This window comes from Pseudomonas citri (genome assembly GCF_025336485.1).
GTDB classification, from domain to species: Bacteria; Pseudomonadota; Gammaproteobacteria; order Pseudomonadales; family Pseudomonadaceae; genus Aquipseudomonas; species Aquipseudomonas citri.
In genome coordinates this window covers 56,625-114,295 of sequence record NZ_JAODAB010000019.1, presented here as the reverse complement: position 1 = coordinate 114,295, position 57,671 = coordinate 56,625, and the positions used below count along the sequence as shown (strand labels likewise).

Below are 57,671 nucleotides of genomic sequence, written 5' to 3'. Positions count from 1 at the left end.
CGACGCGGCACAGGCATTCGAACGTTATGACTTGATTTCCGCGCCAGTGGTCGACAAGAACGGCAAACTGATCGGCCGTCTGACCATCGATGAAATGGTCGACCTGATTCGTGAGGAGAGCGAAAGCGAAGTCCTCAGCATGGCGGGTCTGCGCGAGGAGGAAGACATTTTTGCCTCGGTCTGGAAATCCCTGCGCAACCGCTGGGCCTGGCTGGCAATCAATCTGATCACCGCTTTTGTCGCCTCGCGAGTCATCGGCCTGTTCGAAGGCTCCATCGAGAAACTGGTGGCGCTCGCGGCCCTGATGCCTATTGTGGCCGGTATCGGTGGTAACTCCGGCAACCAGACCATCACCATGATCGTCCGGGCCATGGCGCTGGATCAGGTCAGTACCGGCAACACCTCGCGCTTGATGCGCAAGGAACTGGCGGTGGCGCTGATCAATGGCGTGATCTGGGGGGGCGTGATCGGCGTGGTGGCATACCTGCTCTATGGCAGTTGGTCACTGGGAGTGGTCATGACCGCCGCGATGACACTCAATCTGCTGCTGGCCGCCTTGATGGGTGTATTGATCCCCATGACCCTGGCTCGGATGGGGCGCGACCCGGCCATGGGTGCCAGTGTGATGATCACGGCCATGACCGACAGCGGCGGGTTCTTTATCTTCCTGGGACTGGCGACTGTTTTCCTGCTTTGAAACACGCGCTCCAACAAAGCCCACCCATCTGGTGGGCTTTTTTATGAGTGATGCCTCAAGGTCAAATTCAAGGCAAAAAAAAGCCAGCGCAGGGCTGGCTCGAATATCTGTGATGGAATCAGGACGCGTCTGCGGCCATTTCAGCATCATGGGCAATCAGCGAAACGAGGGCGTTCTGCTGGCGATGAGAGAGTTGTCGGAAGCGTTGAAGCAACTCGCGCTCATGCAGGGACAGCTCGGGGCTGTCCAGACGCATGCTGAGCTCTTCACCTAGCGCGCCTTCCTGGATGAGACTTTGCTCAAGGCGCGCAATGATTTCGGAGTTCATGCTGCGATGATGATTGCGAGCCACCTCGGCAATGCGTTCACGCATTCCGTCTGGCAGACGTACGACGAACTTGTCAGCCGTACGGCTGGAATAGATTGCCTGTTTCAATGGGCGCATATATTTAACCGGTTAGTTCAGGGGAGCGGTTCTCGGGATTGGCCGCAGGATGTCGATAGGACAAGCTCCGCAGCCAAATGTTCAACCTGAATTGTTAAGAGGCCCGCATCATGCCTCAAAATTGCCAGATCATTGGCGCCAATTCTGTGACAAATTCTGATCCGGGTAAAGGCGTTATGCCAGTACCCTTCATCAAAAAATGCGGACTGGTTTGAAAAAACACCAGGTCTGCAGGGTGTGACCATCACATCGTGTCGATGTGCCATACCGTTTGGCGGTTAAGCAAATGGGGCCAAATCACCTACTGTCCTTGTCTTGTATAGGATAGTGGCAAAATGCCGATTTACTAGGATGAACGGGTCAAGAAAGATGAGCGGTGGCCAGGATTTCGTGTTGCGAGCTGCAAACCTTCTGGGGCTGCACCATTTGCCTACACTTAAAAAGCCATTGCGACATGACAAACGCAGGGTTGGCCGTTAACATGCACGCCGTCCTTTCGTGCCACGTTCTGGTGGTCGACTTGTGTCTCAGTAGCTCAATTGGATAGAGCATCCCCCTCCTAAGGGGAAGGTTGGCAGTTCGAACCTGCCCTGGGACACCATATAATTCAAGGCCTTTAGCATTTTCTGATCCCGTCCATAGGTTCTTGTGGGTGCAGAGTGGGTGCAGTGGAGGCTCATGCAGCAGTAGACTCCGTTCAGACCTTTGTCTGTCGGGGTTTTTTTATGCGGTTTGCTTTGCGTTTGGCGGGAGAATCGATAGATCAAATGAGTTTTCGGCTTGAAATGCTGGCGCTCTTCCTCCCTCCCTGTTGAGCATTCCTTAATCGGTGAGCGATAAGCGAAATGAAAAAAATGGTCGTGCGGGCATGGCTGAAGCAGGCTTCAAAATAAAAGGCCCCGCTCTGTATTCTTGGGCGGGGGCCTTTTACGTCTCATTGATTGACTAGATAGCAGTGGGGATCATCTATGTAGGAGATCTCCCACCTCTCACAGCGCATCTTGCTCGCTTTCGGGTTCACCTTCCCCGGTGCCGTCCTCTTGAGTGCGCACCCAATGGCCGGCAAAGGTTCCCGAAACGCCGCAATACTCACTTGGAGCGGACGACGTAATTATTGCTACTGACTCTCCGATTACAACGTCAAAAGTCTCGCCAGTGGCTTTTTTATTGTTATCTACAACTCGCATTGAGGTGGAAAGCTTTCCATTTGATTGGATTCTAGCTACGGTATTTTCCATAGCCCAAACATCGCATTCATGATGAGTACTAGTGTCTACAGTTTGGATATGAACAGCAAGAGGTTGAACTGGGCTGCCATGTGTTAGTTCGTTCGCAATAAGCATTTTTCCAGCATATCCGCCTTCTTGGAAGGAAAAGTAAGTAAATTGCTGAGAGAATGCAAAAGTGGAAACACTTGAGATTGCAACAGCAGCGAGACATTTTAACATTTGCATACACGATCCTTTTCTAAAAAAGTTCACAAGGTCGCATTGGTGACGACTCTAGTATTGTGGTGTTAGAAGAAGCTTTGGTTGTGATTGTTAGAGTACTTTGAATATCAACTTATAGCTTAAATCAAAAAATCTTGGATCGACGGCTATGACCCTGTCATTCAGCTCGCCCATCTGTTGCCCTTTAGCCATAAAATAAGTACCCTCCATTTTTACTCTTTTGCCATTCAGGGCTTTCAGTACATCCAGCTCCTTCCCATCAACGCCAGAAATTTGTACTAGTCCAATTCCGTATTGTTCACCTTTAAGACCTTCCGACTCAAAATACAGCCAGTCTTTCCAAGGGCCGACGCCTGGCTTGATGTGTCCTATGAACCGTCCGTTCTCTCGCTCGTATTTTTCAAGACCCTGTATCGCATACCCAGGGGTTGCGTCAATTACATAATCAATCTTGGTGATTGGGGTGTCTATCGCAACATCCTTTGCATACGCTATTGTTCTTTCTGAAACTGCACCGGCCTTAATGAAAGCATTGGCAATGCCGGTATTCTTGAGGGAAGTGGCGTATTGTGTAAGATTTATTTTTTGCATGAACAGAATGTTCGGGTTGCCAGCAGTGCCTCCAGATACACCGCCGGTTTTGAAAAATTCATAAAGCGTCTTGTCCAGGCTATAACCTGCCTGTGCGAATGCTTTGTTCATGTACTTTGCATACACATATGATTGTTCTGGTGTTGGGAATGCTGACTTCGCGACTCTGGACATGTCGTATTTGAAATCATCCTCATAGCTTTCCTTGAATTCGTTTACAATTTCCTGAGCCGCCGAAAGAGTTAGCGGGGCAGGTAACAAAGCAGCATGAGACAATGAACATAGCAGTGTGAAACAGAGCGTCGTAAAAAACCTGAGCATATCCAACTTCCTTATCAGCATTAAAGTTTAATGTTTGTGTAACGGTGACGCTGCATGTAAAAGCAATCAATGACGGATCTGATTGCTCGACAGCCTGACACCTACGGTTATGGGGATGAGCACCACTATCGCAGACTGATACCAAGTGGGCTGGCTATGGCTGAGCAGACTGGTGTCCAGGGTTTCGCCAAAAAGCTGATCATAAAGCACCCGATGTCACGATTAGTGTGTTCACGATTAGATCACATCGCCACATCATCTGGGAATGCCTTCTTCCCTACGTCATCGCTTTGGTCATCGTGTTCGTGAACTCCGTCTTGCCACAGGCATGACCCAGGAGGAGTTCGCTGACAGGTGTGGTTTCGCTCGGACATATATGTCTAGAATCGAAACTGGCGGGGCCAATCCTAGTCTCGATGCAATCAATACTCTCGCAGTTGCTCTCAATACCGAGCTATCAGATCTTTTTGCGAGTCTTTGATTTCTGCTACCTAACGCCACTGCCTGGCTGCCACATCTCCCGCATTTTTATAAGTTCCAATAGTGCTGGCTAGTTAAGATTGGGGGACGGCTTAATAAAAAACTGTAAATCATGACTATACCCAACAAGGGAGTGGTCCATGATAAAGACATGCCTGAAGTGCAATCAAGATATATATCAGCTTTCCAATCAGTGGCGAAGTCAGAAATATTGTTCTGATAGATGTCGAAAGTCCGCTTTCAAAAAGAAAAAATCTGTACAGCGGCGGGTTGAGCAAAGAAGGGCAAATATGCTTCAGAACTACGAGCACTTGTATCTTGTATATCAGTGTCGAAGAGCTGGGACTGTACAAGTGCTTTATGGTCATGATTATGACTCATTTGCCAAAACTATGGCTTTAGTAAAAAACAGGCCTAAACTTGACGTAGATCTGTGTCATATCTTTCCTGTTAAAGAAAAAAGTCGAACAGGCTTGTTTCATCATGAGAATCTTTTTTATGGGGGTAAGTATCAAAATCAGAAGCTGGGCAATAGATCATTTGGAGTAGGTCGATTCATCCATAACTCTCTGCTTTTGACGGAATGGGCAGTGGGGTCTAATGACTCAGCTAATGAAGTGCTGATAAAAATCGAGAGGTATCTCGGTTCTATCATGGTCCAATACTTACAAGGCTTGCCCGTAAGGAAATCACCCAAAGTTGTTTTAGCGCAAAAGATTGCTCATTTGGATGCGAAGAGAAATTTTGAGGATTTGATTCGGGCTACATACTCCGATCTTCAATCGATGATGCATATTTTAACTAATCAAGTGCAGTTTAGATTGCCTGTAAAGGCGCGGCAGTCAAAATATATGAATTATCTTGATGAGCTGTCTAGGTTTATCTCTTACAAGGATAGTAATTGCACGTATCTTAAGGTCGTGCGAAAGCTGATGTTTATAGGTTACGTGTGTTTAGCAAAGGTTAAAGCGAGCAATACCTTTAATGCACAACTGGTGCCGAAGTATTATGACTTTATTTTGCCATGCTCAAGTGCGTGCCTGAGAGCTGATGAACTTTGGTCTGAATTCAAGGATTTTATGTATGATACGGCTTTTTTTGCTCTGCAAGGTAAGCGAGTATCGTTGCTTTATCTTGTGCTGACCTTTTACAAGTACGTTGATTTCAAGTCAATCTTTGCTGATAAAGCCCTAAGTCGCAGCTAACTTGGTATATGCATGAGATATAAGCTAGCGCAATCATATTGACAAATGGCTTGATTTGGCAGAGAATTGGGTATGAGCAAAAAACTATCTATTCAAAGAATTGCAGCCGCCCTAAGTACTCAAAAATTAGGCGCACCGGCTGTTGCTCAGCATCTTCAAATTTCCGAACCTCTTGTCCAGTCTTGGCTTGATGGAGAAGGTTTCCCCCCGCCTGATAAACTGCTCAGGTTAGGTGCCTTGCTCAAAATGCCTTACTCGGACCTAGTTATTCGGGATCTGAGTGATGCTCCGGTGGTGGCTTTTAGAAAGGCCCGAGGTACTAAGACAACCGAATCACATTACGAAGAGGCTCGTGCTAAAGGGCTCCTATTAAAGAATTTGGTACCCTATGTTGAGTTTGGCAGTAATGCTGTGCGCGGCACTATCTTGGATCCGACTGTAAACTATGGTTTTTTGGTTGATCTCGCTAGGAAAATACGTGCAGAGATTGGGGTGAGCGAAGTTGATCGCATTAGCTTCGATCAGTTGATTGCGTTCTTCGACTCTCTTCATGCTGTACTTATCCCTGTGATGTGGGGAAGCAAAAAGACTCACGAAAATGCCGTTCACATCTATCTGCCCGAATCGCGAGTGACCTGGATCTACTTGAATCTGGATGTAAATCTCCTGGATTTTAAGTTCTGGATGGCTCATGAGCTCGGACACTGTTTGACACCTAGTTTAAGAGGTGATGAGGCTGAAGATTTTGCCGACGCATTTGCGGGCGCATTACTTTTTCCGCACCAATTAGCAGAGGCTGCATTCTCCTCGATTTCCAACATAAGCTCAGAAAGCTCTCAGCTACAGGCGATCAAAGAGTTGTCTGGAAAAAATGGAATCGCGCCTTTTACAATTTATCGCCAGATAAATGCATATGCGCAGCATATAGGCAAGAAACAGCTAAATTTGGAACCTGCTATTCATAAGGTTTCAGCGGTGGTAAATAACGGTATTAAGCCAGTCTCCGATTTGCTTCTTGGTGGCGTATCTATGCCTGATGCTGGACAGCTAATTAGCATCTTAGAGACAAATTTTGGCACCCAGTTTTTCTCGGTTTTCAGAAAATATATTAATGCTTCTCAGGCTGGTCCAGGAATAGTCCAAGCAATACTTGGAGTCTCCGGACTAGATGCAAGAAATATACACTCAGAGCTTGCAGATGCCACAGTCTAAAATGCTGGTAGACACCAACAGTTATCTGCGGCTAGCCCAAAATATCCGCCCATTTCTTGCGGTGGAGTTTGGGCCCGATCCGACTTGTCTTTATGTTTTGGCTGAGACGGGAATGGAGATTGAGGCTAGTCATCGGTTGACGCACAAGTTTTTTTGGGCGCTTGAAGAGGAGCATGTCCTTGAGAGGAAATTCACTCCTTCGATATCCCGGAAGCAAAAAAAAGAAATGCTCGATGCGCTTTCATATATATGGGAGTTCGTACTTAGCGACCATCCCGGTCCTTCCAAGGTGGACGCCACTTATCTCGCATACGGATATATATTGAAATTACCTGTAGTGACAGATGATAGAGATATGCGATCCCTTGCTAAAATATTTGACATTAAAACTGTTAAGACACTTGAATTAATGAAGCATATGCTTGATGTGGAGCATATTACTTTAGTTAAGGTGCGTGGGATTGTTGATCATTGGAAGTATATCAATGATCTTCCTGCTGACCTGGTTAATGATGTTACTGAGTTATTTCCTCCTGCAATCACGCCGACGTCGAACCATGATGTGTTAGGCGAGCGTCCATAAATTTTAAAGTTTGTCGTAACATTGCTTAGCACAATATGTGGCTGTTCATCGCAATTTTAGGTAGTATACGAGCCTTTAAGGGGTAGGCATCAAAGCATAGCTTCGATGCTGAACTGCCTAGATGAATTGATAAGTGTAGAGAATGTTATGACGCTCAATGCGAATTTAGTATGCCCCATCCGTGGCCAGCTCGGCGCTACGTACTTTGCAAAAGACGGCCTGACAGTATCTGAAGAGGCCAGACGCATTGAGTGTATAAAGTATCTATTGCTTAAAAAATATCCAAAAAGCCATTTTGAATGTGAAACTGTCGTAATCAAGCGCCTAGGAAATGACGGCCGAAATTCATTAAGAGCGGATATTGTAGTTTACGATTTGCCCGTACTTGAGGCACGGTCGCTTTCAGATCCTGAGCGTAATAAACACATTCTTCTCGTTGCGGAAATAAAGCGTGAGAGTAAGTCGAAGAAATCTGCGGTATCATTTCAATTAGAGCCTGCACTTAGGCAAATTGATAAGTCCTTGGCGTATGGTGTTTATTGGGATGATACAAACCGCCATCTGTATGTAAAAAAGATTGAGGATGGCTCAACTTTGATCACAAAAGATGAGCTTGGTAATATACCGGTTTATGGGCATGTCTATAAATACGCTCGTCTTAAATATAAAAATCTTATCAAGCCTGAGGATATCTCAGCAACTTTGATGGATATCGCTAATATTCTGAGATCTAATCATATAAATGATGATGCGACTCGATATCGTGAAACAGTAAAGCTTCTACTCGCGAAGTACGTAGATGAAAAAGATGCTAAAGAAACAGGCGATGATCTAGTTCTTCAAGTTGCTCATGGCGCGGATTTTGATTTTATGACTCGAGTCAGGGATATTTATTCGCGAACTGCGCGCATATATTCCAAGGCCAAGTCTATATTTGGTAATGGCTCTGTTAATATCCTAGACGAAAAGCCTATGCGTGAAATCATTGAAAAGGTTCAAGGACTGGATCTTCTGAACTCATCAAGTGATTCCATGCAGCAAGTATTCATGACGTTTGTTCCAGCTGTGTTCAAAAAGGATCTTGATCAGTTTTTCACGCCATTGACGTTAATAAATTGTATGGTTGAAATCCTTCGTCCAGGTCCTAACGATAAGATTGCTGATCCGGCTATGGGTACAGCTGATTTTCTGACTGCGACGATGCAATATCGATTTAAGCATAATGACGGTCAGGTGATTAACAGAGTCTTTGGATCAGATAAAGACCCGCAAGCATATGAGCTTGCGGTTATTAATATGATTCTGAACAAAGATGGGCAAACTAATTTGTATGACAAAGATACCATTGAGGAGCATTATCTTTGGTCAGAGTCAATGGATATTGCTTTTTGTAACCCGCCGTTTGGATCGCGAACAGTTGAAACTCGATCTAATGTGCTTGAAAAATATGATCTGGGGCATCTGTGGGTAATCAAGGATGGGCAGTGGATTAAGACCAAAGAAGTTCTCCCGTCTCAACAGCTCGGAATTCTTTTTATTGAGCGTTGCTGGAAGTTATTAGCAGAAAAAGGAAGAATGGGTATTATTCTTCCTGAGGGTTATCTTTGTACTGCTAGCTACGGTTATGTACGGCAATGGATTTTGGAGAAGTTCAAAATTCTTGGGCTAGTTGAGCTTCCACGACGTATTTTTCTAAAGTCGGAGGCAGACCTTCGATCAAATATTCTCTTTGCTTACAAAAAAGAAGAGGGTGCGACTGATTCTGTGGATTATGGGAACTATCCTATACATACCGAGTTGGTAAGGAAAGTTGGTTATAAACTTGGGAAAGGCTTTTTTACTATCCCTTTGCGCGACAATGATACTGGTCTTGAAGTTCGAGACAAAGATAATGATGTTGTTATCGATACGGATTTTACGCGCGTCAGAAATAACTTTCTAAAATTTATAAAATATCTAAATGACCCATTGGCTCCAGATTGGGATGGCGCGCGCGTCGGCGATATTTTGTCTCATCCGATGCTAGATATGAAGCCTAGAAGGCTCTCAAGAAAAGCTCTTTCTAATACTCGCGCTATTACAGAAGGCGAGTATGTTCGGCTATCTGAAATAGCCGAAGTTTTAGACAGAGTTGAGGAGTTTGATGTTCCAGTCGGTGAGAATATGCACTTGATTGAGGGGCAGGATATTCGCGCTGTCGAAGGTATGGTAGTGCTCAAAGACAGTGAGAAAAAGTGGCAAGTTGAAGTAAGGAAAACAAATAAGGGTTACAAAGTAAATAAAAATGATATTGTTGTAGGCTTAGTTCGTCCTGAGAGACGAAATATAGGTTTTTATACGTACGAACAGAATAATGTTTATGCGAGTGCCGATGGCGTTGCCATTGTGAGAGAGAAACCCGACCAATCTGAGCTTTATCCGATAGAGTGGATATTTCAAGCGTTAAGGACTGAGCGCTGCCGTCTTCAGTTTTGGACGGAGTCGGGTGGTACTAGCTATGGCAAGCTTACTATTGATCAGATAAAAAATGTCTTGGTGCCGGTGCCTTCTCTGGAAGAGAGAATGGCAGTACGGAGCTCGGTTGAAGTGTGGGCAAAGTCTATTAATGCCTCAGTACTAGCTTTTAACCAAATATGGCCAGCAGAAGATAAAAAAGCGATTTTGAACTCCCCGCTTATCGGGCTGGAGAGCGAAGACTTGAGTAGTGATGATGAGGATTAAGCTTTGACGAGTTTTTGTTACTAAGCCTTAGCCGTAAGCCCGGGGGATCGCCCCCCGGGCCTTGTTTTCCCCTTATGACATAGCTTGTCCATTGTCGTTGTACTCTTCGCGGAATACGGCTCATAGCCGCCAATTCACAGAATGCACGCATCATTTACCTGAGCGCAGACAATCATTGTCGAGCGCAAATCCTCATTTAGCCGTAGAGCCTGTCTCGAAGCTTGCCTTTTACTCAATCATTTGAGTCTACCTTTAAGAGAATTGCTGGAACTGTAAGGGGCGCTATCAAATAGATATTGGCAGAAAGCCAAATGATAGATTATCATTGATCTATCTGCTTACATGTCTTAATGAGAGTGTTTCTGTATGGTCCTTGCACACCTATATCTGCGAGCGTCTACAAAAGATCAGGATGCGAACCGGGCCCGTGTTTCTTTGATGGCTTTTGCAGCCAGCCGAAATTATGTAGTGGCCGGGGTCTATGCCGACAATTTTTCTGGTACCAAATTGCAACGGCCTGAACTCCACAGGCTGTTGACCAGTGCGGAGCCAGGGGAAGTTTTGTGTGTTGAATCAGTAGATCGCCTTTCCCGGCTCAGCCAAGCGGATTGGGAAACCCTTAAGGGGACGATTAATTCAAAAGGTTTGAGGTTGGTAGTGGCCGACTTGCCTACTAGCTGGGAGCATCTGGATGGAGGCCTCAACGGTCGCAGCGACATTGCAGGCTCTGTAATGCATGTAATCAATAACATGCTCATCGATTTAATGGCGACGATGGCTCGCCTTGATCAAGAAAAACGTGTCGAACGGATTAGGCAGGGTATTGCGAACAAGAGAGCGGCAGATCCTTCTTGGAAAGCGGTAGGGAAACGGAAGAGCATTGAGAAATGGCAGCGGGTTGAAAAGCTTCTCAAAGGTCAATCGGCTTCAAACATGACAGTCAAAGAGATAGCCGAAGCTGCGAATGTCGGGGAGGCCACGGTTTATAGAATCAAAAAAGAGCTCGGCTGCTCAACGTCTCAGAGCTAGACCATCAACAGCGACCTTAAACGTTAAGGTCGCTATTCACGTCCGTCGCATTCCCACCTTCAATCAAACAGTCCCTGAGCAACCTTAGTGGGTTACTACCTCAATTCTGTGAGCGCCGAGGCGCCGAAGGGCTTCCAAATCTGCTAATAGGATGGTTCCTGGTAGCACCAAGATGCCGAGTACGTTTCCAGTGAAATCAACTATGCGGAGGCTCATCGGCCGTTTTCCTGAGCCTGTCGTTTGATGAAAGCCTCTAGGGTTTTTACCCTCACCAACCTCCGTCTCCCCAGCTTGAACGTGTGGATCTCCCCGTTAGCAATCATTTCGTAAAACATGGATCGAGCAACGCCAATCAAGCGTGCGGCATCGTCCACCCCGACTGATATCGGGTCCAAGGAGCTATTTTTGTTCATCAAGCGGCCTTTGTGGCTTCAGGACGCAACGGGATGTCGCGTCTGTGGTGCCACATTAAATGTGGTGCCACATTTGTGTCAACACGTTTTCGTTGTGTGTCCGTGTGTGATGTGGCAACCTTGCTGAAATCCACAGACGTCTGGAATTCGACGATGGCAGTTAGGAAGAAAGCAGAGACAATTCACCTGCGCGTTAGCGCGACCTCAAAGGCTTGTCTTGAAGGGTTGGCGAATGCGATGAAGAAAACCTCAACTCGTGTACTTGAGGATTTGATTCTCGAAGCTGCGGCGAAATTCAAGGTTCAAGAAGTCGATGTAGATGTCGACGAGCGTGTTTTGAATGGTGGGGATTGGAGGTTGCTAGAAGCTTTGCAGTTGGCTCATTCACCTGATGAGCCGATCCTCAAGAAACTGCGGACTTTCTTTTTAGCAGGCGATGCATTGAGCCCGAAGGACCACAAGATTGTCGATGCCATTCTGTGGTCGCCGGATGTATTTTCTGGAAATACTGAGATCTTTCCAAAGTCGGAAGGTGTTATCAAATACACCAGCAAGTATAGAATTCCAGAAGTTGATCTGGATACGATCAATCGGTTGATGCCGTCGCTCGAGGACTATGCCGAATTTCGAATTAAAAATAAGTCTGTATCGGTATCTTTTGGCGAATATCTGAAGATGATAGAGGCGAAACCATAAGCCTAGTAAATTCAGATAAGCTCGACAGCTGCGGCTTTAGTTCCGGGTGCCAGATGCGCGTAACACAATGTCGTCTTTATATCCCCATGGCCTAGCAAATCGCGGACCGTGTTGAGCGGCACTCCGGCCATCACAAGCTTTGATGCGAAGTCGTGTCGCATGTCATGCCACCGAAAGCCTATCACCTGGGCACGCTTGAGTAGTTTGAGCCATGCGCTTTTGACGTCCTCAAAGCGGTCGCCTTCTCGGTTTGCAAATACATAGTGGTTGGACGTAGATTGCTTTTTCCACTCTTTAAGGGTCGTAACGACTTCTGTATTCATTTGAATGTGTCGGGTTTCGCTGGTCTTTGCAGTATCACCGGTGACAGTTATGGTCTTTGTATCGAAATTTACCGATGACCATTTGAGGTTAAATAATTCCCCGCGTCTCATCCCCGTTTTCAGTGAGACGATAACCATCGGCTTTAAGTGATCTGTGAAATGCAGGTCTAGTAAGCTCGGTTTCTGCTCTTGATCTCTGTCTGCACGCCATTTGTTTGCACTTTCACGCTCACGCCGCATTTCGTCTTGGCGTGCATCAAGTGCCGAGCGCAAGCGTTTATCCTCGTCGTCGGACAAGTACCGCACCACTCCAATAGAATCGACCTTTAGCTGCTTTAGCTTCGCCACAGGGTGGGTTGTGATGTACTCCCATTCTACCGCCCGGCTAAACACGCCGCTGATTGAGCCCATTTTGCGGTTGACGGTCGAGGGCTTGTTGCCGGTCTGCATCCAGGTAGTGCGAATCTGGTCGAGATCGCGACCGGTGATTGCGTCGATCCGCTGAGCCATGATCGTGTCGAAATTGTTGTCCAGGGTGTGCAACGTTTTTTCATGGCCCTTGTGGTGAGTTTTGAACCACGGCATATAGGTGTCGTCGATGAACTCGCGTAGCGAGGGGAGGGCAGTACCTTTCCGGCCGTGAGTGACTGCCAGAGGCTCGCCGTGTTTGCGCGCTTCATATAAGTACTGAGTCGCTTCTTGGCGGGCTTGGTCGAGTGTAAGGATACCGACTCGTCCCAACGCTTTTTTGCGCGCGCGTCCCCATCTGACAATATACGACTTGGCCCCGGCCGCCGTTACACGTACGTATAGGCCTATCACGATGGTATCGTGGACCTCGTACTCCTTGCCGGTGACTTCCAAGGATGACAGTAGTTTCCCGGTTAGCTTTTCTTTCACCTGATCTCCGTGGGTGCATTGTGGGTGCAAAAAACACTATACGGAGCTGTTTTATCGGACGCAACCGGACTGTAAGTCCCGTAATCACTGGTTCTACCCTTTGTCTATTAGCCTAAAATTGGCCCTCCTAAGGGGAAGGTTGGCAGTTCGAACCTGCCCTGGGACACCATACATTTGGGCAGAGTCATTTACCTGGCTCATCGCCCCCCTTGAAGCCCCCTTCAATCGATAGAGACATCCAGGGCCGGCGTGCCGGTCGGGTGTTGTTGTCGGTGGTTGGCTGCGCGCTGGAGCACTCGGGCCAAGGCCTGGAAGTTCGCCGGCTTGGTTAGAACGTCATCGGCTCCGGCGGCCCTGAAGTGTTTTATTTCGTTCGAGAAAGCACTCGCCGTGAAAGCCACGATATAGCAAGTCTCGCCCAGGGGCAGTTCGCGGATTTTGCGCACGGCTTCCAGCCCATCCATGACGGGCATGTTGATGTCCATGAAAATGATCTCTGGCACCGAAGTCATGCATTGGTTGACCGCTTCCAGGCCGTTTGACGCAAGGGTGGGCAGATAACCCAATTCTTGCAGCATCGCCATGGCCACTTTCTGGCTTACGGGGTGGTTCTCCACGAGCAGAACATCGAGGGGATAATCCTTGGCAAAGGATGGGTCCAGGCTCGCGGCCGCACGGTCCTCGTCGACGGGTATCTGCGCGGCGGAAAACGGCGTCAGGGGAAGTGAGAAGGAAAACGTCGAGCCGACGCCGGGCTGGCTGGTAAAGGATAAGGTGCCTTGTTGGGCTTCGATCAGGTTTTTACAGATCGAAAGACCCAGTCCGCTCCCGCTAACGCCTGGGCTGACGGGGCCTGATTGTGCAAAAGGCTTGAACAGGCTGTCCTGACGTTCCGGGGGGATCCCTATGCCGGTATCGCTTATGGAGAAGTCGAGTCGGGCTTGGGGGCCTTGGCCGCTGATCTTGACCTGGAGGGACACGGTTCCGGCCTCGGTGAACTTGATCGCGTTGCCCAGCAAATTGATCAATACCTGGCGCAGGCAATCGGCGTCGGTCTTGACCCAGCGTGGGATGTGCGCATCAACATCGGCTTGGAGGGTGATCGGTTTGTCCTGAATGTTTTGCCGGATTATTTCAATGCAGGATGAAACCAGCTCCCTGATTTCGAATACACGGGGCCTCAGATGAAGTTTGCCGGCCTCGATCTTTGCCAGGTCGAGAATATTGTCGATCAGCGACAGCAAGGTGCGCCCGCTGGTATGAATCGTTGTCAGTAGCCGGCTTTGTTCGAGTGTCAGTGAGGACCTGGCCAGCAACTCGGTCGCGCCGATCACGCTGTGCATGGGGGTGCGGATTTCATGACTCATGGTTGCCAGGAATCTGGTTTTAGAGCGGTTGGCATCCTCGGCGGCATCTTTTTCCTGATTCAATAGACGCTCGTTGATCAATTGTTGAAGTTGCGCGCGCACGCGTACCAGATCGATGACGAACAACAGGCTGAAGGCAATAAAGATCAACAGGGCGAGGATGATATGGTGCAGCGACTCCTGCTTGAGTTGATGGTTGTACTGCGCCAGCGTCATTTCTGCACCGGCGATATAAGTCGTGCCATCTTGCGATTTCATCGGCACGAAGACGGCGCGAAAATCACCCCAATGATCCGAATAGTCGATCCAGGTGGGTTCGTTACGTTCGAAGCTGTCGAGCAACGCTTGGCTGGCGTCCGGATAGGGGTCGAAGAAACGGACGAAATTATCTTCCTGGATTTCTTCGGCCGATGCACTGGAACTGACCAGATAGGCTTTTCCAGCGCGTTTGATCACGCTGTAGACGAAGGCGGTGCCCATTGATTCGTTGAACCGGGAGAGTCGCTGGATCGCGTCCCAGTCTTGCTCGGGCGATTTGGATTGTTTATCGACCAGGTTGTCATGGTACCGGTCGCCGAGGATGGCCGAGGCGCCCAGTGCGGCATGCAGCAGCTTGCTATTGATAGTGTCCGTCAGGATTTTTTGCGTCTCGCCATGGAGATAGTAGATATAGCCACTGACCCCTACGATGTAGACCAGGAACAAAGCCCATGTTTTGCGTCTGAATTGGAACATCCCACAGCCTCCATTCTGTAGGTCCAAGGATAAATAGAAGGCTGGCTGAACACCATGGCTATCTCACAGTGGGCAAATAACGGCTGCAGGACGTTACTGGACCGAAGTGACAACTTTCCGGTGTTCATGCCGCTGTTTGGGGCGGTAGACCAGCAATATGTGAACCACCGCCCATTTCTACGAATCGGTATCGAGTGTGTTTCCGGATTCGAAACTTTATCCCCTTATTGCTATCTGACCGTCTCGGTACGTCGTAGGACTTTTCCTTCGTTGCGACGGGACACGTACCTCCTTTTTCCGTGTCAGTGCACTGCTGTTCCTGGTGGGCTGGCTCACTGTGTTTGATTCAGGCCACAAGGATGTGACATGCGCCCAGCGGTACCTTGCCGAACGTATAGGCCCAGCACCACTGGTCGTTTCCAGGGCCAGGCCCGTTCGTCTCCCTTCAGCGCCAGACCGCTCGCACTGTGTCTGCTCGTCGCGGGAGTGATCGGCAACGGCGTGGCGCAGGCGGCGGCTCCTGAAGAGGAACTGCTGCGTCAGCGGGAGCGCGAACGGGTACTGCGCGATCAATTGGAATCGCGACCTGATGTGCGCCTCCAGGCAGCGCCGGTGAGCGAGGAGGGTGAGCGTTTGACCGCCAAGGAAAGCCCCTGCTTTGCGATCAACGAAATCCGCTTGATTGGCCTGGCGTCGGAAAGGTTCCAATGGGCCCTGCGCGCCGCCAATCCCCAGCATGATCCGGCCATCGGTCGCTGCCTGGGTGGTGCGGGGATCAACCTGACGATGAAGCGCATGCAGAATGCGATCATCGATGCCGGCTACGTCACCACCCGCGTCCTCGCTGAGGCACAGGATCTGAACAGTGGGGTGCTGGTGCTGACCCTGGTACCGGGGCGCATCCGCGAGATTCGTTTCGACGAGGGCACCAGTCCCCGTGCCAATGCCTGGAATGCAATGCCTGCCAAGCCTGGCGACCTGCTTAATCTGCGGGACATTGAACAGGCGCTGGAGAACTTCAAGCGTGTGCCCACCGCTGAGGCTGACATCCAGATCGCACCCGCCCGGGCTGCCGATGCCCAGCCGGGTGAAAGTGATGTGGTGATTGCCTGGCGCCAGCGGTTTCCGGCCCGCGTGAGTGTGTCGCTGGACAATTCGGGCAGCAAGACCACCGGTAAATACCAGGGCAATGTGTCGTTGTCGCTGGATAACCTGCTGTCGCTCAATGATCTGTTCTATGCCAGCGTCAACCATGACTTGGGTGGCGGTGAGTCCGGGCACCGCGGCTCCGATGGCAACACCGTGCATTACTCGCTGCCATTTGGCTACTGGCAACTGGGTTTCACCTCCAGCGAGTACAACTATGAGCAATCCGTCGCTGGCGCCAACCAGACTTACCAGTACCGTGGCGAGAGTCGTAATAATGAGTTGCGCCTGTCGCGCCTGCTCTACCGCGACGCGGTGCGCAAGACCACTGCCTGGGGCAGCCTGTGGACGCGCTCGTCGGAGAACTTCATCGATGATACCGAGATCGGCAACCAGAAACGGCGCATGGCCGGCTGGCAGTTCGGGTTGAATCACCGCGAGTTCATCGGCGCGTCAACGCTTGACCTGGGTGCCGCCTATCGCCGTGGCACTGGTGCCCATGACTCGCTCAAGGCCCCCGAAGAAGATTTCGACGCGGGAACTTCTCGTGCTCAGATCATTACCGCAGACGCTCAATTGCAGGTGCCGTTCCAGGTCGCCAATCAGCGCTTGCGCTACATCGGCGGCTGGCGGGCGCAATGGAACCGTACCGCCCTGGTGCCCCAGGATCGCTTTTCGATCGGCGGGCGCTACAGCGTGCGGGGTTTCGATGGTGAAAACATTCTGTCGGCCGACCGGGGCTGGACGTTGCGCAACGAAGTCGGCCTGTCCCTGGGGCAAACCGGCCAGGAGCTCTACACCGGTATCGACTATGGCGAAGTCAGTGGCCCGTCCAGCGAGTTCCTGATCGGTCAGCGCCTGGCCGGTGCCGTGGTGGGTATACGAGGTGGTTACAAGGGCCTGTCCTATGACTGGTCGCTGGGCACGCCGTTGAAGAAACCCGACGGTTTCGAAACGGCGAACGTGACCAGCGCCTTCACCGTCACCTGGTCATTCTAAAGGTGCTTGCATGCAGTTCGAGACGCTAGACATTACCGCCCCCGGCCTGATCGACGAACCCTGGAACGAAGCGGCCGTACTCGGCTCGGTCACCTGGCTGTGGATGCATTCCAAGGCCCATCGCGATGCGCCGTTGCACACCCTGCCGACGTTATTGCTGCCGGCCCTCAAGCACCGGCAGTTCGTGCTCGGTGCCGAACAGGGCAAACCGGTGTTCTACCTCTCCTGGCTCAACCTCGACGAGGCCGCGGAACAGCGCTATGTGCAGCAGTCGCCGCTGACCTTGAGCGAGGCCGATTGGAACAGCGGGGAGCGCCTCTGGCTCAACGACTGGGTCGCGCCTTTCGGCCACACCGGCGCATTGACCCGCTTGCTGCACCGTCACCTGTTCACCAACCGCTGCGCCCGTGCCCTGTACCACCGGGGCGAGGAGCGCGGTCTGCGGATCAAGACATTCCAAGGGATCGGTGTCATCCCTGAACAGGCCAAGGCCTGGTTTGCCGCGCATCCGCTGGCGATTACACCGTAACTCCAACCTCTGGTATCGCGGGCTGGCTCCGCAAATGGAATTGCAATGAACAAGCACCTGTACCGAATCGTTTTCAACAAGGCTCGCGGACTGCTGATGGTCGTGGCGGAGAATGTCACCAGCCAGGTCAAGGCACCGGGAAGCCGCTCTGGTCCAATGGCAAGCGTACCGACGTGCGCGGTGACGCTGGGGGCCTTGCGCTTTGCGCTGATGATGGCGATAGGGTTGGTGTCCTTGAGCGTTGCGCCTGCCTGGGCCGGCACCATCGTGGCCGATCCTGGCGCCCCGGCCGGCCAGCGGCCGATGGTGATCGAAAGCGCCAATGGCACTCCCCAGGTGAATATCCGTGCCCCCAGCGCCGGCGGGGTTTCGCGCAACACCTACAACCAGTTCGACGTCGACGGCCGTGGCGTGATCCTCAACAACGGTGCCACCGACAGCCAGACCAGACTCGGTGGTTGGGTCCAAGGCAACCCCCTGTTGAACAACGGCAGCGCGCGGGTGATTCTCAACGAAGTCAACGCCAGCAATCCCAGCCAATTGCGTGGTTATGTCGAAGTCGCCGGCCAGCGCGCCGAAGTGGTGATCGCCAACCCCTCCGGTATCACCTGTAACGGTTGCGGTTTCATCAACGCCGACCGGGCCACCCTCAGCACCGGTCGGGCGCAGTTGGAGAATGGTCGCATCACCGGTTACACCGTGCAGGGTGGGGCCATCAATATCGAAGGCAACGGCCTGGATGCCCGCGAGGCCGACTACACGGACTTGATCGCCCGTACCGTGCAGGTCAATGCCGGGGTCTGGGCCAACGACTTGAAGGTCACGGCCGGACGCAATCAGGTCAACGCCGATAACACCCAGGCTACGCCGCTACCCGCCGCCGAAGGCGAAAAGCCGACCGTCGCTATCGATGTTGCCAAGCTGGGTGGCATGTATGCCGGGAAAATCATGCTGGTGGGTACTGAGTCCGGCGTCGGTGTGCGCAATGCCGGGCAGATCGGCGCGATGGCCGGTGAGGTGGTGATCAGCGCTGACGGCAAACTGCAAAACCAGGGCGCCATCAGCAGTACGACTGCGACCCGAATCACCAGCACCGGTGCTGAAAACAGCGGCACGCTTTACGCCAAGGGTGACCTGACGCTGGTGAGCGAGGGCGGCGACATCGACAACAGCGGCACCGTTGCCAGCCAACGCCATACGACGCTGACCGCCAAGACCATCGCCAGCACGTCTGCCTCCACCTTGGCGGCGGGCGTGGGCGCGGACGGCAAGCTGGGCAATAGCGGCGACCTCACGTTGCGGGCAACCACGGTCAAGGCGCAAGGCCAGAACCTTGCCGCTGGCGATCTGAGCGTCGAGGCGGATGACTTGGATTTGAGCACCAGCCAGACCCGGGCAGGCAACATCACCCTGACCGCCAGTACCGGCGACGCCAACCTCAGTGGCAGTCAGGTCGATGCAAGCCAGATGTTAAAGGCAACGAGCGCCAAGACCCTGCGCACCGACACGGCGAAAATCAACGCCGGCAACCTGCAACTGAGCGCTGGTGACTTCTCCAATGTGAAGGGAGAACTGGTGCAGACCGGCACCGCGGACATGTCGATCGTAGCCCGTGCGACCCTCGATAACCGCAGCGGGCGCATTGCCTCCAACGCCCACAACCTGAAGCTCGGCGCCAATCGTTTCGACAATGGCACCGTCGAACACGCCGGCAAAGGTACCCTGGAGATCCAGGCCGCGCGGTTGGACGGCAGCAAAGGCAGGCTGGCGAGCAATGGCGCGGTGACCATCACCGCCGCCGATGTGGTGGTTGATGAGGGGCTGATCCAGGGCCAACAGGTCACCCTCGATACCAGCACCGTGTCCAATCAGCGCGGCAGAGTCCTGGCCACCGATGGCGGGACATTGACGGTCACCGCGCGTAAGCGGCTCGACAACACTGGCGGCACCCTGGCCGCCAGTGGCAAGACCCAGGTAAGCGGCGGACAGTTGGATAACACCCAAGGCACGCTGAGTGCCGGCGGCGAGTTGTACGCAACGTTCGATCTGCTGAACAATTTCGGCGGTACGCTCGCAGCCACCCAGCGCATGCAAATCTTCGCCGGACAGTTGAACAACACCTCAGGCGTCCTGGGCTCGGTGCAGTCAGGCCTGCTGGTCACTGTGTCGGACGATGCGCTGAACAACAGCGGTGGGCGCCTGGAGGCCTTCGGCAACGTCACGCTGTCGAACCAGGGCTTGAATAACCAGGGCGGTGTGATCAATGGCCAAACCTTGGTTCTGAACAGTCATGGCAACCTGGTGGACAACAGCCAGGGCACATTGAATGCCGGTGCGACCCTTGACCTGCGCAGCGGAGAACTGCGCAATGCTGCCGGCCTGATCCAGGCCAAGGGCACGCTGTTCATCGACACCGGCAGCCAGGCGTTACATAACCGGCAGTCGGGCACCACCCAAGGCATCAGCGGCCAAGGTGACGTCGAGATACGCAGTGCCTACCTCGACAACGATGCAGGGTTCGTCGGGGCCAAAGGCGCCCTGGTGCTCAAGGCGACCGACCTGGGTAATGGCAACGGCGGCCAGATCATTGCTGAGAAATCCGTGCGCGTCGACGGCGTCCGTCTGGACAACAGCGGCGGACAGTTGCAGGGGGGCGACGACGTGCAACTGGTGCTGGATGAGTCGGTGCACAACCAGGGCGGTACTTTGCTTGCCGGTAGCCTGCTGTCGCTCAATGCCGCTTATTACAATGGCGCCGGTCGGGCCCTGAGCCTGGGCGATCTGACGTTCAGCCTGCAAAGGGGCCTGGACCTCAGTGGATGGATTCAAGCCGGCAACAAGGTCGACCTGAGCACCGAAGGGGGCTTCAACAGTACCGGGCACCTGTTGGCTGGCAATCTCCTGCAAGTAAGCGCACAAACCCTGGACAACGCCACCAACGGCGAGATCAGCGCCGACCAGGTTCGCCTCAACGTCAATGGCAGCCTGACCAATCGTGGCCTGATCGACGGTCGGCAAGTGCGTGTGCAAGCCCTCTCGCTCAACAACCTGGGCACGGGACGTCTGTACGGTGACCGGTTGGCGATCGCCACTTCGACACTGGTCAACCGCGATGAAAACGGCAGCGCCGCGACCATCGCCGCCCGCGAATCGCTGGACATTGGCACCGGCACCCTGGACAACCGCGAACAGGCCTTGATCCTCAGCGCGGGCGACCTCGCCATCGGCGGTGCGTTGAGTGCCAGCGACAAGGCTCAGGGTCGGGCCCAGCTACTGACCAATGCCAGTGCGACCATCGAAGCCCTCGGTAACCTGTCGCTCGATGTGCAAAGCGTGCGCAACACCAACGAGCATTTCAGCACCCGGCAGGTGGAGGTCAGTCGCAGCACATTGCAGGAGTTCCAGCTCACCGGTTCACCGAACCGCTATCCGGGCGACCAGGTTTCCCAAGCGCTCCAGGAAGTCCTGTACCTGACCACTCCCGATGGCAGGCAAGACAACTGGAATCGCTATGACTTCACTCGCGTGGTGCAGGAAACCCAGGTCGCCACGTCGGCGCCGGGGCAGATCTTGTCCGGCGGGACGATGCATATCAGCGCTGGCGATGTCCTCAACGACAAGAGCCGGATCATTGCCGGTGGATTGTTGCAGGCCGACGTCACGAGCCTGACCAATACCGAACTGACCGGCCAGCGCACCACCACCGACAGCGGCACCGCCACCCATTTCTACCGCATCCAGCGTAAGGGGCGCGATCGTCAAGGCACTGCCACCACGGATTACACGCCGGCACCGTTGATCCAGGACATCACCCTGCAACCCACTGTGTTTGCACAGAACGCTGCCGGCAATGGAACCGGCACCCAAATCAGTGCCCGTGACCAGCAAAACATCAATGACCAGATCGCCGCCACGGGTACGGTCGGCTCCGCCGCTGGCCGTACCCATCAAGTGGCGCCTATCGTTCAGGTCACGGCTCAAACCACGTTGAACGGTAAAGGCGTTGCCGAGCAGATTCGTAGCGGCGGACCGTCCCTTGAATTGCCCGACAACAGCCTGTTCACCACCCATCCGCAGAGCACCAGCCGCTACCTGATCGAAACCGATCCTCGCTTCGCCAGCTACCGCACCTGGTTGTCGTCGGACTACATGCTGCAACGCCTGCAAGTCGACCCGGCACTGACGCAACAACGTCTGGGTGACGGGTTCTACGAGCAGAAGCTGATTCGCGAGCAGGTGGCGCAACTCACCGGTCGACGGTTTATCGACGGCTACGCCAATGACGAACTGCAATACCGCGCCCTGATTGACAACGCCGTCACGGTCGCCAACCAATGGCAACTGGTGCCCGGCGTGGCCCTGACTTCGGAACAGATGGCCCAGTTGACCAGCGACATTGTCTGGCTGGTGCAAAAACAGGTCACCCTCGCCAATGGCGAGACCCGCAACGTACTGGTACCGCAGGTGTATGTGCGGGTCCAGGAAGGCGACCTCAATGGCTCCGGCGCCCTGATTGCCGGGCAGCAACTGAACCTCAATATTGTCGGTGACCTGGTCAACAGTGGCAGCCTGGCCGGGCGTAGCGTCATGGCGATCACTGCGCAGAACCTCGATAACCTCGGCGGGCGTATCCAGGCCGACAGGGCGTCGATCACCGCGCGGGATAATCTCAACAACCTCGGTGGCCTGATCGGTGCCGTGGACAGCCTGTCGGTCAGGGCCGGCCAGGACATCAACGTCATCTCCAGCAGTCGAGACAGCAGCAGCGTCCAAGGCTCCCGGACTAACCTGTCGCGGGTGGCCGGGCTGTTCGTCAGTGGTGCCCAGGGCACATTGGGCGTGAGCGCGGGTAACGACCTCAACCTCAGCGGGGCCCAGGTGGTCAATGCTGGAACAGGCGGCAGTACGGTGCTGGAGGCGGGCAAGAACATCAACCTGGCCACCGTTGGCGAGGCGCACCAGCAAGCGCTGACCTGGAACAGCAGTAACTGGCGCAAGGACGCCAGCCAGACCGAAGTGGGTTCGCTGGTCCAGGGCCAGGGCGATGTGCGCCTGAGCGCGGGCCAGGACCTCAACGCACGGGCCGCGCAGGTGACCAGCGAGCAAGGTGCGGTGTTCGTCGACGCCAAGCGCGACATCAACCTGACCGCTGGCGAGAACTACCAGTTCGCCGATGAAGCGCACAAGGTCAAGGGCAGCAATGGCTGGTTCTCCAAAAAGACCACCACCACCCGTGATACGGTCAGCCAGACCCTGGCCCAAGGCACCACCTTGAGTGGTGAACAGACCTACGTGCAGGCCGGTCGCGACATCAACCTGAGCGGCAGCAACGTGGTCTCTACCACCCAAACCCTTCTGGTGGCGGACAACAACGTCAACATCGAGGCCGCCACCGACAGCAGCAGCGAGCGCCACGACAAGTCCGTGAAGAAAAGCGGCCTGTTCAGCAGTGGGGGTATCGGTTTCACCCTGGGTAGCCAGAAACAGAGCGTCAATGACCTCACCACCGAGCAGACGGCCGCCGCCAGCACCGTCGGTTCGACGGCCGGCGATGTGCTGATCGAAGCAGGCAAAGGCTATCGGCAAGTGGGCAGCCACGTTTCGGCGCCACAAGGCAACATCGACGTCACGGCGCAGACCATCGATGTCGTCGAAGCGCGTAATACCCGCGAGCGCGAGCGTGAAACCCTGTTCAAGCAGACCGGATTCACCCTCACCGTGACCAACCCGGTCATCAGCGCGATCCAGACGTCCCAACACATGAAACAGGCGTCGGAGAAAACCGACGATGGGCGCATGAAGGCCCTGGCCGCCGCCACCGCCGTCATGGCGGCCAACAACGCGGCTACCGCCGTGGCGATGGACCCGGGCGCGGCGGGCGGGATCAACATCAGCCTGTCGCTGGGCACCAAGAAGAACGAAAGCACCACCACCTACACCAGCGACAGCGCGGCCGGCTCGACCATGACCGCCGGCAACGACGTCCGCCTGCGCGCCACAGGCGCTGGTGCCGCCAGCGACATCACCGTACAAGGCAGCGATATCAAGGCCGGACGCAACGCCAGCCTGTTGGCGGACGGTGATATCAACCTGCTCACGGCCCGCAATACCGAGAAGCAGGACACCGACAGCAAAGGCAGCAGCGCGAGCATCGGTATTGGCTTCTCCCTCGGTGCCCGTAACGGCTTCACCCTCGATCTGGGGGCGTCCGGTAGCCGTGGCCGGACCGACGGCGATGGGCTCACTCATACCAACACCCACGTCCAGGCGGGCAATCAATTGCTGCTGTCCTCGGGTGGTGACACCAACCTTAAAGGCGCGGTGGCCAGCGGCAAGCAGGTATTGGCCGATATCGGTGGCGACCTGAACATCGAAAGCCTGCAAGACACCAACACCTACGTGGTCGACGAGAAGAGCCTGGGCGTAGGCATCAGCCTGTGCATTCCACCGTTCTGCTACGGCATGAGTTCGGTCAACGGCGTCAGCGGCAACTACGGCGCCACCGACATTGACTCCAACTACGCCAGCGTGACCGAACAATCTGGCATCAAGGCCGGTGACGATGGCTTCGACATTCGCGTGGGTGGCAACACCGACCTGGTCGGCGCGGTCATCGCCAGCAGCGACAAGGCCGTGCAGGACGGCAAGAATCGCCTGGTCACGGCCAGCCTCACCAGCCGCGACATCAAGAACAAGGCCGAGTACGACGCCAGCACCGTCAGCGTTGGCGGTGGTTATCGCGAAGTTGGCAAGGACCAGCAGGGCAACGCCACGAGCGGCGGCAAGCAAACGCCGGGCACCGAACTGCCGAAGAACGACAACGACTTAAGCGCCACCATGCCGATTGCCATCAGTGCCAGTGACGATGCCAGCAGCGTCACCCGCAGCGGCATCAGTGGCGGCACCCTGGTCATCAGCAACGACGCCGAGCAACAGAAGCGCACCGGCCAGACCGGCGCACAAACCATCGCCAACCTCAACCGCGATGTCTCCAGCGACCGCGACACCAGCAACGCGCTCAAGCCGATTTTCGATGAGGACGAAATCCGTGCCGGCTTCGAGATCGTCGGGGCGTTCGCCAACGAGGCCAGCACCTTGCTTGCCAACAAGGCCAAGGAAGTCGACCTCAAGCGCAAACAGGCCGAGGCGGCTCAGGCCGCAGCCCTGGACCCCAACGCGCAGTTGACCGACGCCGAACGCATGGCATTACTCGGCAGCGCCCAGCAACTGAACACAGAAGCCCGCAATATCGCCGACAACTGGGGCGCGGGTGGCACCTACCGGCAGATCACCACAGCGTTGGTGGCGGCGGCCAGTGGCAATATCAGCGGCGGCAACGGCGCATTCGTGCAAAGCCTGGTGGTCAATTACGTGCAGCAACAGGGCGCCGGCTACATCGGCGACCTGGTGGCCGATGGCAAGCTCACCGAAGGCTCGCCGCTGCACGCGGCCCTGCACGGCATCGTCGCCTGTGCGGGTGCAGCGGCCAGCAGCCAGAGTTGTGGCAGTGGTGCCGCGGGCGCGGCGGCGTCGAGCCTGCTCACCGGCCTGTTCTCCGAAGCCAGCCCCGATGAAAGCGAGGTCCAGCGCGAAGCCAAGCGCAACCTGATCGTCAGCCTCGTCACAGGCCTGGCCGCCACCAGCGCCTCGCTCGACCCGGCCACCGCCACCAGCGCGGCCGGCGCCGCCGTGGACAACAACTGGCTGGCGACCCAGCAACTGGTCCAGGCGGAGAAGGAATACAGCGAGGCCGAGGGCCTGCTGGCCAAAGCTCAAGTGGTTGCCAAATGGGGCTATATCCACAAGAAGCAAGACACCCTGACCCGCTTTGGTGTAGGCAAGGGCCTGCTGCAGGCGGGCTGGAGCGACGTCGAAGGGGTGGCGCAATTCCTCATGCACCCTGTCGACGGGGTCAATGGCCTGAGAGCCTTGATCAACGACCCCGAGGCCCGCAGGCAGTTCGGCGACAAGATGGTCAACGAACTCAACGCCAAACTCGACCGCGTCAAGGACGCCCTTGAAAACGGCGGTGATGAGCGCGCGGTGCAGCTGGGCCAGGACCTTGGCGAGCTTGTCTGGCAGGTCGGCAGTATCGCCACTGGTGTCGGCGGCGCGGCCAAGGGTGGGGTGGCGCTGGCGAAAGCCGGGATCAAGGTGGGGACGGAAGGGCTTGAGGCGATGGCCGGCCTGGCCAAGTTCGATAAGCTGGTGGCCCGTGGCGGGCAGTTCAACCCCAATGGCACGCCGCTGATGGATTTCCGGGCCCTGACCAGCGCGCAAAAAAGCATCATCGGCGATGTCATGGGCGGCGAGCGGATCAAGTCACTGGTGCCGGGCGCCGAGAAGATTGGCCGGGCTCCGGATATTGGGCAGACTGGTATCGACGATTTGTACAAGGTCAACAAACCGGGTGTCGATTACTTGGTTGTGGAGTACAAGTTTGGCTCGTCTACGTTGAAGCCGACCAAGGATGGTTTGCAGATGAGTGATAGCTGGTTGCAGGGGACTGCCACAAATTATGATCGCATTCTGGAGTCGGTCAGTGGCAACCGGAGAGTGGCTGACAGCATCAACGATGCATTACGGACCGGCCGGGTTGAAAAGTGGCTGGTTCATACGGATCCCTTCGGAAACGTTACCGTAGGTGTTTTGGATAAAGGTGGGAAGTTTATGGCCGATCCGGTTGCAGCATCCAAACTGTTGGGAGGGATCAGATGATTCGTGCACCACTGGGAGACTCCCGCTACTGGTCTGAATGGGTTAAGTACGGTGATGAGAACATCGCCGCGACGCTCGAGATTGCTGCTACGCCCGCGGGCAATCCTGATTACGCGCCGCAGTACTCTTTCAACATTGCCCAAAAACATTGGCACCAGATTCTGTGCCGCTATTCTGCCGGCTACCCTGTAGCCGACTTGTCGAGTTACTTCCCCGGCCTACTCGATGCCTGGGAGGAGGCCGAGCGCCTCGGCGAGTCAGTCTGGACCCCGGAGCAGCAATTCACCCGCCACAGCTGGCGTGTCAACTACGATCACTACATCGTCTGCTTCTGGTTGATCGGCCTGGGGTTGGCGCTGGATATTCCAGATAATCAATGGCAAAGGCTGCTGGCCCTTATCGGCAATGAAGGTGAGGACGTGCTGCTCGACCGGATCATCGCGAGTCGCAGTCCCGAGCGCAAAGTGGGCGCCGTTCTCCTTTACCCCAAACCCTATGGACGACTGCTGGCTGCAGTGGATGCGCCGGTGGATACGCAGGCTTCAAAGCTGGAGGCTTTTGTCAGTCATTGGTATCAGGAAGTACGCACGGGGGCGAAGTCCGGTTCCGATCCACAGGCGGTCAATTACAAGCATCCCTACTGGTACACCTACGGCGACGAGAATTTCGAAGGCGGCGCGTATTTCGGTCGTTGGTGCGTGGAAGCGGTGGCGGCCGTCAAGGCTTTTGGATTGGATGATTCGCAGTGCCTGGGGCTTGAGCATTATCCGGGTGATCTGTTGAGGCCCGACGGCCCGAGTACGCACCCGGTGCGACAGGAAACACAAGCGCCGGAAACAGGCGCCGTGGAAAGCAAGGCGGGGTTCTGGGCAAGGGTCTTCGGGCGCAAGTAGCGTGTGTTCCGCAAACCCTATACATGACGGCACTTTTCGTAAAAGCCTGAAAAAAATCGGCCCCCCGCCTGCGTGGAGGTGGGGGGCCGATGTGCTGAGCTCCGTCTGAACAGCACGTCCGATCAGTTTACGAGGCGTCGATCCAGATGGTTTTCAGCTCCGTGTACTGATCATGGGCCCAGATGGACTTGTCGCGTCCACCAAAGCCGGACTCTTTGTAGCCGCCGAACGGCGTCGAGGCGTCGCCTTCGCCGAAGCAGTTGACCGTCACCACGCCCGCGCGGATTTCCCGGGACAGACGCAAGGCATTGCGCAGGTTGCCGGTGTAGGCCGAGGCGGCCAGGCCGTAGACGGTGTCGTTGGCCAGTTCGATGGCCTCATCGAGGGTAGTGAACGTGGTGACGCTCAACACCGGGCCGAAGATTTCTTCGATGAACAGGCGGCTGTCGCGTTGCACACCGTCGATGATGGTCGGTTGTACGAACACGCCGGCTTCGGTTTCGCCACCCTGGAAGACGCTGAGTTTCTGTTCGGCGGCGTATTCCAGGTAGGAGCGCACTTTCTCGAAATGCGATTTGCTGACCATGGCGCCGAGACGGTTTTCCGGGTCCAGCGGGTCGCCGAGTTTCCAGTCGCTCAGGTGCTTGCGGATCAGTTGCAGCAGCTCATCCTTGACGTCCTTGTGCACGATCAAGCGCGAGGACGCCGAGCAGTTTTCGCCCATGTTCCAGAAGGCGCCGGCGGTCACATACTGGGCCACCTGATCGAGGTCTTCGCAGTCGTTCATCACGACGGCGGGGTTCTTGCCACCCAGTTCGAGCACGACGCGCTTGAGGTTGGATTCCGAGGCGTACTTCAAGAAGAGACGACCGGTGTCGGTCGAACCGGTGAAGCTGACCATGGCCACGTCCATGTGCCGGCCAATGGCTTCGCCGGCATCGCGGCCGCCGCCTGGGGTGATGTTGAATACGCCCGGCGGAATGCCCGCCTCATGGGCCAGCTCGGCCACGCGCAGGGCGGTCAGGGTGGTTTCCCTGGCCGGCTTGACGACGATGGAGCAGCCCGCGGCCAGCGACGGGCCGATCTTCCAGGCCAGCATCAACAGTGGGAAGTTCCACGGCAGCACCAGGCCGACCACGCCGATGGCCTCGCGTACCACCATGGTCACGGCGCCGGAGCCGGTTGGCGCGGTGCTGTCGTAGACCTTGTCGATCAGTTCGGCGTGCCAGCGCAGGGTGTGGATGGTCTCAGGCACGTCGACGTTCTGGCATTCGCTGACCGGCTTGCCGCTGTCCAGGCTTTCCAGCACCGCCAGTTCATGGGCATTGTCTTCCAGCAGTTGCGCGAAGCGCAGCAGCACTTTCTTGCGCGCGCCGGGCGATTGCTTGTGCCAGCGACCGTCGTCGAAGGCCTGCTTGGCTGCCGCTACGGCAACGTCGACGTCCTGGCTGTCGCAAGCGGCGATCTGCGCCAGCACTTCACCGGTGGCCGGGTTGGTGCTGGTGAAGGTCTTGCCCGACAGCGCATCGCAAAAGCGGCCGTCGATGAAGGCCTGGGTGCGCAGCTCCAGGCGCGAGGCGATGGCCAGGTATTGTTCTTTGCTCAGGACTTCGGTCATCTCAGGCACCTCCGGTGATTTGGGCGATTGTGCGTTTCAGGGTATCGACCACATCCTTGAGGGCGGCTTTCTCGCTGTCTTCCAGGCCTTGCAGCGGTGCACGCACGCCGCCGGAGCGCAGGCCGGCCAGTTCGCAGCCATGCTTGATCGACTGGACGAACTTGCCGCCTTCGAGGAAATCCATCAGCGGCATCATGGCCGCCATGATGCGCCGGCCCTTGTTGAAGTCTTTCTCGATCACGCAGGCTTCGTATAAGGCGACGTGTTCGCGTGGGATGAAGTTCGAGCCGGCACAGACCCAGCTGCGTGCACCCCAGGCGAAGAACTCCAGTGCCTGGTCGTCCCAGCCGCAGGACAGGCTGATGTGCGGGTACTGGCACGCGAGGCGGTGCAGTTGGCCCATGTCGCCGGAGCTTTCCTTGATGGCGACGATGTTCTTGCACTGGGCAACCGCGTCGAAGAACTCGGGGCCCATATGCACGCCCATGCGGCCAGGGTAGTTGTAGAGCATGATCGGCAGGTTGGCGGCGCGGTCGACGGCCTGCACGTGAATGGCGATTTCCTGCTGGGTCGGCAGCGCGTAGGGCGGCGAGCCCACCAGCAAGGCGTCGGCCTTGATGGCCTTGGCGGCTTCGGCGAAGGCCACCGAGTCTTCGGTGCGAATCGCACCGGTGCCGACGATCAGTGGCAAGCGACCTTGCAGCACATCCTTGGCCTGGGCGGCCAGGTCGAAGCGCTCCTGGGTGCTGTGCGCGTAATACTCACCGGTAGAGCCGCCGATGATGATGCCGTGAACCTTGGATTCGACCAGGTATTCCAGGACATCGGCAAAAGCGGCCTTGTCGATGCTGCCATCGGCGGCCAAGGGGGTGATGGCGGGTGTGTAGATACCTTCGAACTTCATGGGTGTCGCTCCAAATGAGTGTCACTGCCTATAAACAGCGCCAGCCTTGCGCGGCCGGCGCAACGAATCTGCCTAACCGAGGGCGGCCGCTTGCTGGAGGTTCAGAGAACGGGTTTCCGGTGCCAGCAGCCATGACAACAGCAGCCCGATCAACGTGATGAAGGCGGCCACATACATGGTTTGTGCGATGCCCAGTACATCGAGCGAGATCGGCACCAGGTAAGTGCCAATGGCAGCGCCGATGCGTGAGAAGGACGTACCGACACCGACCGCGAATGCGCGGATTTCCGTAGGAAAGATCTCGTTGGGATAGACCAGCGTCAGGACCTGGGCACCGCCGATGAACAAGGCGTAGATGGCGAAGAACAGCAGGGTCCATACGCCTGCGCTGGTGTGGAATGCCCCCAGGCACAGGAGCGCCAGTCCGGAGAACAGGAAGCTGTGGATCAGCATGCTGCGCCGGCCGATCCGATTGATGATCCGCGTGGCGATGACGCAACCGACCACGAAAAACAGGGTGATCAATACCGCGCCAACGGCGGCGCTGTCACCGGTGACATTCAAGGCGGCCAGCACTTTGGGGGCAAAGGCGTAGACGGCGAACAACGGGATGATGCAGCAGGTCCAGAAGACCACGACGAACAGCATTCGCACGCCGTAGCCCGAATACAGCAGATTCCAGAGGGTGACTTTCAGCTTGGCTTGCTGCTCGGGAAGATGCTTGAGCGAAAATTCTGGGCCGTAGACGTCCTTGATGACCGCTTCCGCTTCCACGGCTCGCCCTTTACTGAGTAGCCAACGCGGTGATTCAGGCGTGCCGAGACGGACAATGAACAATGCGAGACCGATCACTGCCGAACTGGCCAGCACCCAACGCCAGGCGTCGTCGCCAGCGAGGCGCAGGATGATCTCCCCGGCGATGTAGGCACAGGCCGCCCCCGCGAACCAGAGAATGGTCAGCGTGGCCAACCGTGGGCCGCGGTATTTCCTGGGCATGAACTCGACGAGCAGGGAGGTGGCGACCGGGTACTCGATCCCCACCGCAATGCCGATGACCAGGCGCAGCAGGAAAATCGCCAGTGCCGATTCAGCCCAGAACTGGGCGATCGAAGCGCTGACGAACAACACCGGCCCGACGAAAAAAAGCTTCTGGCGACCCAACCGATCAGTGAGCCAGCCGCCGAGAAAACCGCCGAAGAAAATCCCGATCAGCGCCGAGGAGGCGATCATGCCTTCCCAGAAAGGGTCCAGCGCCAGTGCTTGTGAAATATGCACAAGCGCCACGCCGATGATGCTGAGCACATAACCGTCAACGAACGAGCCGCCGCCCGAGCGCAGGGTCAATAACCTGTGGAACCGATTAAGGGGGACATCTTCTATGGACGTACTGAGGCTTGTCATTCTTGTACCTGAAATTGTTCTTGTTTGAATCCGGTATTCAGTTCGAGCGCGACGCTTCGTGCGGGTCAGCTTTCCCGGCCGGCCCGATATTGGCCCCACATCAAGTTGGCGTTGACGCCGAGGGAAACCAGTGGCGCCGGTGGGTTGGCCGATGGCCCGGGTGAGCGCAGCACGAAGTCGATCAATTCGTCGCGTTCACCCGCCAGCCAGTCGGCCAGCAACTTGCCCGTGGCGGTGCCTCGGGTGACGCCCAGGCCGTTGCAGCAAAGTGCGCCGTAGACGTTGGGCGACAGCTCGCCGAAATAACCTTCGTGGTTGCGCGACAGTGCGAGCGCACCGCCCCAGGTGTACTCGAAGGCCAGATCCGGGAGCATCGGGAAGCGTCGTTCGAACGAGGCCCGATGACGGGACACGAAACGCTGCAGGTACTTCTGATCGCTGCGCCCCGTCGGGTTGAAACTGAAGCTGTTGCGGATCAGCAGGCGGTTATCCACGGTGCGCCGCACCGTCGTGCCGAACGGGTCGGCAGGTATCAGCCCCCAATAGGGTTTGCCGCCGAGGGCGGCTTGCTCCTGTTGGTTCATCGGACGGGTCAGGCTGGCGTAGGTAAACACCGGCAGCATGCGCCCCTTGAGGAAGCCGAAACTCATGCCGAAGGCGTTGTTGGTCAGGATCAGCTTGTCGGCGGTGATCGAACCGTTGGCGTGCTTGAGCACGGTCTTGGCGCCGTATTCCACCTCGGTGATCGGAGTGTTTTCGTACAGCGTGACGTTGCCCGGAAGGCTGTCGGCGAGCCCCTTGACCAGCGCCGACGGCTGGATCAGGGAAGTGCCGGGGGTGAACAGGGCCTTGCGGTAGAAGTGGGTGCCGATGTGCTCGGGCAAGTCGTCCCCCTCGATCATCTCGTAGGGCTGGCCGAGTTTGTCGAGGCCACTGCGGTAGGCGTCGAGTACCGCGACACCCCGCGTTTCGACCGCCGCCTGGTACTTGCCACAGTGCTTCATCTGGCAATCGATGTTGAAGCGTTCCACCAATTCCTTCAGGTAGGACTGTCCGCTGAGATTGAGTTTCAGCGTCGTCCTGGCCGTGGCGATGTCGCCGATGTAATCCTCGGCGCCAATGTCGTGAGGCAGGTCGATGGCAAAACCGGCGTTGCGCCCGGAAGAGCCGAAACCCACCTCCTGCGCTTCGATCAGGAGGATGGGCTCGTCAGGAAAATGCATCGCCAACTGGCGGGCCGCCGCGAGGCCGGTGAACCCCGCACCGACGATCACCCATCGAGCACTGGTATGGCCCTGATGGGAAGGCTTGACCTGACGGCCCTTGCTCAAGTGATACCAGCCACAGCTTTGATCATCGGCCGGCAGTGAACATATTTTTGTCATTTAGGGATCCAGTTCCATTAATCAATTCAAGGCCAGGGCTGTTGCGCAAGTGCATGGCCGAATTGACGCGGTCAGTTCAACGAGATATTCAAAAGTTGCAGTTGATTCATTCCAGTCGGCACTCGTCATATCGGCCTGTCAAAGTTCGTAGCGCGGTTCTTTGGACGGTGGATAACCAAACTGCATGCTGTAGCACTTGGTGAAGTGATTGGAGGCCACGAAGCCACAAGCCAGTGCAACTTGAAAGATGGGCAAGTTCGAGTTTTTCAGCAGGCGACGGGCTTCATTGACGCGCAATCGCAAATAGTATTTTTGCGGACTGGTTGCCAGTTGCTCACGGAACAACCGTTGCACTTGGCGCCGGGAAATGCCGACGCAACGCGCCAACTGGTCTGAATCCAGTGGGTCTTCCAGGTTGGCTTCCATCAGCGTGACGATTTCGCGCAAGGGGCCGCTCAATCGTTGATGGCGTGTGTCGGCGCAACTGCGAAATCGATATTGCTCATGATCGAGCATTTCGAGCACGGCATCCGCCAGTTGCGCGCCGCAAGATTTGCCCAACCACTTGATCATCATATGGAAGGCACCGTTCGGCGTGGCTGCCGTCAACCGGTCGCGGTCGAAAATCAACGGATCCAATGACACATTGATGTTGGGCGAGCGTTCGGCCAGGGCCAATCGTTGCTCGGCATGAATGGCGCAGCGGTAACCGTCCAGCAGGCCGGCCCGGGCCAGGTACCACGCGCCATTCCATAGGCCACCCAGGGCGACGGAAGCGTTGCCCAGCTTTTTCAGCAGCGCCATGAGCCAGTGGGGAGCGACCCTTGGGGTATGTTGGCCGCCACACACGATCATCAGGTCAAGCTCGCCGAGGCGGATGTCTGTCAACGGCGTGTCTGGTCGGATCGGAATCGCCAGGTCACTCATGACCTCGGTATGGGTGTGACTGAAGATATGCACGCTCACGGAACCCGGCTTGATGAGGTTTGCCGTGGCGAGGGCATCCAGGGACAAGCTGAAACAGGGCAGTGAGAATTTTTCCAGCAAAAGAAACCCCACCCTTGAAGTGGTTACACGTTCAGCATTGGGCAACATGTAATTTGCCGGGTGCTGAGCAAAGGTTATTCCGGGGTTTCTGTTAAGACTGTTCATTTGACTCACACTACCGCGCAGGGCTCCAGGAAAAAGACACTGACGCGCAGGCTTTTCGCGGATTAATTATGTTGACGGCCTATTACAAGGCTGACCTCAATCTATTATTGTCGTGTCACTCAGTCCAACAACATTTGCGCGCCTTATTGGATAACCCTTCGTTATAAAAAGGCGCTGAAGAACAGTGGATCAATCCCGCAGGAAGCTTTCGTCGAAGGGGTAATGGGTCAACAGTTCATAACCCTCTTCGGTCACCAATAATTGATTTTCCAGCTTGATCCCATCCCGCCCTCCGACTTCTCCCACATAGGCTTCGACGCACAACGCCATGCCCGGTTGGAGCTCGCCTTCATATCCATAGCTTTCGAGGTCTTCGGGGTAACGAATGCAGGGGTATTCATCACACAGTCCGACCCCGTGGAACATCACGCCGTAGCGCTGGGCGCGGCACGATTCCGGGAGGCGGTGGCCGCGGGCCGTCAATTCGTTGAAGCGAACGCCCGGTTTTACCAGCTGCATATTGTGGGTGATGTGTTCATGGGCGATGCGATACAGACGTTTCTGTTCGGCGGTAGGTTCGAGCCCACCACAGATCCAGCTGCGCGACATGTCCACGCACATGCCGTAGACGCCGATGAGGTCGGTGTCGAATGACAACAGATCGCCATCGCCCAGGACTCGCGGCCCGGACTCCTGGAACCACGGGTTGGTGCGCGGGCCGGAGCTGAGGATGCGCGTTTCGATCCATTCGCCACCGCGGCGGATGTTGCCGGCATGCAGCACGGACCAGACATCGTTTTCAGTGGCGCCGGCGCGCAAGGCCTGGTGCATTTCGCCGATGGCCGCTTCGCAGGAGGCGACGGCGCAGCGCATGGCCTTGATTTCATCGGGGCCTTTTATGGAACGGGAAAATTCGGTCACTTCCTGGCCTTGGCAGACTTCCACGCCCAACCTGTCCAGGGCGCGCAGGCCCGCCACTTCGATGCGATCGACCGCCAACCGGCGATTGGCGCCGCAGTGCTGGCGCAGCAGTTCATCGACCTGGGCGGCGAAATGATGCGCGTGTTTGTCGGTGTGCTCACCGGTTTCAAAATAGAAAAAAGACGCGCCGCTGCGCAGCTCGCTGACGAGTGGCAGGTGCGCGGAAAGGTGATTGCAGCCATGGAAGTCCCACAACACCACATGACCGCTGGCCGCCACGAAGCAGGCGCGGGCGGGGTTGTGGGTGGTCCACAATTGCATGTTGGTGGTGTCTGTGGCGTAGCGGATGTTCAGCGGATCGAACAGCAGGATGCCGCCCAGGTCGCGGGCGATCAGTTGCTCCTGGAGACGCCGCAGGCGGTATTCGCGCATCGTCGGCAGGTGAGGCGGTTGCAACCCCAGCGCGGCCCACTCGGAAAACGCCAGTGGGGTCGGGCCGATCTCGACGCGGTCGTTGTCGTCGACGGAACCGTCGATCTTGAGCGCGGCGGCGCGTTGTCTGGCGGGGTCGATCCGCCGGGTATTCGCAAACATGGAAAAGGGCGAAGTGCTCATCTCACCGGTCATCCTTTCAAAGCGGGGGCGGGCCAGTGGCTGCCCCCGCTGTTCATCGGTGTTCGCTTACTTGGCCGCACGTGCGGCTTGCAGCCAGCCGTCGTACTGCTGGCGATGCGCGGCGATCCATTCCTTGGCGTGGCGGGTGATGTCGGCCGGCTTTTTCTCGCCTTCCTGCATCTTCAGGTTCTGCGCGCTCTCATCGGCGGTGCTGATCTGCATGACCGAGAGGAACTTCAGGGCTGCCGGGTTCTTCTTGGCGAAGTCCTTGTTCAGCACGGCCTCGACCTTGTCCACGGCAAAGCCCAGGTTCTTGCCTTTGTACATGGTGTCGACACTATTGTTGCCGTCAGGCAGGTCGGTCTTCGGTACTTCCAGCCAGACCACATCCTTGTCTTCGACCAGCACGGTGGCGATCCACTGGGGAACCCAGGTGAAGTAAAGGATCGGCTTGCCTTCCTTGTACCGCGTGATGGTGTCGGCCATGAGGGCGAAGTAGGAGCCCTGGTTGACCTTGACGGTTTTACCCAGGTCATAGGCCTTCATGTGGTGATCGATGATCAGCTCGCAACCCCAGCCGGGGTTGCACCCGGTCATGTCTGCCTTGCCGTCGCCGTCGGTGTCGAACAGCTTGGCGATTTCCGGCTTCTTCAGGTCGGTGAGGTACTTGATGTGGTACTGATCGGCGGTCTTCTTGTCGATCAGGTAGCCTTGCAGTACGCCCGGCATGATGTCGCCGGCCTTGACCATGGTGTCATCGCCACCGGCCTGTTGGTAGAACTTGGCGTGCAGCTTGTCCCACAGGTGCACAGTGAAATCCGCGTCACCGTTGCCCAGGGCCATCATCATGACCCCGTATTCCGTTTCCTTCGGCTCCTGGACGTTGTAGCCCAGGTCGCGCAGGCCTTGCATGGCGATTTCGCCACGGAAGCGTTCTTCAGCGATGGATGGGAAGATCGGCGTGACTTTCACTCCGTCGCCCGGCTTGTCCGCTGAAGCGTGGGCGCAGAGGGCAGCGGCGGTCAGGGTCAGTGCCGTCGCGCATTTCAGAAGCGTGCTGGGAAGCTTGAGCATGGACATCGTTGCGTACCTTTCTTTTGGTTTTTATCTTCAAGTGCGGCAGATCAATGTGACTCTCTGTCAGGCGGTCTTGCGCCGCCCTGCGGGTTTTCCTGCGCCGAACAGGCGCAGCACCAGGCCGACCGGGCCGGTCTGGTACCAACGCAAGCTCGGGTCGGCGCCGCTCCGTGCGCCCATGGCCTGGGTCAGGCGATCGAGGAAGATGGCCAGCAACACCAGGCCAACCCCGCCGACCGTGGCCAGGCCCATGTCCAGTCGGCCGATGCCGCGCAGGACCATCTGTCCCAGGCCGCCAACGGAAATCATCGAAGCGATCACCACCATCGACAGCGACAGCATCAGGGTCTGGTTGAGGCCGGCCATGATGGTCGAGGTGGCCAGCGGCAGTTGCACGCGGGTCAGCATTTGCCGAGGTGTGCAGCCGAAGGCCCGGGCTGCTTCGATCTTGTCTTCCGGCACCTGGCGGATGCCCAGGTTGGTCAGGCGGACCAGCGGCGGCAGGGCGAACACGATGGTCACCAGCACGCCGGGGACGTTACCGATGCCGAACAGCATCACCACCGGCACCAGATAAACGAACGCCGGCAAGGTTTGCATGGCGTCGAGGATCGGTCGGATCACTTGCTCCAGGCGGTCGCTGCGGGCGCAGAAGATACCCAGGGGGATGCCGATCAACGCGCAGAAAAACACCGACGTCAGGACCAGGGCCAGGGTGGTCATCGACTCCGACCACACGCCGATGAGACCCAACAGCGTCAGCGTCACGACGCACAGCAGGGCCATGCGCTTGCCGGCCAGCTGCCAGCCCAGTAGCGACGACAGGAGGATGCCGATACTCGGAGGAATGCTTTTCAGGATGAGTTCGATGGTGTTGAGCACCTGGTCGATGGGCCAGCGAATGGCACGGAACACATCGCGGAAGTTGTGGACCAGGAAATTCAGGGTACTGGTTACCCAGTCACCCAAGGGAATGACCAGGGTCTGGAACGGGTCGAGAAAGCTGAAGTCGGACATGGTGGATTACCTTTTCATCGTCGCCACGGTGTGATTGGTCCGTGGCGTTTCACTTCATCAGGGACGCAGCCAGGGCGGGCTCAGTGGCGGCTCAGGGTCTGCAACAACTGGTTCTTCGACAGCGTGCCCTTGAAGGCGCCCTCCCGGTCGAGTACCGGAACCGGGTAGGGAAGGTTGGCGGCAATGTCCAACACATCGTGCAGGGGGGTGTCGGTATAGACCGGCTGCTGTTCATGCAGGCTGTAGCGCTCGGCGGCGCCCGCGCCGCTTGCGTCGGTGTCGACGACGCCGATCAGTCGGTCGTGCTCGTCGATCAGGTAGCCGAATGAACTCGCCGCGTCGAAGTGCGGGGCCTTGCCATTGACCCGGCAGATCACTTGCGGATCGAACTGCGCTACGTCACCTGCCTTGAGTACCCGCGAACTGTCGAAGCCTTTGAAGAACGTGCGGACGTATTCGTTGGCCGGTTGATTGATCAGCTCCTGGGGCGTGCCGATCTGTACCACCCGGCCACCTTCCATGATCGCAATGCGGTGGCCGATGCGAATGGCTTCTTCGATGTCGTGGGAGATGAAGATGATGGTGCGTTTCTGCTCTGCTTGCAGGCGGATCAGTTCGCCCTGCATTTCACTGCGGATGAGCGGGTCCAGGGCGGAAAAGGCTTCGTCCATCAGCAGGATGGCCGGGTCATTTGCCAGCGCACGGGCCAGGCCCACGCGCTGCTGCATGCCGCCGGACAGTTGGTGAGGGTAGCTGTGCTCATGTCCGGCCAGGCCGACCTGGCTCAGCGCCTCGCGGGCTCGGGAATGACGTTCAGTTTCGCTGACGCCGGAGATCTCCAGGCCAAAGGCGGTGTTTTCCAATACGCTCATGTGTGGCATCAGGGCGAACGACTGGAACACCATGCCCATTTCTTTACGGCGAACATCCAGCAGGGCTTTGTCGGCGAGGCCGGTGATTTCCCGGCCGTTGAGATAGATACTGCCCGACGTGGGCTCGATCAGGCGATTGAACAATCGCACCATGGTTGATTTGCCGGAACCGGACAGCCCCATGATGACAAAGATTTCGCCGCGTTTTACCGAGAAACTGGCATCGAATACACCAATGACCTGGCCGGTTTTCTTGAATACTTCATCTTTGCTGGCGCCGGACTTCAGCATATTCATGGCCACATCGGGTTGTGCGCCAAATACCTTGAAAATATTCTTGACCGAAATGATCTCATCGGAACTGTTCATTTCGTTCCTCCTACACATGCGACATTGCAATTACACTCGGCCAAATAAATGCCGGGCGCCATTAATACGGGCGGGCAGTCGAAAAGAGGAAGTCTTCGCATAAACAGTGTTCCGGTTTTTTATTGTTTTGCCCGCGCTGTCGGGCTTTTCTTAAAATCTATAAGTATCGTGCGGGTAAATCCAACAACATTTACAGGGCTTTATCGATAACCTATCGTTATAGACAGGGCCTGATACGACGGTCGCGGGATATTCGCGACGGCCCTGTGGTCCGCGCGCCGTGCTTTGGGTTAATCTCCGGCGACTTTTGAAATAATAATGAGGGAGCTAACTGAATTTTGAGCAAACATGTCGATCCGGATACCTTGCTGCTCAGAATGCCTTCCCTGCGGGCAACGAGAGCGTTTGTGGCGGCCGCCAAATACCAGAGCTTCACCCGGGCCGCGGAGGCCTTGTGTGTGTCGCAGGCCGCGATCAGTCGACAGATCCGGGAGCTGGAAGAGTACCTGGGTGCCCAGCTGTTCATGCGGGTCGGGCGTGCTGTCGAATTGACGGCCGCCGGTTCGGTCTACTTCGAGGCTGCGCAGCTGTCGTTCGTGAACATCGCCCAGGCCGCCGAGCGAATTCGTAGCGCGCCCACGCAGAAACCCGTGTTGACGGTCTGCTGTTCCCCTGCGTTTTCGGCGCTTTGGCTCTCCCACCATTTGCCGGAGTTTCGGACCAACAACCCCGACATCGAACTCAACCTCATCACCACGCAGAATTTCGTGAACATGGAGCCGGGCGTCGAGCCCGACATCATCATTTCGAAAATCACCCGGGTGGGGGTGGGCTACAAGAGCTATCCGTTGTGCCATGACATTATCTATCCCGTATGCTCGCCGACGTATCTGGAAAGGCATCCTGAAATCTCTTCGCTCGAAGGGATGAGGGACTCGTCGCTGCTCGATCTCAGCCCCTTCGGCCGCTCCGGTGTGGCCGAGCACGTGGATTGGGAAATGTGGCTGGCTTTCCAGAACGTCGATATCGACGAACGCCCGGCCGAGAGCCCGCCGATCTTTCATGCCAATGATTACAACTTGATCATCAACATGGTGTTGACTCACCAGGGCATTGCCTTGGGTTGGAACCAACTGGTGGTCGGCATGGTGGAAAAAGGCCTGCTGGTCCGTCCCGTGGAACAACAGGTGACGCTGCGCAACAGTCTTCATTATCTGGCGTACAAGGAAAATACCGAATATCAGGATGCGTGTATGCGCGTGCGTGATTGGGTACTTTCGAAGTTTGCGCGCTGGTGTGTCTGATAAAGCGCAATGAATGATCCTGGCATAACCTGACATTATCCTTTGGGCGATAAAAAAGTTGTTTGTCGGGTTGTTGTGGCTATCGTAGCCTTCGATCGAACAGCGATAAGTAATGTTTCATCTTCTCTTGCGTGTTTGCGCGCAGGTCAGGTTATTACCTGAATATTATTTATCCGGCCTGTTTGTCACCCGTCCTCGGTTACGTTAAAGCGTGGAGAATAATAATGAGTAGCAAGGATTCCGTCATTGGCCTGATCAACAAGCGCAAGGCACGCCATGCGCTGCCGCGTGAGCTATACATTGATCCGGAAGTCTATCGCCAGGACCTCGAGTTGATCTGGCACAGGGACTGGGTCTTTGCCGGTCATACCTTCGAGATCGAAAAACCGGGCCAATATTTTACCTTGCAGATTGGTGACTATCCGGTGGCGGTGGTCAGGGGCAAGGATGGCCAGGTCCGCGCGTTCCATAATGCCTGTCGCCATCGTGGTGCCAAGGTTTGCGAGCACGCCCAGGGCAAAGTGGCGAAAATGGTCTGCCCTTACCATAAGTGGACTTTCGAGCTGGATGGGAGCTTGCTTTACGCCGGCAACATGGGAACCGGCTTCGACCGGTCGCAGCACAACCTCAAGACGGTCCACGTCGAAATCGTGCACACCTACATTTATGTCTGTGTCGCTGAAAAAGCCCCTGATTTCGAACGCTTCCGTAGTGCGGTCAGCCCCTTTATCGCGCCCCATCTGCTGGAAAACTGCAAGGTGGCCTTCGAATCGAACCTCGTGGAGAAGGGTAACTGGAAGCTGGTTTTCGAAAATAACCGCGAATGCTTCCACTGCGACGGTACGCACCCGGAACTGCTGAACTCTTTCGTCGAGAACCTTTCGGTCGCCGGTGTCGGTGGCGAAGACGATCCCGAGCTGTTGGCACACTGGACGCGTTGTGAAAGCGCCGGTATGCCCAGCCGACTGGTGATGGACCCGGACGGGCGTTTCCGTATGACCCGTATCCCGCTTTCGGCGGGTGCCGTCAGCTACACCATGGACGGCAAACCCGCTGTCGCAGGCCGCCTGGATAACAGCGGTGAAGCGGACATCGGTGCCTTGCTGTACTTCAATTACCCGTCGACCTGGAACCATTTCCTGGGTGACCACGCGTTGAGCTTTCGCGTGCTGCCCATCGGCCCCAACGAGACCCTGGTGACGACCAAATGGCTGGTGCCGGCCAGCGCTGTCGAAGGGGTTGATTATGATCTCGATCGGCTGACCAAGGTCTGGCTCGCCACCAACGATCAGGATCGCCGTCTGGTGGAAGGCACCCAGGCCGGTGTGATGTCGCCGTCCTACGAGCCGGGTCCGTTCTCGGAAATCGCCGAAAATGGCGTCTGCCAATTCGACGACTGGTATTGCGAGACCATGTTGACCCGTCTCCAGGGCCCAGTGCCATTGAAGTCCGTGGGCTGACGCAGCCCCTGTTTCGGTCAGTGATTCATCTCGCTGGCCGAAACGGTTTCGCGGTTTCAAATCCCTTCCACAGTTCTTCCATGCGATCCGCTTAACGGAACGTCATTTGCGGCCGATAACCCGACAAGTCCCGTTTTCTTTTACTTGCCTGGACATCCTCGATGCTGGCGTACCACCAAAAAAGCTTTCTGATCGTCGATGATTTCTCGGATTTCCGCAGTTCCCTCCGCTCCATGCTGCGCGAGTTGGGGGTCAAGGACGTGGACACCGCCGACACCGGTGAAGCGGCGCTGCGCATGTGCTCGCAGAAGCGCTATGACTTCATCCTGCAGGATTATCACCTGGGCGATGGACGCAAGAATGGCCAGCAGGTGCTGGAAGACCTGATGATCGAGAAGTTGATCAGCCATGAAAGCGTATTCCTCATGGTGACCGCCGAGACCAGCCAGGCGATGGTGCTCAGTGCCCTGGAACATGAGCCTGATGCGTACCTGACCAAGCCGTTCAACCGTTCCGGCCTGGCCCAGCGGCTAGAACGCCTGGAGCAGCGCAAGACGTTGCTCAAGCCGATCCTGCAAGCGTTGGATCGCGGTAAGCCGCTGGAAGTGCTCAATGCCTGCATCGCCCTGTGCAAGCAGGATCCGCGCTACGGGCCGTTGTGCCTGCGCTACCGGGCCGATGCGTTGCGCGATCTGAATCAGAACGAAGCGCTGGAGCGGCTGTATAACAGCATCCTGGGCGACCGTCCGTTGCCGTGGGCCTATGCGGGGTTGGGGAAGTTGATGTTCAAGCGCGGCCAGGTCGCGCAGGCCAAGGCTGTCTATGAAAAAGCCCTGAAGGTCTTTCCGATGATGCCGGCGCTGTACGACGGCATGGCCGATGTGCTGGTGGCGGAAGGCGACACGAAACAGGCCCAGAGCGTGCTGGAGGAGGCGGTGCGCCTGTCGCCACTGGCGGTGCGTCGTCAATCGTTGCTGGGCAAGCTGGCGATGACCAACGAAGACTACGACACGGCGTCCCGGGCCTATCGACAGGCGGTCGGGCAGGGCGCGCAGTCGCGCTTCAAGGACCCGGAAAGCAACCTCGGCCTGGCCCATGCTCTGATCAGCAAGGGCAGCGAAAAAGGCCTGGATACCCGCACGCGGCTGGAGATCAACACGACCCTCAGCGCGGTGGCAAAGGAAAACCCCAGCGATCCCGGCTTGCAGGTTCGAGCGCGGTTGATGAAGGCTACCAGCCTGCTGCTCAACGATGCCGAGACCGCCGAGAAACTCACCGAACAGGCGTTGCAGCGCCTCGATGGCATGGAGCAGTTCATGAGTGCCGAAGCCGCGCTGCTGGTGGCCAAGCAACTGCAAATGCTCGGCCAGGCCAGTGCCGGCGAGTCGATGCTCAAGAACTGCGCGGAAATCTACGGTGATGATCCGACGGTGATGCAAGGCATTGCCAAGCTTACCGACGACCCGAACATTCTCAACCAGGGCAATGCCGCCGCCGAGCTGAACCGCGAAGGCGTGCGCGTCTACAAGAGCGGCGCGCTGCCGGAGGCGCGAGAGCTGTTCCGCCGTGCCCTGAAGATGCAACCGAAAAACATCAGTATTGCCCTGAACATGGCGCAATCCCTGCTGCATGGCACCGATACCAGTACGGACTCGGAATTGCTGGAGGAATGCCGCGCCTGCCTGAAACTGGTAGGCATGATGCCCGACACCGACGCGCGTTTTGCGCGTTATCAGAAACTGCGAAGCAAGGCATTTGGCGATGAATGACAGTGAACAGGCTCTCGATTTTTCCACGGTGATCGCATCTACCGTGCACGACATGAAGAACTCCCTGACCCTGCTCATGCAGGCGCATACGCAATGGCTCGAGCGCTTGCCCGAATCCGAGCGGCAGACCTCGGAGCAGGGTGTCATCGAGTTCGAATTCGCCCATCTCAATGGCCTGATGGTGCAACTGCTGGGGTTGTACAAGCTCGGCGTCAACCAGTTGCCGCTGCACCCGGCCTACCATGAGCTGGACGACTTCATCGAGGCGCAGTTGGCCGGTCATCAGGACGTGTTCCGCAGTCGCGGGATCATGGTCACTTACGAGGTCGACCCGCTGAGTCCCCTGGGCTTTTTCGATCGTGAGCTGATCGCTTCTGTGCTCGACAACTGCATCAACAACGCCATCCGTCACGCGCGCCAGGCGCTGCTGATCAGTGTGAGCGACGAGGCCGGGCAACTGGTGCTGACCATCAATGACGACGGCGAAGGCTACCCCGCCGAGATGATCGAGCGTCAGGCCGACTATGTGCAGGGCATCAACCATAGCAGCGGCAGCACCGGGTTGGGCTTGTACTTCGCCGCGCGGATCGCCGGGCTGCATCAGCGCGGCGGTGTGTGCGGGCGTACCGAGATTGCCAATGGCGGGGTGTTGGGTGGCGGGGTGTTCCGGATTTACCTGCCCTGAGCCTGTCCAGCACAAATACTTCAATCGATTCAAAAACACTGTGTGGCGAGCCAGTGGGAGCAAAGCTTGCTCGCGATGAACGATAACGCGATCTTCTGACGGATCGAAGTGTCCCATCGCGAGCAAGCTTTGCTCCCACAGACTCACTCCCCCTGAGTGTTTCTGGGCTCGATGTTTATTCTTTCTGGGCGCTTGATATTCCGAACACCCGAAGCCTATTTTGTACGGGTTGCCGTTCGCGGCTCGCACATAACAAGGATTGCGTCATGACGACCGATGGCCAGCGTTCACTCGCGCAGCGACTGACCGGCATTGATGAGATTGAATGTGTTACGCCGGATTTGAACGGCGTGCCGCGGGGCAAGGTAATGACCGCCGAGGGTTTTCTCGAAGGTCGACGGTTGCAGCTGGCCAAAGGCGTGCTGCTGCAATGCATCATGGGCGGTTACCCGCCGTCGCGTTTTTATGGCAGTGATGATGGCGACCTGGCCCTGGTGGCGGATCCGACCCAGATCCATCGCCTGCCTTGGAGTGTGCAACCGCGGGCGCTGGCGATTTGCGACGCCGATGAACTGAGCGGCGCAAGCTCCCGGCTTTCGACGCGCGGCCAGCTCAAGGCCGTGATCGCCCGCTATGCAGCCCGGGGACTGGCGCCCGTGGTGGCGACCGAGCTGGAATTCTTCGTATTCGCCCCCAACCCGGATCCGACCCAGCCATTCCAGCCGCCGCTGGGCCTGGATGGGCGGCGCGAAGACGGCCAGTCGGCGTTCAGCATCAGCTCCAACAACGGCCTGCGCCCGTTCTTCAGCGAAGTCTACGAATGCATGGCGGCGCTGGGTTTGCCCCGCGATACCTTCATGCATGAAATGGGCGTGAGCCAGTTCGAGATCAATCTGCTGCACGGTGATCCGTTGCTGCTGGCCGACCAGACGTTCCTGTTCAAGCACCTGCTCAAGGAAGTGGCCCTCAAGCATGGCCTGAGCGTGGTCTGCATGGCCAAGCCCCTGGCCCACACGGCGGGCAGTTCGATGCACATTCACCAGAGCGTCGTCGAGCTGGGCAGCGGTCGCAATGTGTTCAGCGACGAGGCGGGCGAGCCGACGGCGGCGTTCCGGCATTTCATCGGCGGCCAACAGGCCGCCATGGCCGATTTCACGGCGTTGTTCGCGCCGAACGTCAATTCCTACCAGCGCCTGTGCCATCCGTTTGCGTCGCCGAACAATGCCTGCTGGTCCCATGACAATCGTTCGGCCGGGTTGCGCATCCCGGCCAGTTCGCCGGTGGCCCGGCGGGTCGAGAACCGCTTGCCTGGCGCGGACGCCAACCCCTACCTGGCGATTGCCGCCAGCCTGGCAGCCGGCCTTCACGGCATCGAGAATCGCCTGGAGCCAAGCGCCGCGATCCAGGGGGAATTCGAGGTGCCGGATAATCTGGCGCTGCCATGTACCCTGCACGCCGCCCTGGAACGTCTGAAGCGTAGTCATCTGGCGAAGGAACTGTTTGGTAAGGAGTTCATCGAAGGCTACATCGCTTCGAAAACCCTTGAGCTGACAAGCTTCTTCGATGAAATAACCCCCTGGGAGCGGCGTGTTTTAGCGGCCCAGGCATAAAGAACCGCCGTATTCGGGCTATCTTCATCAGGTAGCCCGTACTCATTGCAAGGAGCCGCTCGGAACGCCGATGCGCCAAATCTGGAAACCTTTTCGAGCGCTGTATTTCGCCTCGCTGATGATGCTCATCGGTTCGGGCCTGTTGAGTACCTACCTGGCCTTGCGCCTGGCCGCCGACCATGTGGACAGTCTCTGGGTCGGTGCGCTGATGGCCGCCAACTATTTCGGCCTGGTGCTGGGCGGCAAGATTGGTCATCGGCTGATCGCCCGTGTCGGGCATATCCGTGCCTATTCGGCCTGTGCCGGCATCGTCGGCGCGGCGGTACTGGGCCATGGGCTGGTGGATTGGCTGCCGGCCTGGATCGTGCTGCGGATGATTGTCGGCCTGGGCATGATGTGCCAGTACATGGTCATCGAGAGCTGGCTCAATGAGCAGGCCGATGCCAAGCAGCGCGGGGTGGTGTTCAGCGGCTACATGATCGCCTCGTACCTGGGGATGGTACTGGGCCAGTTGATCCTGGTGATCCACCCGGCCCTTGGCCTGGAGCTGCTGATGCTGGTGGCGCTGTGTTTCGCCCTGTGCCTGGTGCCCGTGGCGCTGACCCGGCGGATTCACCCGGCCCCGCTGCGTCCGGCACCGATGGAGCCGCGCTTCTTCATCAAACGGGTACCGCAGTCGTTGAGTACAGTGCTGGGTTCGGGGCTGATCGTCGGCTCGTTCTATGGCCTGGCGCCGCTGTACGCCTCTCAACAGGGGCTTTCGACCGAACAGGTCGGCCTGTTCATGGGCTGCTGTATTTTCGCCGGCCTGCTGGTGCAGTGGCCGTTGGGCTGGTTATCCGATCGTTACGACCGGGCGCTGCTGATCCGCTGCGTTGCGTCGCTTCTGGCGCTGTGCGCGCTGCCCTTGGCGATCCTGTCGGAGGCACCGCTGGAAGTGCTGTTTGTGGCCGGCTTCTGCTGTTCGCTGATGCAGTTCTGCCTGTATCCCTTGGCGGTGGCGTTTTCCAACGACCACGTCGAAAGCGATCGCCGGGTGTCGCTGACGGCCATGTTGCTGGTGACCTACGGCGTCGGCGCCAGTGTCGGGCCGCTGGTGGCCGGGGTGCTGATGAAGCTGTTCGGCAGCCAGATGCTGTATACCTTTTCGGCGTTCTTCGCCCTGGTGCTGGTGTGGCGGATCCGGCCGAATGCGGTGACCAACCTGCACCAGGTCGACGACGCGCCACTGCATCACGTGGCAATGCCGGACAGTATGTCGAGTTCACCGTTGGTGGCGTGCCTCGATCCGCGGGTGGATGAGCAGGTGGTGCAGGAACAGATGCAAACGCCGGTCGATGCCGAGGTTGAGACCGAATCAGTGGCTGAAACCAAGGCCGCGGGGGGCGAACCAAGGTAGGCCCCCAGACAGGCACAAAAAAACGGGCAGTTCCAGAAGGATTGCCCGTTTTTTCATGGCTCGCGAATCAGAAGTCGTCTTTGTCGAAGCGACGGGCTTCGCGCTGCAACTGATAAACGAAACGCTCGACCTGCCGCTGCACCAGGCCACTGATGTTGTGGAAGCGTATACCGGCGAAGGTGGTGTTGATCTTTTCTTCGAAATGCAGGTAACGCAGCTCGACCGGCGCGGTCATGTTGCCAAAGGGCAGGGCGGCAATGAAGCGCTCGTACACTTGGCCCAATTGCAGGCGTTCGGTGATGTCGCCGTCGAAGCGCAGCTTGCAACCCGTTGCGGAGATGTCCAGCAGCTTGCCATCCACCGGCGACTTGAGTTTCTCGCCACCGAGTTCGACGTTGACCAGTTGGGCCAGTTTCAGGGCGGCGCGGAAGGCGTTGCGACGTTGGTGATAGACCACTTCGTCGGGCAGGGCGCCGCGATAGCAGCGACCGTCCTTGGATTCATCGATGGTCAGCGGGCCTTTGCCCTCCCAGGCGATACGCACGCCCTCGTGGAAACCCTCGACACGGAACGGCTCGCCTGCCAGCAGGAAGCGCTCGCCATCGCGGGGAATCATTTCATCCAGGGCGAGGGCGTTGTTTTCGCGATCGACGTTCACCAGGTAGCTTTGGAAGCGCTGGCTACGTTCGTGAAAGGTGATGATCAGCGGGTCGTGGCTATCTTGCAGCATCCGCAGGTTGCCAGAAATTTCCAGGGGGGTGCTGAGGACCTTCGGGGGCTGCGGAGCATCATCCGCGCTTGAGGCATTGAACACGGGGGTCAATCTCCAGGCAAAATACGACTACGAATGTCCGGCATTTTGCCAGCATGTATCGCGCGTTGATAGGACGCAGGCATGGTTCGTTTCATGCCTGGCTGAGCGGGCGATGCTTGACCATCCGGGCGGTCGAGCCGCGGGCGTCATAGAGCGAGGGGATTTCACCGCCGTTGAGGATGCGCAACTGGTTGGCCGTGGCGGCCTGCTGGATCTGGATCGACTGGCCATTGCGCGCGTTGGCGGCCTGGCACTGGGCGAGCAGTTCATTGAGCGCTTTGCTCTGGGACAACAACTGATCGCCAATCGACGACTGGCTGGCCAATTGCTCGAGGCCGTCGTGGTTGGCGGGCAGGCCAAGGCTGGCGAGAATCTCGCTGCGCTTGCGGCCATGCTGATCGAGCAAGATGATCAATGCCTGTTTCTGCGCCAGGATATCCTCCAGCAGGGGCATGTCGCGACCGTGCAGTGCCAGGGATTCGGCTTGCAGCAGTTCCAGTAATTGTTGCACTGGAACGAAGTCGTCGGTGATCAGTTGCAATAAAGTCGTGTCGTGCATGGCTGGCCTTGGGTCTTAAGCGTCCAAAAGCCTGGCGCCGGCGGCGGCCTAGCGCTGGGCTTCGAAGTTGAGCAGTTTGCTGGCTACGCGGTTGCTGTCGACTTGGTAGCTGCCATCGGCGATGGCTGCTTTCAACTCGGCCACGCGGGCGTTGTCGACGACAGGTTGATCGCGCAGCTTGTCAGTGATCTTCTGCAACTGCTGAGCCTCATCGCTGAGGTGTACCGTCTCTCCACTGCTGATAGTGCTGGCTTGTTCGACCGGCGAGGATTTGCCGGTTTCGGCGGTTTCCTTGCTGGCGCTGGTACGCGTGGTGCCTGTCAGTGGTGAAGAGCTGTTTAAACGATTGAAGTCGATGACCATGGTAAAAAACCTCTGGGTATTTGGACGCTTGCCATGTTTTCGGCCATTCCCAAAATAACTTTAGGCCCATCGTTCGATGAACGTGCGCACATCTGCACTAGCCTTTGCTAAGGCACAGTCTAGGGAACACCGAGGGCAAGCGCCAGCTTTCAACCCTTCCTACCTGATCGCTACATGGCTACTTCCACCTGGCCCGGGGCCATCACTTGCGCCTTGATAACCCGTTGTGAATTAAGGTTTTTTACCCGGATCTGCTCGCGCATGCCGCCGTTGGACAGGGCCTCGCCCGGCATCCGCACGGCGAGGGTGCCGCTGCGGGCGGTAATGACCACCTGGTCGCCCTTGCGGATCACTTCAGCCTGTTCCAGATGCACCAGGGTGATGACCTGGTCGGCGACCATTGGTCGGACAAGTTTCTGCCCGATGGCCTGGTCGACGGAAGTCAGGAAGCCCTGGGTAATCTGGCTGACATCGCGCTCGCGCAGTACCACGTCCTGGGGTTCGACGATTCCGGCCCGCTTGAGCGGACGGGTGGTGGTGACAATTTCCCGGAACAGGCGCACTTGAGCCGGCACGAACACGGTCCAGGGCGCGGCGCTGTCACAACGGACCTTGACCGTGACACGGCCCAGGGGCGTGGCCGGGCTCTCCAGCGAGGCAGTCAATTCCTTGTCGCACATCGGCATGCGCAGGCGTGGGTCGAGCTGGTTGACTTCGATTTCGTAGCGACCTTCGGTTTGACTGGTTGCCAGGTAGTCTTCTACGGTGAATTCAAGAAAGCCCTGAGTGACGCCGATAAGGAGATCAGGCAAGGTGACCGGGACGTCGGCACGGGCAACACTCCCCGCAGCCAGCAGGCAGGTAGCCAGCAACGCACCGAGCCAATGGCGGCAGTGGGTGGTCAGGCGTCGAGAAAATGTCGTTTGTGCGTTCATGCCGGTTCAATAGCAAGCCCCGTGCCGTTTAGTGATGAATGCGCGTCGGACACATTAGCGTTAGGCTCGTTACGAAAAGTCTTGAGACGAAGGTCAGGCAAGGCGAAAACAGCCGAGGAAGCGCAGTGTACTGGAGTACATGAGCATTCCGAGGCTGTTTTCAACGCAGCATGAACGAGTCTCAAGGCTTTTCGTACAGAGCCGTTAGGTAGGAGTCAGGGCATGGCGGGAGTAATGGATTCGGTAAACCAGCGCACTCAGCTGGTCGGTCAGAATCGCCTGGAGCTGTTGCTGTTCCGTCTCGACGGCCAGCAAATGTACGGGATCAACGTATTCAAGGTCCGTGAGGTGCTGCAATGCCCTAAGCTGACCCTGATGCCCAAGTCCAGCCCCGTCGTGTGCGGTGTGGCGAATATCCGGGGAGCGACCATTCCGATTCTCGATCTGGCGATGGCCACCGGTTCCGGTGGGTTGCTGGACCAGAGCAATCCGTTTGTGATCATCACCGAGTACAACACCAAGACCCAGGGTTTCCTGGTGCGCTCGGTGGAACGTATCGTCAACATGAACTGGGAAGAGATCCATCCACCACCCAAGGGCACCGGTCGCGACCACTACCTGACGGCAGTGACGCGGGTCGACAATCAGTTGGTGGAAATCATCGACGTGGAGAAAATCCTCGCCGAAGTGGCGCCCACCCCGGAAACGATTTCCGTGGGTGTGGTGGATGCTGAAACCCAGCACAAGGCGGTGTCGATGCGGGTGCTGACCGTCGATGATTCTTCGGTGGCACGCAAGCAGGTGACCCGTTGCCTGCAAACGGTCGGCGTCGACGTGGTGGCGTTGAACGATGGACGGCAGGCACTGGACTACCTGCGCAATCTGGTCGACGAGGGCAAGAAGCCGGAAGAGGAGTTCCTGATGATGATCTCCGACATCGAAATGCCGGAGATGGACGGCTACACGCTGACGTCGGAGATCCGCAACGACCCGCGTATGCAGAAGTTGCACATCATCTTGCACACTTCGTTGTCCGGGGTCTTCAACCAGGCGATGGTCAAGAAGGTCGGGGCCGATGATTTCCTGGCGAAGTTTCGCCCCGATGACCTGGCATCCCGGGTCGTCGATCGGATCAAGGCAGCAGAATAAAAGGTCGGGCGCGTTGTGCGCCCGGCACGTCAACACCATGAAAGAGGCGGTATCTTGTCTACGGGTAATTTGGATTTCGAACAGTTCCGGGTCTTCCTGGAAAAAGCCTGTGGCATCTTGCTGGGTGAGAACAAGCAGTACCTGGTGTCGAGCCGTCTCAACAAATTGATGGAGCAGCAGGGCCTCAAGACGTTGGGCGAACTGGTACAGCGTATCCAGACCCAGCCGCGCAGCGGCTTGCGCGAGATGGTGGTGGATGCGATGACCACCAACGAGACCCTGTGGTTTCGCGACACCTATCCCTTCGAGGTGTTGAAGAACAAGGTGCTGCCGGCGGCCATCAAGGCCAGCCCGGGCCAGCGCCTGCGGATCTGGTCGGCGGCCTGCTCGTCGGGCCAGGAGCCTTATTCGATCTCGATGTCCATCGATGAGTTCGAGCGGACCAACATCGGCCAGTTGAAAGGCGGTGTGCAGATCGTCGCCACCGATCTGTCCGGAACCATGCTCAATAACTGCAAGACCGGCGAGTACGACAGCCTGGCCATTGGCCGCGGCCTGTCGCCGGACCGCCTGCAGCGCTATTTCGATGCCAAGGGTCCGGGTAAGTGGGTGGTCAAGGCGCCGATCAAGAGTCGCGTGGAGTTTCGCTCCTTCAACCTGCTGGACAGCTATGCCAGCCTGGGCAAGTTCGACGTCGTGTTCTGCCGCAACGTATTGATCTATTTCTCCGCCGAAGTGAAGAAAGACATCCTGATGCGTATCCACGGCACCTTGAAACCGGGCGGCTACCTGTTCCTGGGCGCTTCCGAGGCGTTGAACGGTTTGCCGGATCATTACCAGATGATCCAGTGCAGCCCTGGGATCATTTACCAGGCGAAGTGATTGGCTTGAGTTGTCAAAAAACGGGAGTCCCTGGGGGCTCCCGTTTTTTTTGGCCTGCCACTATCTTCCCACCCGCCACTGCTCCCACCCATGGAGAGCCTCCCCTTGCAGAAGCGGCAGAAAAGCGGCGCCCGGCGGAAATCCGTTGCCGCTTTTCTGGCATTGCCACCTTGCCAATGCCCGCAAAGCCCCGGTTTATGGGCTTATGAAAAGTGGCACGCGGCTTGCTAAAGCCTGCCTACGTACATTCTGGTCACCCAAAGGTTTCCGCCATGAGCATCAGCTTCGATAAAGCGCTCGGTATCCATGAAAAGGCCCTGAGCTTCCGCGCCCAACGTGCCGAAGTCCTGGCCAACAACATCGCTAACGCCGACACCCCGAACTACAAGGCTCGGGACCTGGATTTCTCCAAGGTGCTCGCCGAGCAGAACGAGAAAGCCCAGAACGGCACCTTTGCCCTGAACATGACCAACAGCCGTCATATCGAAGCCGAAGGCCTGGGTAACGGCGACGAATCGCTGATGTATCGCACGCCGATGCAACCGTCGATCGACCAGAACACCGTGGACGCTCAACTGGAACAATCCAACTACGCGGAAAACTCCGTGAACTTCCAGGCCAGCTTCACCCTGCTCAACAGCAAATTCAAAGGGCTGGTGTCGGCCCTGCGCGGAGAGTAATCCATGTCGATCGCGAGCGTATTCAACATCGCCGGCAGTGCCATGAGTGCCCAGACCACTCGCCTGAACACCGTCGCCAGTAACATCGCCAACGCCGAGACCGTTTCGTCGAGCATCGACCAGACCTACCGCGCCCGTCACCCGGTGTTCGCTACCATGTTCCAGGGCGGTCAGTCCGGCGGCAGCGACTCGTTGTTCCAGGAGCAAGGCGCTGCGGGGCAGGGCGTGCAGGTGCTGGGCGTGGTCGAAGACCAGAGCAACCTCGAAGCGCGTTATGAGCCGAACCATCCGGCTGCCGACGCCAAGGGCTATGTCTACTACCCGAACGTCAACGTCGTCGAGGAAATGGCCGACATGATTTCCGCCAGTCGTTCCTTCCAGACCAACGCCGAAATGATGAACACCGCCAAAACCATGATGCAGAAGGTCCTGACCCTGGGTCAGTGATAAGGGGCGAATCACATGAGCGTTACTAACAGCACCGGTGGTTTGAGCCTCAACGAGATCCTGGCCAACTCCTCGGTCAAGACCACCACCAGCGCCAGCGATGGCCTGAGCTCGGCCACCAGCGCGGCGACTGGCAACAAGGAACTGGGCAAGGATGCGTTCCTGCAACTGCTGGTCACCCAGCTGAAGAACCAGGACCCGCTGTCGCCACAGGACAACGGTGAGTTCGTCGCCCAGCTTGCGCAATTCAGCAGCCTGGAAGGCATCACCACGCTCAACGAGACCGTGAGCGGCCTGGCCAGCAACTACAACTCGTCCCAGGCGCTGCAGGCTTCCTCGCTGGTCGGGCGCTCGGTCATCGCACCCGGCAACAAGGCGGTGGTCGACACTTCCAAGAGCCTCAATGGCACGGTGGTGGTACCGGCATCGGTGTCCTCCGTCTCGCTCAAGATCGCGGACAAGGACGGCAAGACCGTCCGCACCATCGACCTGGGTAGCCAGGGCGCCGGCAATGCCGCCTTCATCTGGGATGGCAAGAACGATGCGGGCACCACGGTGGAGTCGGGCACGTATACCTTCACGGCCACGACGACCATCGATAATCAGGCCACCTCGCTGATCACCAACCTGCCGGCCACCGTCAGCAGCGTGACGATCAGCCAGACGGGCGGAGAGTTGATGCTCAACCTCGCCGGGCTGGGCAGCATTGCCCTGTCCAAAGTACAAACTATTGGTATGTAGAGCCGACTAACCCGGCAAAAGGAGTGACACATGTCTTTCAACATCGGCCTTAGCGGTCTCTACGCAGCCAACAAGCAGTTGGACGTGACCGGCAACAACATTGCCAACGTGGCGACCACCGGCTTCAAGTCGTCCCGTGCGGAATTCGAAGACGTCTACTCGGCCACCCGGTTGGGCTCGGGCAGCAAGACTGTCGGTAACGGCGTACGGTTGTCCAACGTTTCCCAGCAGTTCGGCCAGGGTGACATCAACAACACCGGCAACGTGCTGGACATGGGTATCCAGGGCCAGGGCTTCTTTGTCCTGAGCAACGACGGCTCGCTGAGCTATACCCGCGCCGGTACCTTCAAGACCGATAAAGATGGCTACGTCACCAACAGTGACGGCAGTGCTCGTCTGCAGGGTTATGGAGTAGACAGCAGCGGCAAGATCGTCAACGGTGTGTTGACCGACCTGCGGATCGACACGTCCAACCTTTCGCCCAAGGCGACCTCGACGGTCACTTCGACGATCAACCTGAACTCGACGGCGGCCGTGATCGACCAGACGACTTTCCCGTTCAACCCGAGCGACGTCTCGACATTCACCAAGTCGTTCAGTACTTCTATCTACGATACCCAGGGCAACGCGCACACCATGGACCAGTACATGGTCAAGACCGGGGCCAATACCTGGAAGACGTACACCCTGGTCGACGGGCGCAACCCCGATGGCTCTGTATTTTCCGAGGCGAGTCAACCCGCAGCGACCATGACTTTTGACTCCGCTGGCAAGCTGACGGGGATTACCGTGCCAGCTGCCAGCCCGTTCACGGTCAGTGGCACGACCGTTACCATGAAGGGGACCGGGGCCGGCGCATGGGTGCCTGGCACTGTCACCAATGGCGTGTGGACGGCTAACGGCGCGGCTGCGAACTCCACGGGTATTGCGATCAACCTGACCAGTACAACCCAGTACAACGCCGACACGGCCCGTTCGCTGCCGACTCAGGATGGCTACGCCACCGGCCAGATCACCAACCTGACCATCGATGACACGGGTACTTTGTTCGCCAACTTCAGCAACAGCCAGAACAAGGCCATTGGTCAGATCGCCCTGGCGAGTTTCACCAACGAACAAGGTTTGCAGCCCGTGGGCGGTTCCAGCTGGAAGGAAACCTTCGCGTCGGGTATTCCCGGCTACGATACGCCAACCACTGGCACCTTGGGTTCGGTGGTCTCCAATTCCCTGGAAGAGTCCAACGTCAACCTGACCAACGAACTGGTTGAGCTGATCAAGGCCCAGAGCAACTACCAGGCGAACGCCAAGACCATCTCCACCCAGAGCACCATCATGCAGACCATCATCCAGATGACCTGATGCCGATGGTTGCTTGAACTCTGTGCAAAAAGCCCCTCGAGAGAGGGGCTTTTTCATGGGCGTGTTTTTGTGGTGTCAGTTGCGGCCTCATCGCGGGCAAGCCTTGCTCCCACTGGGTCTGGGGATGGTCATGGATCCTGCTCTCGTTCCCAATTCTCTGTGGGAACAAGGCTTGCCCGCGATGAGGCCAGCACAGGCGCCAACTTTCTCCAGGCAAAAGAAAAACCCCCGATAAACCAGCGGTCTATCGGGGGCTTCTTCAGCAAGCGCTTTTACGCGCCTGCCTGCTCAGCTTATTGGCAAGCTTCGCAATCCGGCTCGTCGATCGCGCAGGCCTTCGGCACTGGCGCAGGTCCTGTCGGAGCAGCCAGGACCGAGTCGTCACCGTGGTTGCCGCCAGCGGAAACCGCGTTCAGCTTGCCGGTGTTGATGGTCGACTTCTCGGTGCTGGTGGCGGCCAGGGCACGGAGGTAGTAGGTGGTTTTCAGGCCACGGTACCAGGCCATGCGGTAGGTCACGTCCAGCTTCTTGCCCGACGCACCGGCGATGTACAGGTTCAGCGACTGAGCCTGGTCGATCCACTTCTGGCGGCGGCTGGCGGCGTCGACGATCCAACGGGTGTCCACTTCGAACGCAGTCGCGTAGAGCTCTTTCAGTTCTTGCGGGATACGCTCGATCTGTTGCACCGAACCGTCGTAGTACTTCAGGTCGTTGATCATGACCGAGTCCCACAGGCCGCGGGCCTTGAGGTCGCGGACCAGGTACGGGTTGATCACGGTGAATTCGCCCGACAGGTTCGATTTCACGTACAGGTTCTGGTAGGTCGGTTCGATCGACTGCGACACGCCGGTGATGTTGGCGATGGTGGCGGTCGGTGCGATGGCCATGATGTTGGAGTTACGGATGCCTTTCTGCACACGGGCGCGAACCGGTGCCCAGTCCAGGGATTCGTTCAGGTCGACGTCGATGTACTTCTCGCCACGGGACGCGATCAGGATCTGTTGCGAGTCCAGCGGCAGGATGCCCTTGGACCACAGCGAGCCCTGGAACGTCTCGTACGAACCGCGCTCGTCGGCCAGGTCGCAGGAAGCCTGGATCGCGTAGTAGCTGACCGCTTCCATGGACTTGTCGGCGAACTCCACCGCGGCGTCGGAGCCGTACGGGATGTGCTGCAGGTACAAGGCGTCCTGGAAACCCATGATGCCCAGGCCGACCGGACGGTGCTTGAAGTTGGAGTTCTTCGCTTGCGGCACGGAGTAGTAGTTGATGTCGATCACGTTGTCGAGCATGCGCACGGCGGTGTTCACGGTGCGTTGCAGCTTGGCGGTGTCCAGCTTGCCATTGACGATGTGATTCGGCAGGTTGACCGAGCCCAGGTTGCAGACCGCGATCTCGTCCTTGTTGGTGTTCAGGGTGATCTCGGTGCACAGGTTCGAGCTGTGGACCACGCCCACGTGCTGCTGCGGGCTGCGCAGGTTGCACGGGTCCTTGAAGGTCAGCCATGGGTGGCCGGTCTCGAACAGCATCGACAGCATCTTGCGCCACAGGTCTTTGGCCTGGACGACTTTGAACAGCTTGATCTTGTTGTACTCGGTCAGGGCTTCGTAGTACTCGTAGCGCTCTTCGAAGGCCTTGCCGGTCAGGTCGTGCAGGTCCGGCACTTCGGACGGCGAGAACAGGGTCCACTTGCCGTCGTCGAAGACACGCTTCATGAACAGGTCGGGGATCCAGTTGGCGGTGTTCATGTCGTGGGTACGACGACGGTCATCACCGGTGTTCTTGCGCAGCTCGATGAATTCCTCGATGTCCATGTGCCAGGTTTCCAGGTAGGCACAGACCGCGCCCTTGCGCTTGCCGCCCTGGTTGACCGCCACGGCGGTGTCGTTGACCACTTTGAGGAACGGCACGACGCCCTGGGATTTGCCGTTGGTGCCCTTGATGTACGAACCCAGTGCGCGAACCGGCGTCCAGTCGTTGCCCAGGCCGCCAGCGAATTTCGACAGCATGGCGTTGTCGTGGATCGCGCCGTAGATGCCCGACAGGTCGTCCGGCACGGTGGTCAGGTAGCAGCTCGACAGCTGTGGACGCAGGGTACCGGCGTTGAACAGGGTCGGGGTCGAGGCCATGTAGTCGAAGGACGACAATAGGTTGTAGAACTCGATGGCGCGCTCTTCTTTGTTCTTCTCTTCGATCGCCAGGCCCATGGCCACGCGCATGAAGAAAATCTGCGGCAGTTCGAAGCGGATACCGTCCTTGTGGATGAAGTAGCGGTCGTACAGGGTTTGCAGGCCCAGGTAGGTGAACTGCTGGTCACGCTCGTGGTTGATGGCCTTGCCGAGTTTTTCCAGGTCGAAAGTGGCCAGGACCGGGTTCAGCAATTCGAATTCGATACCCTTGGCGACGTAGGCCGGCAGGGCCTTGGCGTACAGGTCGGCCATCTCGTGGTGGGTCGCGCTCTCGGCGACTTCCAAAAAGCCCAGGGCTTCGGCACGCAGGGTGTCCATCAGCAGGCGGGCGGTCACGAAAGAGTAGTTCGGTTCGCGCTCCACCAAGGTGCGGGCGGTCATTACCAGGGCGGTGTTGACGTCCTTGAGGGCGACGCCGTCATAGAGGTTCTTCAGGGTTTCGCGCTGGATCAGCTCGCCATCGACCTCTTCCAGGCTTTCGCAGGCTTCGGTGACGATGGTGTTCAGGCGACCCATGTCCAAGGGAGCCAGGCTGCCGTCGGCA

The 57,671-nt window shown here is 57.3% G+C and carries 44 protein-coding genes and 1 tRNA gene (2 of these 45 cut by a window edge); 25 read left to right on the top strand and 20 right to left on the bottom strand.

Annotated elements, in window-relative coordinates:
* A protein-coding gene (mgtE, locus tag N4Q37_RS19855; RefSeq protein ID WP_260961258.1) for a magnesium transporter crosses the window boundary here: on the top strand, positions 1 to 697 show its 3' portion. It extends 746 nt beyond the left edge of the window; only the last 697 of its 1,443 coding nucleotides appear in the window; its start codon lies off the left edge, out of view; the stop codon is at positions 695 to 697.
* A gap of 118 nt (positions 698 to 815) precedes the next feature.
* Here the strand turns inward: mgtE and N4Q37_RS19850 are convergent, their stop codons facing one another.
* A complete protein-coding gene (locus N4Q37_RS19850; RefSeq protein WP_003178899.1) occupies positions 816 to 1,142 on the bottom strand; it encodes an Arc family DNA-binding protein in 327 nt (108 codons plus the stop codon).
* 524 nt (positions 1,143 to 1,666) lie between these two features.
* Here N4Q37_RS19850 and N4Q37_RS19845 point away from each other — a divergent pair.
* A tRNA-Arg gene (locus tag N4Q37_RS19845) sits at positions 1,667 to 1,743 on the top strand.
* A gap of 388 nt (positions 1,744 to 2,131) precedes the next feature.
* Here N4Q37_RS19845 and N4Q37_RS19840 read toward each other — a convergent pair.
* Positions 2,132 to 2,596, bottom strand: coding sequence for a hypothetical protein (locus N4Q37_RS19840; protein ID WP_260961254.1), 465 nt, complete (start codon positions 2,594 to 2,596; stop codon positions 2,132 to 2,134).
* A gap of 87 nt (positions 2,597 to 2,683) precedes the next feature.
* The gene (locus tag N4Q37_RS19835) at positions 2,684 to 3,505 is read right to left on the bottom strand and encodes a hypothetical protein (RefSeq protein ID WP_260961253.1); all 822 of its coding nucleotides are present in this window, start codon (positions 3,503 to 3,505) and stop codon (positions 2,684 to 2,686) included.
* 265 nt (positions 3,506 to 3,770) lie between these two features.
* On the opposite strand from N4Q37_RS19835, the gene N4Q37_RS19830 reads away from it, so the two are divergent.
* The 6 genes from N4Q37_RS19830 to N4Q37_RS19805 all read left to right on the top strand — a co-directional run bounded on the left by N4Q37_RS19830 (position 3,771) and on the right by N4Q37_RS19805 (position 10,735).
* Positions 3,771 to 3,986, top strand: a complete 216-nt coding sequence (locus N4Q37_RS19830) for a helix-turn-helix domain-containing protein (protein WP_122421293.1) — start codon at positions 3,771 to 3,773, stop codon at positions 3,984 to 3,986.
* A gap of 289 nt (positions 3,987 to 4,275) precedes the next feature.
* Positions 4,276 to 5,190 carry a hypothetical protein gene (locus N4Q37_RS19825; protein WP_260961252.1) on the top strand — a complete coding sequence of 305 codons (915 nt, stop codon included), beginning with the start codon at positions 4,276 to 4,278 and terminating at the stop codon, positions 5,188 to 5,190.
* A 72-nt stretch (positions 5,191 to 5,262) separates the two neighbouring features.
* A complete protein-coding gene (locus N4Q37_RS19820; protein ID WP_260961250.1) occupies positions 5,263 to 6,402 on the top strand; it encodes an ImmA/IrrE family metallo-endopeptidase in 1,140 nt (379 codons plus the stop codon).
* A complete protein-coding gene (locus tag N4Q37_RS19815; RefSeq protein WP_260961249.1) occupies positions 6,389 to 6,985 on the top strand; it encodes a DNA-binding protein in 597 nt (198 codons plus the stop codon). The genes N4Q37_RS19820 and N4Q37_RS19815 overlap by 14 nt, the downstream gene beginning before the upstream one ends.
* A gap of 147 nt (positions 6,986 to 7,132) precedes the next feature.
* The gene (locus N4Q37_RS19810; protein WP_260961248.1) at positions 7,133 to 9,706 is read left to right on the top strand and encodes an N-6 DNA methylase; all 2,574 of its coding nucleotides are present in this window, start codon (positions 7,133 to 7,135) and stop codon (positions 9,704 to 9,706) included.
* 366 nt (positions 9,707 to 10,072) lie between these two features.
* Positions 10,073 to 10,735 carry a recombinase family protein gene (locus N4Q37_RS19805; RefSeq protein WP_260961247.1) on the top strand — a complete coding sequence of 221 codons (663 nt, stop codon included), beginning with the start codon at positions 10,073 to 10,075 and terminating at the stop codon, positions 10,733 to 10,735.
* Positions 10,736 to 10,947: 212 nt separating this feature from the next.
* Here the strand turns inward: N4Q37_RS19805 and N4Q37_RS19800 are convergent, their stop codons facing one another.
* Positions 10,948 to 11,148 carry a helix-turn-helix domain-containing protein gene (locus N4Q37_RS19800; protein WP_260961246.1) on the bottom strand — a complete coding sequence of 67 codons (201 nt, stop codon included), beginning with the start codon at positions 11,146 to 11,148 and terminating at the stop codon, positions 10,948 to 10,950.
* A 33-nt stretch (positions 11,149 to 11,181) separates the two neighbouring features.
* Here N4Q37_RS19800 and N4Q37_RS19795 point away from each other — a divergent pair, with 33 nt between their 5' ends.
* Positions 11,182 to 11,844 (top strand): hypothetical protein, encoded by a 663-nt coding sequence (locus N4Q37_RS19795; RefSeq protein ID WP_260961245.1) that lies wholly within the window; start codon positions 11,182 to 11,184, stop codon positions 11,842 to 11,844.
* An 11-nt stretch (positions 11,845 to 11,855) separates the two neighbouring features.
* On the opposite strand, the gene N4Q37_RS19790 is transcribed toward N4Q37_RS19795, so the two are convergent.
* Both N4Q37_RS19790 and N4Q37_RS19785 read right to left on the bottom strand, forming a co-directional pair.
* Complete coding sequence (locus N4Q37_RS19790) at positions 11,856 to 13,067, bottom strand: site-specific integrase (RefSeq protein WP_260961244.1); 1,212 nt, start codon at positions 13,065 to 13,067, stop codon at positions 11,856 to 11,858.
* Between the two features lie 221 nt (positions 13,068 to 13,288).
* Positions 13,289 to 15,169 (bottom strand): ATP-binding protein, encoded by a 1,881-nt coding sequence (locus tag N4Q37_RS19785; RefSeq protein WP_260961243.1) that lies wholly within the window; start codon positions 15,167 to 15,169, stop codon positions 13,289 to 13,291.
* Between the two features lie 366 nt (positions 15,170 to 15,535).
* Here N4Q37_RS19785 and N4Q37_RS19780 point away from each other — a divergent pair, with 366 nt between their 5' ends.
* From N4Q37_RS19780 to N4Q37_RS19765, 4 genes are read left to right on the top strand one after another with little or no spacing between them, the layout of a single operon-like run.
* A complete protein-coding gene (locus N4Q37_RS19780; RefSeq protein ID WP_260961242.1) occupies positions 15,536 to 17,314 on the top strand; it encodes a ShlB/FhaC/HecB family hemolysin secretion/activation protein in 1,779 nt (592 codons plus the stop codon).
* 10 nt (positions 17,315 to 17,324) lie between these two features.
* Positions 17,325 to 17,843: a toxin-activating lysine-acyltransferase gene (locus tag N4Q37_RS19775; RefSeq protein ID WP_260961241.1), complete on the top strand. Its 519-nt coding sequence runs from the start codon at positions 17,325 to 17,327 to the stop codon at positions 17,841 to 17,843.
* 45 nt (positions 17,844 to 17,888) lie between these two features.
* Positions 17,889 to 26,561, top strand: coding sequence for a two-partner secretion domain-containing protein (locus N4Q37_RS19770; RefSeq protein ID WP_260961240.1), 8,673 nt, complete (start codon positions 17,889 to 17,891; stop codon positions 26,559 to 26,561).
* The gene (locus tag N4Q37_RS19765) at positions 26,558 to 27,454 is read left to right on the top strand and encodes a PoNi-like cognate immunity protein (RefSeq protein WP_260961238.1); all 897 of its coding nucleotides are present in this window, start codon (positions 26,558 to 26,560) and stop codon (positions 27,452 to 27,454) included. The genes N4Q37_RS19770 and N4Q37_RS19765 overlap by 4 nt, the downstream gene beginning before the upstream one ends.
* Positions 27,455 to 27,581: 127 nt before the next feature.
* Here the strand turns inward: N4Q37_RS19765 and N4Q37_RS19760 are convergent, their stop codons facing one another.
* From N4Q37_RS19760 to N4Q37_RS19720, 9 genes are all read right to left on the bottom strand, one after another.
* On the bottom strand, positions 27,582 to 29,072 hold the full coding sequence (locus N4Q37_RS19760) for an aldehyde dehydrogenase (RefSeq protein ID WP_260961237.1): 1,491 nt from the start codon (positions 29,070 to 29,072) through the stop codon (positions 27,582 to 27,584).
* Position 29,073: 1 nt separating this feature from the next.
* A complete protein-coding gene (locus N4Q37_RS19755) occupies positions 29,074 to 29,976 on the bottom strand; it encodes a dihydrodipicolinate synthase family protein (RefSeq protein WP_260961236.1) in 903 nt (300 codons plus the stop codon).
* Between the two features lie 72 nt (positions 29,977 to 30,048).
* Positions 30,049 to 31,377 (bottom strand): MFS transporter, encoded by a 1,329-nt coding sequence (locus tag N4Q37_RS19750; RefSeq protein WP_260961235.1) that lies wholly within the window; start codon positions 31,375 to 31,377, stop codon positions 30,049 to 30,051.
* A gap of 65 nt (positions 31,378 to 31,442) precedes the next feature.
* Entirely contained in the window at positions 31,443 to 32,762 is a 1,320-nt protein-coding gene (locus tag N4Q37_RS19745) for an NAD(P)/FAD-dependent oxidoreductase (protein WP_260961234.1), read from the bottom strand.
* A gap of 138 nt (positions 32,763 to 32,900) precedes the next feature.
* Complete coding sequence (locus tag N4Q37_RS19740; RefSeq protein WP_260961233.1) at positions 32,901 to 33,857, bottom strand: GlxA family transcriptional regulator; 957 nt, start codon at positions 33,855 to 33,857, stop codon at positions 32,901 to 32,903.
* A gap of 246 nt (positions 33,858 to 34,103) precedes the next feature.
* Positions 34,104 to 35,450, bottom strand: coding sequence for a dimethylsulfonioproprionate lyase DddP (gene dddP, locus N4Q37_RS19735; protein ID WP_260961232.1), 1,347 nt, complete (start codon positions 35,448 to 35,450; stop codon positions 34,104 to 34,106).
* Between the two features lie 66 nt (positions 35,451 to 35,516).
* Positions 35,517 to 36,530 carry a glycine betaine/L-proline ABC transporter substrate-binding protein ProX gene (gene proX, locus N4Q37_RS19730; RefSeq protein ID WP_390897948.1) on the bottom strand — a complete coding sequence of 338 codons (1,014 nt, stop codon included), beginning with the start codon at positions 36,528 to 36,530 and terminating at the stop codon, positions 35,517 to 35,519.
* Positions 36,531 to 36,590: 60 nt separating this feature from the next.
* Positions 36,591 to 37,544 carry a glycine betaine/L-proline ABC transporter permease ProW gene (gene proW / locus N4Q37_RS19725; protein WP_260961231.1) on the bottom strand — a complete coding sequence of 318 codons (954 nt, stop codon included), beginning with the start codon at positions 37,542 to 37,544 and terminating at the stop codon, positions 36,591 to 36,593.
* Between the two features lie 80 nt (positions 37,545 to 37,624).
* Positions 37,625 to 38,785, bottom strand: a complete 1,161-nt coding sequence (locus tag N4Q37_RS19720) for a quaternary amine ABC transporter ATP-binding protein (RefSeq protein ID WP_260961230.1) — start codon at positions 38,783 to 38,785, stop codon at positions 37,625 to 37,627.
* Positions 38,786 to 39,123: 338 nt separating this feature from the next.
* Here N4Q37_RS19720 and N4Q37_RS19715 point away from each other — a divergent pair, with 338 nt between their 5' ends.
* The 6 genes from N4Q37_RS19715 to N4Q37_RS19690 all read left to right on the top strand — a co-directional run bounded on the left by N4Q37_RS19715 (position 39,124) and on the right by N4Q37_RS19690 (position 47,012).
* Positions 39,124 to 40,089 carry a LysR family transcriptional regulator gene (locus N4Q37_RS19715; RefSeq protein WP_260961228.1) on the top strand — a complete coding sequence of 322 codons (966 nt, stop codon included), beginning with the start codon at positions 39,124 to 39,126 and terminating at the stop codon, positions 40,087 to 40,089.
* A gap of 224 nt (positions 40,090 to 40,313) precedes the next feature.
* The gene (locus tag N4Q37_RS19710) at positions 40,314 to 41,549 is read left to right on the top strand and encodes an aromatic ring-hydroxylating oxygenase subunit alpha (protein WP_260961227.1); all 1,236 of its coding nucleotides are present in this window, start codon (positions 40,314 to 40,316) and stop codon (positions 41,547 to 41,549) included.
* A gap of 161 nt (positions 41,550 to 41,710) precedes the next feature.
* Positions 41,711 to 43,318 (top strand): tetratricopeptide repeat-containing response regulator, encoded by a 1,608-nt coding sequence (locus tag N4Q37_RS19705; RefSeq protein ID WP_260961226.1) that lies wholly within the window; start codon positions 41,711 to 41,713, stop codon positions 43,316 to 43,318.
* The gene (locus tag N4Q37_RS19700; RefSeq protein WP_260961225.1) at positions 43,311 to 44,003 is read left to right on the top strand and encodes a sensor histidine kinase; all 693 of its coding nucleotides are present in this window, start codon (positions 43,311 to 43,313) and stop codon (positions 44,001 to 44,003) included. Before N4Q37_RS19705 ends, N4Q37_RS19700 begins: the two co-directional genes overlap by 8 nt.
* Positions 44,004 to 44,371: 368 nt before the next feature.
* Positions 44,372 to 45,613, top strand: coding sequence for a glutamine synthetase family protein (locus N4Q37_RS19695; RefSeq protein ID WP_260961264.1), 1,242 nt, complete (start codon positions 44,372 to 44,374; stop codon positions 45,611 to 45,613).
* A gap of 70 nt (positions 45,614 to 45,683) precedes the next feature.
* A complete protein-coding gene (locus N4Q37_RS19690) occupies positions 45,684 to 47,012 on the top strand; it encodes an MFS transporter (protein WP_260961224.1) in 1,329 nt (442 codons plus the stop codon).
* Positions 47,013 to 47,079: 67 nt separating this feature from the next.
* Here the strand turns inward: N4Q37_RS19690 and N4Q37_RS19685 are convergent, their stop codons facing one another.
* From N4Q37_RS19685 to flgA, 4 genes are all read right to left on the bottom strand, one after another.
* The gene (locus N4Q37_RS19685) at positions 47,080 to 47,826 is read right to left on the bottom strand and encodes a flagellar brake protein (RefSeq protein WP_260961223.1); all 747 of its coding nucleotides are present in this window, start codon (positions 47,824 to 47,826) and stop codon (positions 47,080 to 47,082) included.
* A gap of 91 nt (positions 47,827 to 47,917) precedes the next feature.
* The gene (locus tag N4Q37_RS19680; protein WP_260961222.1) at positions 47,918 to 48,385 is read right to left on the bottom strand and encodes a flagella synthesis protein FlgN; all 468 of its coding nucleotides are present in this window, start codon (positions 48,383 to 48,385) and stop codon (positions 47,918 to 47,920) included.
* 48 nt (positions 48,386 to 48,433) lie between these two features.
* On the bottom strand, positions 48,434 to 48,748 hold the full coding sequence (flgM, locus tag N4Q37_RS19675; protein ID WP_260961221.1) for a flagellar biosynthesis anti-sigma factor FlgM: 315 nt from the start codon (positions 48,746 to 48,748) through the stop codon (positions 48,434 to 48,436).
* A gap of 170 nt (positions 48,749 to 48,918) precedes the next feature.
* Positions 48,919 to 49,683, bottom strand: coding sequence for a flagellar basal body P-ring formation chaperone FlgA (gene flgA, locus N4Q37_RS19670; protein ID WP_260961220.1), 765 nt, complete (start codon positions 49,681 to 49,683; stop codon positions 48,919 to 48,921).
* Positions 49,684 to 49,905: 222 nt separating this feature from the next.
* Here flgA and N4Q37_RS19665 point away from each other — a divergent pair, with 222 nt between their 5' ends.
* From N4Q37_RS19665 to flgE, 6 genes are all read left to right on the top strand, one after another.
* A complete protein-coding gene (locus N4Q37_RS19665; protein ID WP_260961219.1) occupies positions 49,906 to 50,832 on the top strand; it encodes a chemotaxis protein CheV in 927 nt (308 codons plus the stop codon).
* 54 nt (positions 50,833 to 50,886) lie between these two features.
* Positions 50,887 to 51,714, top strand: coding sequence for a protein-glutamate O-methyltransferase CheR (gene cheR / locus N4Q37_RS19660; protein ID WP_260961218.1), 828 nt, complete (start codon positions 50,887 to 50,889; stop codon positions 51,712 to 51,714).
* Between the two features lie 272 nt (positions 51,715 to 51,986).
* Entirely contained in the window at positions 51,987 to 52,394 is a 408-nt protein-coding gene (flgB, locus tag N4Q37_RS19655) for a flagellar basal body rod protein FlgB (protein ID WP_260961217.1), read from the top strand.
* Positions 52,395 to 52,397: 3 nt separating this feature from the next.
* Positions 52,398 to 52,841: a flagellar basal body rod protein FlgC gene (flgC, locus tag N4Q37_RS19650; protein WP_212799358.1), complete on the top strand. Its 444-nt coding sequence runs from the start codon at positions 52,398 to 52,400 to the stop codon at positions 52,839 to 52,841.
* 15 nt (positions 52,842 to 52,856) lie between these two features.
* Complete coding sequence (flgD, locus tag N4Q37_RS19645; protein ID WP_260961215.1) at positions 52,857 to 53,582, top strand: flagellar hook assembly protein FlgD; 726 nt, start codon at positions 52,857 to 52,859, stop codon at positions 53,580 to 53,582.
* Positions 53,583 to 53,612: 30 nt separating this feature from the next.
* Entirely contained in the window at positions 53,613 to 54,941 is a 1,329-nt protein-coding gene (gene flgE, locus N4Q37_RS19640; RefSeq protein ID WP_260961214.1) for a flagellar hook protein FlgE, read from the top strand.
* 293 nt (positions 54,942 to 55,234) lie between these two features.
* Here the strand turns inward: flgE and N4Q37_RS19635 are convergent, their stop codons facing one another.
* A protein-coding gene (locus tag N4Q37_RS19635) for a ribonucleoside-diphosphate reductase subunit alpha (RefSeq protein WP_260961213.1) crosses the window boundary here: on the bottom strand, positions 55,235 to 57,671 show its 3' portion. The gene runs 455 nt beyond the window's last position; the window shows 2,437 of its 2,892 coding nt (coding positions 456–2,892); its start codon lies off the right edge, out of view; its stop codon occupies positions 55,235 to 55,237.

Coding starts and splice junctions, on each gene's coding strand:
- N4Q37_RS19850 (WP_003178899.1), bottom strand. CDS start 1,142: ATGCGCCCATTGAAACAGGCAATCTATTCCAGCCGTACGGCTGACAAG.
- N4Q37_RS19840 (WP_260961254.1), bottom strand. CDS start 2,596: ATGCAAATGTTAAAATGTCTCGCTGCTGTTGCAATCTCAAGTGTTTCC.
- N4Q37_RS19835 (WP_260961253.1), bottom strand. CDS start 3,505: ATGCTCAGGTTTTTTACGACGCTCTGTTTCACACTGCTATGTTCATTG.
- N4Q37_RS19830 (WP_122421293.1), top strand. CDS start 3,771: ATGCCTTCTTCCCTACGTCATCGCTTTGGTCATCGTGTTCGTGAACTC.
- N4Q37_RS19825 (WP_260961252.1), top strand. CDS start 4,276: ATGCTTCAGAACTACGAGCACTTGTATCTTGTATATCAGTGTCGAAGA.
- N4Q37_RS19820 (WP_260961250.1), top strand. CDS start 5,263: ATGAGCAAAAAACTATCTATTCAAAGAATTGCAGCCGCCCTAAGTACT.
- N4Q37_RS19815 (WP_260961249.1), top strand. CDS start 6,389: ATGCCACAGTCTAAAATGCTGGTAGACACCAACAGTTATCTGCGGCTA.
- N4Q37_RS19810 (WP_260961248.1), top strand. CDS start 7,133: ATGACGCTCAATGCGAATTTAGTATGCCCCATCCGTGGCCAGCTCGGC.
- N4Q37_RS19805 (WP_260961247.1), top strand. CDS start 10,073: ATGGTCCTTGCACACCTATATCTGCGAGCGTCTACAAAAGATCAGGAT.
- N4Q37_RS19800 (WP_260961246.1), bottom strand. CDS start 11,148: ATGAACAAAAATAGCTCCTTGGACCCGATATCAGTCGGGGTGGACGAT.
- N4Q37_RS19795 (WP_260961245.1), top strand. CDS start 11,182: ATGTCGCGTCTGTGGTGCCACATTAAATGTGGTGCCACATTTGTGTCA.
- N4Q37_RS19785 (WP_260961243.1), bottom strand. CDS start 15,169: ATGTTCCAATTCAGACGCAAAACATGGGCTTTGTTCCTGGTCTACATC.
- N4Q37_RS19780 (WP_260961242.1), top strand. CDS start 15,536: ATGCGCCCAGCGGTACCTTGCCGAACGTATAGGCCCAGCACCACTGGT.
- N4Q37_RS19775 (WP_260961241.1), top strand. CDS start 17,325: ATGCAGTTCGAGACGCTAGACATTACCGCCCCCGGCCTGATCGACGAA.
- N4Q37_RS19770 (WP_260961240.1), top strand. CDS start 17,889: ATGAACAAGCACCTGTACCGAATCGTTTTCAACAAGGCTCGCGGACTG.
- N4Q37_RS19765 (WP_260961238.1), top strand. CDS start 26,558: ATGATTCGTGCACCACTGGGAGACTCCCGCTACTGGTCTGAATGGGTT.
- N4Q37_RS19760 (WP_260961237.1), bottom strand. CDS start 29,072: ATGACCGAAGTCCTGAGCAAAGAACAATACCTGGCCATCGCCTCGCGC.
- N4Q37_RS19755 (WP_260961236.1), bottom strand. CDS start 29,976: ATGAAGTTCGAAGGTATCTACACACCCGCCATCACCCCCTTGGCCGCC.
- N4Q37_RS19750 (WP_260961235.1), bottom strand. CDS start 31,377: ATGACAAGCCTCAGTACGTCCATAGAAGATGTCCCCCTTAATCGGTTC.
- N4Q37_RS19745 (WP_260961234.1), bottom strand. CDS start 32,762: ATGACAAAAATATGTTCACTGCCGGCCGATGATCAAAGCTGTGGCTGG.
- N4Q37_RS19740 (WP_260961233.1), bottom strand. CDS start 33,857: ATGTTGCCCAATGCTGAACGTGTAACCACTTCAAGGGTGGGGTTTCTT.
- dddP (WP_260961232.1), bottom strand. CDS start 35,450: ATGAGCACTTCGCCCTTTTCCATGTTTGCGAATACCCGGCGGATCGAC.
- proX (WP_390897948.1), bottom strand. CDS start 36,530: ATGTCCATGCTCAAGCTTCCCAGCACGCTTCTGAAATGCGCGACGGCA.
- proW (WP_260961231.1), bottom strand. CDS start 37,544: ATGTCCGACTTCAGCTTTCTCGACCCGTTCCAGACCCTGGTCATTCCC.
- N4Q37_RS19720 (WP_260961230.1), bottom strand. CDS start 38,785: ATGAACAGTTCCGATGAGATCATTTCGGTCAAGAATATTTTCAAGGTA.
- N4Q37_RS19710 (WP_260961227.1), top strand. CDS start 40,314: ATGAGTAGCAAGGATTCCGTCATTGGCCTGATCAACAAGCGCAAGGCA.
- N4Q37_RS19705 (WP_260961226.1), top strand. CDS start 41,711: ATGCTGGCGTACCACCAAAAAAGCTTTCTGATCGTCGATGATTTCTCG.
- N4Q37_RS19700 (WP_260961225.1), top strand. CDS start 43,311: ATGAATGACAGTGAACAGGCTCTCGATTTTTCCACGGTGATCGCATCT.
- N4Q37_RS19695 (WP_260961264.1), top strand. CDS start 44,372: ATGACCGCCGAGGGTTTTCTCGAAGGTCGACGGTTGCAGCTGGCCAAA.
- N4Q37_RS19690 (WP_260961224.1), top strand. CDS start 45,684: ATGCGCCAAATCTGGAAACCTTTTCGAGCGCTGTATTTCGCCTCGCTG.
- N4Q37_RS19680 (WP_260961222.1), bottom strand. CDS start 48,385: ATGCACGACACGACTTTATTGCAACTGATCACCGACGACTTCGTTCCA.
- flgM (WP_260961221.1), bottom strand. CDS start 48,748: ATGGTCATCGACTTCAATCGTTTAAACAGCTCTTCACCACTGACAGGC.
- flgA (WP_260961220.1), bottom strand. CDS start 49,683: ATGAACGCACAAACGACATTTTCTCGACGCCTGACCACCCACTGCCGC.
- N4Q37_RS19665 (WP_260961219.1), top strand. CDS start 49,906: ATGGCGGGAGTAATGGATTCGGTAAACCAGCGCACTCAGCTGGTCGGT.
- flgB (WP_260961217.1), top strand. CDS start 51,987: ATGAGCATCAGCTTCGATAAAGCGCTCGGTATCCATGAAAAGGCCCTG.
- flgC (WP_212799358.1), top strand. CDS start 52,398: ATGTCGATCGCGAGCGTATTCAACATCGCCGGCAGTGCCATGAGTGCC.
- flgD (WP_260961215.1), top strand. CDS start 52,857: ATGAGCGTTACTAACAGCACCGGTGGTTTGAGCCTCAACGAGATCCTG.
- flgE (WP_260961214.1), top strand. CDS start 53,613: ATGTCTTTCAACATCGGCCTTAGCGGTCTCTACGCAGCCAACAAGCAG.